This window comes from uncultured Formosa sp., from assembly GCF_947500765.1.
GTDB lineage: Bacteria > Bacteroidota > Bacteroidia > Flavobacteriales > Flavobacteriaceae > Formosa.
In genome coordinates, this window is the sequence record NZ_CANMTH010000009.1 from 1 (window position 1) to 57671 (window position 57671).

Genomic DNA, 57671 nt, shown 5'->3' on the forward strand with positions numbered 1-57671 from the left:
TTAGATTATAAAACACCGAATATGGTATATAAATTATCAGCTTAATTCAATTTTAAACTGTAGCCATATTTCAGGACAAGACATTATGAAAAAAACGATTACATATTTATTGGCATTAATATCTTTACTTTCTTGTTCGAAAGATATTGATGAAATTGATTCAAGTAATAATTCTGAAGAAGAGGAAACAAACTATTATTTCAACTTAAGTCAAACACAAATTAATTCGTCGTCTTCAGAAACCGAGTTTACAATTAACATTTCAACCAATACTAATTGGGAATTACTATCTAAACCAGATTGGGTTGTAGTTACTCCTGAAAATGGAAGTCAAGACATTGAGTTAAAAATAACTTTATCAGAGAATACAAGCCCAAATTCTAGAATTAGCGATGTTAAATTTAAATCATTACAAAACACCTACACTTTAAATATTTCTCAACAGAGTTTCCCTTTAAATCTTGTCTCATTTAGTGGAAGTGAATCACCAATAAAAATGAATGAGAAAAAATATTTGCTGTTTAATAAACCCATTAGTGTTAACTCAATATCTAGTGGTGAAGGTAGATATTCCTTTTTTGCTGGTCCAAATGATGTTGAATATTTTGACAATAATCATGGAGTTAAATTTACTGTTGGGCCTTCAAATTTAGGCAGCCAGCATAAGTATAAGTTTTCAGTTTCGGACAGTGATAATAACACTTTAGAACAAATAGTCGATTTAAACTTCTATTCAAAAAAAATTATTGTCCCTGGGGCTATTAAAAAAATGATTTTAGATGATGATAATAATCTTTGGGTATTATCATTAAAAGTATGGGAATCTGGTGAGCCTAGTTATATCTTTAAATTTAAAGAAAATGATGGAGAGTACGAAGAAGAGTTAAGGTTTGAAATTGACATTAATCAATCAAACTCGGATTATGTTGGAGGAAGTTTTTTTATAAATCCTTATAATAATTTAATATACGTTCCAGATTATGAAGGAGAAGAAGTTGATGTTTATTCTAAAACTGGTTCGTTAATTAAGCATATACAAATTCCTCTTATTGATTCTGACCATCCTCAAAATCCACATTCAAGTCCAGTATATATAGGATTCAATATTGAAGGAAAGGGAATTGTTTCTTTGCAAGGAAAAGGTATATCTAGAATTAGATGGAGGTATATTGATAGCTCAAACAATGACATATTAACTGAGCCAAATAGTTCACATCCCAATTATTATACTGACTTACAAACTTATATTCTAAACAATGATAAATCTAAATTATATGTTTTAGAGGACAGATCTCCAATTATTAAAATATTTGATGGTAGTGAAACTTTCGGAGAAATAAATATGAATAGTTTATATCCAAGTGGTGCTGATGCTGCTGGAATTACTCAGAATAGATTAAATGATAAGATTTATGTAAGCGGTTTATATAACCAGCAGATAATTACTCCTAATTTATCATATTTAAGTCTACAATCTTATGATCAATCATTTTTAGGAGATTTTTGTTATGATACAAATCTTCCAAATCATGTTTACGCTTTAAGCAGTAATACAGATGTTCATTTAAAATTATTAGATTATGACAATCAAAATACAGTTTTAGATTACCCAATGAATAATCTATTCAATTGGTCTCATGGTCGAGGACTTATTACAACGCCAAACGATAATTATATATTAACATATTCTGACAGAGTTGATAATACTACTTCTCGATCTCAAATAGTTATATATAATACAGAAATGTTCAAATAACTTTTGCTAACACCGTATATAATTTATTGCTAGTTCTAGCCTACTTACGAAAATCCTCGCGGATTTTCCATTCGGTTTGTATTTGCTAAATTAGGTGCTTAAACACGCCACTAATCATACACAAGACCGTCAGACTGTCTAATAACTATTTAAGTTTTTAGTGCTATTTAGAAACAGTTATAAAGTAATTTTCAGGTAGTTTTTGTATCTTTTAGTTATGAAATTCATACTTGGAAAAGACCGAAAACAGACCTGCCTTTTTCCTGTTTCTCTTGAAGATTCTATAGAATCTGAGAACAGCGTAAGGTCTATAGATCAATTTGTAAATTCACTTAACCTCGCAGAACTCGGATTCCGTTCAAACTTTATAGAAAACGGCCCTCCTGCTTATAATCCATCTGTCCTTCTCAAACTTTACATATACGGATACATGAACCGTATTCGGTCTTCTCGACAATTAGAAAAAGAATGCAGGCGTAACATTGAAGTGATGTGGTTGCTTGAATCGCTAGCTCCAGATCATAACACCATTAGTAACTTCAGAAAAGATAATGGAAAGGCTATTAAAAAAGTGTTTTTTGCTACCGTACAAATTGCACGCAATTTTGGGCTTATCGGTGCTACACTTATTGCAGGTGATAGTACTAAGTTTAGAGCGCAGAATAGTAAAAAGAACAATTTCAATCAGAAGAAAATACAACGTCACTTAGATTACATAGACAACAAACTAGAGCAGTACAATAAAGCCCTTGAACAGAGTGATAGTAAAAATGAGAAAGAAGAAATCAAGAAGAATATTGATAAACATCAAGGTCGCAGAAATGAATATGACGCGCTAGTGCTGATGTAGGCTTTATGTTTATTGCTTATAATTTAACAAGAATTTGGAATATCATTAGAAAAGCTAATACGTGTGCTTTTAAAGATTACAAGTCCTTTATTAGGTTCATTGTATCTATTCTAATGGGGTTTAAAGTAGTATACAAAGAAAATTCAGAAAATAAAATCTTAGTATACAGCTAATACAAAAAAATGTATTTTAGTAGAAACATATAAAATTGCAGTCGGTTATTAGACAGACTGCCGTTGTGGTACATTTGAGAGCAACCAATGAAAATTAAAAAAAATATTATTATTAATGGATTTAATTAGCGTTTTCGAATTTAGCCCAACAATAACCTAATTAAATTGAGTTCAAATCAAGACAATGAAGAAGGTTGGAAATTTTTAGCTTTCATAATTAGAGAAAAAGGAAAAAATAGACAACAGATTTTGGAGTTTGACTTGTATAGTAAATTTTAAAAATCAAATTGTCTAATGATGATAATTTATTAATTCCTTCTTCTCTAAATAAAGTAACTGTTTTTAGTCAAATCTATAAGCTAGACCTAACTGGAATCCATTAAATTCAGCGTATAAATCAGACGAAGAATTAAAATTATCTTTAAGAGAATTTGACAATGCGAAATTGTACCTTGCATCAACGGAAAGCCTATCTGTAATATCGTAAGATACACCTAAAGAAAGACCAAAATAAAAAGAATTGAAATTTTCATTAGTGTCTAATAAAAACCCAAAATTTGGACCAGCCAATACATTAAACTTTTTTCCGACTTCATACTTAGCTAAAACAGGAATTTGAAGTTGGTCAAAATCATTTTTAATGTTCACATAAGTAACTTCAGGCTGAATATTAAATCTTTCAGAAATTGGAAACTCTACGAATCCACCTATGTAGAAACCATCGTTATTATTTTTGTTGTTTTTTAATCCATCTCCTTCAAATGTTGTATTTGTTTCTCTAAGAGATTTAAAATATCCTGATTTAACTCCAAATTCGGTTTGGGCACTCAAACCTGATATTGCTAAAACTAAAATAAGACTTGTAAGTAATAATTTTTTCATATGGGATTGTTTTTATGTTATAACTCAAAACTAGTTGTTAAATTAGAAAGCTATCTTTATCAAACCTTATTTAACTTTTATTTTTATCTTAATTAACTTTTATTTCTACCTTTATTAACTTCTATTTAACAGAAAATCAAGCTTTAGTATAAAAAATTAGAATTTTTGATTTCTTATCTTACTTATCCTATTACCTCCATTTACACTACTCCCACTCTGCCTAATTACTAGAGTTAATCCAGCGTAATTGCAAAGTTCATTATCGCTTGTAAAACACTCAAAACTATCGGTAAGTACCACAAGCATCAGCACTCTTTTATTTTCAATACTTGGTATACTTTTTAACCATATTAAAACATCTTGATGGACTTCCTTTACTAATATAATGAATTTATCTTCTAAGGTTTTTATTTCCTTTTAGATATGCGTAAGCTTCCCCTGATAACCGAACTCTTTAAAAGTGTTAAATTATATTAAATTTACACAGTATTCTCTATCATAAATAAAAGTGGTTAACACCGTATATAATTTATTGCTTGCTTCTAGCCTATTTACAAAAATCCTCGCAGATTTTCTATTCGGTTATTATTTGCTAACTTAGTTGTTTAATCACGTAACAAACCATATACGTGTCATGGATCTGTAATTCTAAAACACGTTATAGTTCTCCTCTTTTTCTATCTAAAGATATTTATTACAAACTAAAAAAACACGTTAGCAAAAATATGAAAACAACAATCCTAGTATTTTTAATGATAATTGGACTTTCATCTGAATCTTTCGCTTGTGAATGCAATAAACTGATTTGGGCTGAATGGAATAAAGAGGATGTAAAAGAGAGTATGGAATTCAATGATGTAATTTTTATTGCTGAACTAGTTTCAGTTAATAAAGACTATTATGAGTTCAAAGTTTTAGAAGTTTTCAAGGGCAAATTGAAAAAAAATGAAATCATAAAAGGATTTTATCTTACTTCTTGTTCTGGTTGGCCTAAAAAGCAAAGAACAGGAGAATGGATTTTTTATGGTCATTACGAACAAGATGAAAATGATGAAAAAATCCTAAATTATAGTCAATGTGGTCCAACTAGAAGTCTTTGTCATCCGCCAATCTATACGAAAGAACAAAATATTGAATATTGGAATACTGAACTTGAAATGCTGAATAATAAATTTAATAAAAAAGTCAATCTAAAATTATAAACTGACTAAAATACTTTTGCTAACACCGTGTAAAAAATAATGCTTAGTTTAGTACTTAATCAAGAGTCCGTGCACTTTTGTTGCGTCTGATTTTCCTTCAGAAAATCCTCGCACACAAACACGCAACTTTCCTTATACATAAACGTTGGCAACAAGCTTGTCTTACCCTGAATAAAGGCTACATAATTTTAAATCTTATGTACAAAAATGACAAAGTAATTAGAAGGTACAGTGAACCTTTTAAATTGAAAATTTTAGCCGAACTTACAACAGGCAAATACACCAAGAGTAATCTATGTAAACTCTACTCAATCGCTCCTACAACGGTTAATGAGTGGATTAAAAAGTACGAACGTAAAGACTTAATGAACACCAGAGTAAAAGTGGAAACGAAAGACGAATCCTATCGAAGTGGTTCAGCAAAGCTAAATTACAAGAATCAAGACATTACAAAAAGAAGTTGAGCAACTAAAAAAACTATTTGCGGAATTCTGAAAATCACAATGAATATTCCTTATGAAAGACGTTTTTTTATAAAATTCGACAAATGTAAACTATAGTGATTTTCTGATTAAATTAGTGAATTTTACTAATTATCTCGCATTCTTACTATTTAGAATTTAAAGTAAATTAAGTATTGAGCGAAGAACTTTGAAGCGGACTGTTTTATAAAATAAAAATCAGTTTTAGTTTAAACTGGTTCAGTCATTTCTATTATTTTGTGCCCCACAATTTGGCTACTATTTAGGACAATAGTTTGCTGATTTTAAATATAAAAATTCGAAGAAATTATTTTGCTTTTGGTACCATTTTTTTGCATCCATATATTTCAAATGAGAAATAGCATTTCAGTGAATGATACTAAAGCCGATTTTCCTATGTAAATTCTTTTCAATGCCCGTATATTTGCAAACTTAAAAGTGACGGCTATTATACGATTAAAGTCCGCTGTAAATTAACATAGAATATGAAACGTTTATTTTCGAATTTACTATTTAAAGTTTTTTTAGCCATGGTTTTAGGGGTTGTTTTCGGACTTTATTTACCGGAATCAGTTAACCGAATTTTCACCACATTTAATGCGTTTTTCGGACAGTTTTTAAGTTTCTCCATTCCATTAATTATAATCGGATTAATCATGCCTGCCATATCCGACTTGGGTAAAGGGGCTGGAAAATTATTAGTTTTAACCGCGGCAATTGCATATGGTTCTACTTTGTTTTCAGGGTTCATGACCTATTTTACAGCATCCAGTATCTTTCCAAACTTATTAGAATCGCATGTTAACGAGGCATCTCAAATTGTAGATTCTGGCCTGGAATTATTACCTTATTTTAGTATTTCAATACCACCTCTTATGGATGTAATGACGTCTTTAATCTTAGCATTTGTCATTGGTTTAGGGCTGTCCTATCAGGAAAATTCTACTCTAAAATCTGTAGTTAAAGACTTTGAAACCATCATCATGCAAGTCATAGAACATGTTATTATACCGCTTTTACCTCTCTTTATTTTAGGCATATTTGCAAGTATGGCGTTTAGCGGGAAAGTATTTTCTATACTATCTGTTTTTATAAGTATAATAGGCGTTATTTTTGTCTTACATATCTTTTTGTTAGTGTTGCAATACATCATTGCAGGTATGCTTACAAAAAAGAATCCTTTTAAGTTATTAATTACTATGATGCCTGCGTATTTTACAGCACTTGGTACGCAGTCATCGGCAGCAACAATACCTGTAACTTTAGAACAATGTTTAAAAAATGGTGTTTCAGAAAAGGTTGCTGGATTTGTAGTGCCTTTATGTGCTACCATTCACTTATCGGGAAGTGTTATGAAAATTACTGCTTGTGCTATGGCATTAATGATTTTAGAAGGTATGCCATTTAGTTTTACACTATTCGCGGGCTTTATTTTTATGCTTGGCATTGCCATGGTAGCGGCACCAGGTGTTCCAGGAGGAGCGATTATGGCGGCTGTAGGAATCTTACAATCTATGTTAGGGTTTACCGATGAGATGATCGGATTGATGATCGCATTATACATAGCCATGGATAGTTTTGGTACGGCTTGTAATGTTACTGGAGATGGTGCTATTTCTTTGGTTGTAGATCGGATAACTAAGGATAAAGTAGTCGCTTAGTATATTTTTTAAATAGCAGAAATGCTTAGTGGTTTGTTAGTGCCTTCTTGTTAGGTGTTACGTTTACTTTTTAAACTGGAAATCATAAAGATTGATTCGTCCAGTTAAATTCTATTACTTCATGCTTTAAACACAACATTTTTCGCATAATCCTTGTATCAATACTTGCGAGACTTCTACTTTTCTATTTGGTATTTCAGGGATAGCCATACTAAAAGGTAAACAATCTACTCTTCCACACTTTAAACATTGAAAGTGAGGATGCACATCTTTGTGTTTAGAAGCCGAACACCCATTACATTTTGCATACCATTTGAGCCCTTCCTTTCCTAGAAATGAATGTAACACACCATCTTCCTCCAGTTTGTCTAACACTCTATAAATGGTTGTTTTATTAAACTTAGAATCTAGTTGTTCAATTAATTGCTTTGCAGAAATGGCCTCATCACTCGTATTAAACTCATGAAGCAAAGCTTCTACAGATTTTGTTTTTCTTATTACACCCATAAATACAAATATAACGCAACTTAGTTGTAGTAACAAGTTTTTTATTTATGTTTACAACTCAGTTGTATTAATAAATATATAATATTCACAAAACAAAAATCAGACGAGTTAGGGACGCCTGCAAGTGGACTTTGCCTTCTTAATATTCGGACTAAATACTTCATTTGCGTAGAAATCTAAAACAATTGAAAAACTTGAGTTTGAGAATTATGAACTTAAAGTTATATTTTTTGACCCTTACGAAAATTTAGTTTCAGAAAATCCTGAATTCAAAAACCTTGACGCTCTAAAACAAGGAGAAATTCAAAATGAATATCCAAGGTTAAATACAGATGAGGATATCAAATCCTATATTAGAAAAATGAATAGAATTGGAGATGTAGTTTCTTTACCGTTTTTTCAAATCTACTGACAAAGTGATTATAATCGAAAAGGATAGTTCATACTCAAAATATAAAGTTGAGACTAAAAACAATAAACCGATTGATAAGTAATTAGAAAATATTGTCGTCTTAAAAAATTCAGATGGAGAAATCGAGAATATTACAGCACCACTTAAAACCCTAACTGTTATTATTTTACATTATTTTTTTGTTTCTTTATAGAAGATGTTAAAACCAAAAAAGCAGTTGCTTAATTAAACGCTACTTTTCATATATCTACTACGGTTGTATGCCATACGAGAAATTAGCTTTTGTGTTATGCACTATTAAAAGCGAATAATAACAAACTAATAAAATTGACATGGAATTAAAAAAATACCTAGTATGTATTTTAGGGGTTGGAATTTTGCTATCAGGATGTAGCCAACCCAAACAAAATACCAAATCTGAAAACAATCAAGATGGGAGTATTCTTCCATTTCCCACATTAGAATCGGTTAGCCAAACAGAGCAAACTTTAGCCGATAGTAAATTGGCTCCTTGGCCTGAAAATAATCGTTTACCCAATGAAGCCCCTAATATCCTAATTATTTTAATAGATGATGTAGGTTTTGGTGTTTCAGAAACATTTGGAGGAGAGGTAGCAACACCTACTCTCACTAAATTGGCTGAAGAAGGAATTATCTATAATCAATTTCATACCACTTCTATTTGTTCTCCAACTAGAGCATCATTACTTACAGGTAGAAACCATACAAGAGTATCTTCTGGTACTATTGCAGAAAGAGCTGTAAACTTTGATGGGTATACAGGTGTTATCCCGAAAACCTCAGCCACATTAGCCGAAGTTTTAAAAAATTATGGATACAACACCTCTGCCTTTGGTAAATGGCATAATTCACCCGCTAACCAAACTACTGCAATGGGGCCTAAAGACTTTTGGCCTAATGGGTATGGATTTGAGTATTTCTATGGTTTTCTTGCTGGCGAAACATCCCAATATGAACCGCGTTTATTTGAAAATTATAATACTATAGAACCGCCGCACGATCCTAAATATCACCTTACAGAAGATATGGCTAATAAAGGATTGGAATGGTTAAGCCAACATAAGGCCTATGCTCCAGATCGTCCGTTTTTTATGTATTGGGCCCCAGGAGCTGCTCATGGTCCACATCATGTTTTTAAAGAATGGTCTGAGAAATACAAAGGTAAATTTGATGACGGATGGGATGCTTACAGAACAAGAGTCTTTAAGCGTCAGTTAGCTATGGGCATAATTCCGGAAGGAACAGAATTAACAGAAAGAGATACTACAATGGTGGCATGGAAAGCTATTCCTGAAAATGAAAAAGCTTTTCAATTACGATTAATGGAGGTCTTTGCAGGTTTTGTTGAACATACAGATTATCAAGTTGGAAAACTGATTAACGGAATGGACAAATTGGGATACAAAGACAATACCATTGTAATCTACATTTTTGGAGATAACGGCTCTAGTGCCGAAGGACAAAATGGAAGTATTAGTGAATTGTTAGCTCAAAATCAAATTCCGAATACGATAGAACAACAAATTGCTGCTTTAGATGAAATAGGAGGTTTAGATGTTTTAGGGACTAATAAAGTAGAAAACATGTATCACTCCGGGTGGGCTTGGGCAGGTAGCACACCTTTTAAAAGTACAAAATTAGTTGCGGCACACTTTGGTGGCACCAGAACCCCTATGGTAATATCATGGCCTAAAGGCATTACACCCGACAAAGCCATTAGAAATCAGTTTCTGCATGTTAATGATATCGTTCCTACTATTTATAACGTTTTAAATATCCCTTATCCTAAAGTTGTCAATGGGTTCCCTCAAGATCCAATCGATGGAAAAAGTTTTGCTGCTACATTTACCAATGCAAATGCTGAAAATTTAAAGGAAACACAATTTTTTGATAACAATGGGAGTCGCGGCGTATATCATAACGGATGGTTTGCCAGTACATTTGGACCGCTATACCCATGGATCCCTGCTCAGAAAGGTTTAGCCGATTGGGATTCTGATAAAGATGTTTGGCAGCTATATAACTTGAGTAATGACTTTTCACAAGCACATGATGTATCTGCAAAATATCCAGAGAAATTAGCGGAAATGAAGGCGTTGTTCTTAAAGGAAGCTAAAAACAACAAGGACTTCCCTATTGGTGCTGGTATTTGGTTGAGACTTCACCCTGAAGATGTAATTACATCTCCCTATACCGAATGGGCTTTTAATCAAAACACCACGCGTATGCCTGAATTTGCAGCCCCTGGATTAGGTAAAAAAAGCAATACTGTCGTTATTAATCTTGAAGTAAATAAAAATCAAAACGGCGTACTCTATGCTTTAGGTGGTATTGGTGGCGGTTTAACTTGTTTTATGGATGATGGATACTTAAAGTTTGAATACAACATGATGATTATACATCAGTTTAAAATGAGTAGTAAGAACAAAATCAGTCCAGGCGAACATCAATTCGAAATTACTACTGTTATAAAAGACAATAAACCTGGAGCCCCTGCAACCATAACGATTACTGTAGATGGTAAACAAGTAGCTAATATGGAAACATTAGGCACGGTACCTGTTGCTTTTTCTGCAAGTGAAACTTTAGATATCGGGATTGATTTGGGATCTCCCGTTTCATTCGATTATTTGGAAAAAGCGCCTTTTAAATACAACGGAAAAATCAATTCAGTAAACATTAAATTACTTTAAATGCATATAAAAACAGGCTAAATATAACTTTAATATGTTCAACAAATACAACCAAATATTGGTTAACACTAATGACATAGAAATCCCAAATGTTAAGGCTTAGTGTAGTCTTTGCCTTTGTCAGTTTAAATAAAATAAAAAAACACTGATAATTATATATATGATAAAAAAAACACTTCCCTCAGTCATTCTTTTTATTTCATTTTTTTTATGGAATAATCCAGAAATTTATGCACAAGCCTTTAATAGGGCTGTAAAAACATCTGAAAATTTTGAACCTGCAATACCTCATCCAGATCAAGAAAAAGCGGTAGCAAAAAAACTTTTAGATCTTGAAAAAAAAATGGGTAAAAAACCAAACATTGTTTGGATTGTTATTGACGATATGGGCTATGGCGACCCAGGATGTTATGGTGGAGGCGCTGCTATAGGTGCTGCTACTCCAAACATGGATAAAATTGCAACGGAAGGCTTAAGGTTAACATCAACCTATTCTCAACAAACATGTACACCCACGCGGGCTGCTATTTTAACGGGACGTTTACCTGTGCGTTCAGGACTAACACGTCCTATATTATCGGGAGATAAAATAACGGCCAATCCTTGGGAAGATGAAGTGAGTTTGCCTAAACTTTTAGGTAATGCAGGGTATAATACCTTGTTAACAGGTAAATGGCATGTTGGAGAAATAAAAGGCATGCGCCCTCACGACATTGGCTTTGATGAATTTTATGGTTATTATTCTGCTCCAAAAGAAATATCTCAGGGTGTAGATACGCATCGTTATCCAGATTTAACGATGAATGAAGACTATATGATCACCTTTAACGAAATAAGAACCAATCCGCATTTAATTCATGGGTATAAGAATGGAAGCACCGAAGAAATTAGTGAGGTAAAATCGTTAGATGATATCGGAAGTGTTGATCAGGTTTTAACAGATTTTACTGTGGAAAAAATCGAAGAGTTAGCAAAATCAGACAAACCGTTTTTCTTAGAACATGCCTTTTTAAAAGTGCATGCAGACAATCAAGACAACCCAAATTACCCAGGATTAAGTAAGGCAAAATATCAATATAAAAATGGGGTTGTTGAAGTAGACATGCATATTGGAAACATTGTAAAAGCCTTAGAAGCTGCAGGTGTATTAGAAAATACTTTTATTTTTATTACGTCTGATAATGGTCCACAAATGGATGCATGGCCAGATGCTGGATACACACCTTTTAGAGGTGCAAAAGGTACTACTTTTGAAGGCGGTGTACGTGTTCCTGGGATTGCGTATTGGAAAGGTATGATATCCGCAGGACGTCAAAGTGATGGAGTTTTTGATTTAATGGATTTATTTGGAACAAGTTTAAGACTGGCTGGTGTATCGGCCGATAAATTACCCAATGATAAATACTTTGATTATATAGACCAATCTAGCTTCTTGTTTAATGACGAAGGGGAGAGTAATCGAGAATCTGTATATTTCTGGTGGGGCAAAGAGTTAATGGCGATAAGGATAAGAGAATATAAACAACATATAAAAGTTATAAAAGCACAAGCGCCTCATATGTGGATAGATTATGCTACAATTGAAGATGTTGGGTTAGCGCCATGGACCTTTAATTTATACATTGATCCGAAAGAAAATATGCCTGTTGGTCACCGCAGAACAGCTTGGCTAGCAACTTTAGGATCACAATTAAAAGTGCATGCTGCAACTTTTAAAAAGTATCCTCCTAAACAAATTGGACTCTAAAAAAACACACAACACCATCTATAAAAATGCTTTCTTTAAAATTTAATCAAACGCGTTGTTTTCATACACAAAAACACTCACATTCAAACCATTACAAATAAAATTGATAAAATATAAAAAGTTAATATTATTAATTACTATTTTCTTTATTTCCTCGCAAATAAAGGTGATTGCTCAGTCCGGTCCTGATTATTTTGTTTTTAAAGATTCTATATATAATAATCCCATTGATGCAGCAAATGTTAAAGGGATAAGAATACCATTTAAAGCTAAATTGAGGTCTTATTATCTGTTTCAGGACTTATCAATAAACAAAAAAGAAGCTTTGGCTTTAGGGGGAAGTTTACACTGGAATCCATCGCTATTTTCTGAGCACATTACCGGACGTGTTACTTTGGCTACTTCGCAAAAAATATATGGGCAGTTAGACAGAGATGGGACTATGCTTTTAAAACAAGGTCAAGAAGGATTTGCTGTGTTACAGGAATATGCATTACAATTCAAAAAAAATAAATTTCTCTTGAATATAGGTGCTAGAGAAATGAATAATCCATTATTAAATACGTCTGATGTACGTATGCTACCAGCTACGCATCGTGGCATAGATATCAATTACTTATTTAAAGAAGATAGCTATGTTAGTTTCGGTGTTTTTGATCAAATAAAATGGATTAACAGCGATAGATTCGCTGATTTATATGAGTTTGCAGGTTTTGATAAAAACGAATTAGTTTGGGGAAGTGCAAATCGATACAAAACTGATAAAATGGCTTTTGGGCTTTATTATCTAAATGCAAAAAATTATTATCAAGGAATATATACTGAATATTACAGAGAATTTACTTTGAGTAATAATCCAATGAAATTGGGATTTCAATATATGCATGAAAATGATATTGGAGACGGTATTGGTGGTCATTTTAATTTTAATATGATTGGAATAAAATTAGACTTCAGTATTTATGGCATAAAAAGCTTTATTGGTTATACTAATGTGTTAAGCAAAAATAAAGCACAAGAAATATGGAGCATCATGCCTTATTATAATATGATGATATTTAATTTTTTTAATCGCCCAAAAGAACAGTCTGTTAAACTGGGTGTAATCGTAGAATTATCTAAAGAATTAAAATTATATCCAAACATAGGGTTTGGTTTTACACCCAATACTGGTAGTATAGCATCGCCTAATCTGCAAGAATATAACCTGACAATTGACTATACTTTTTTAAAGGATTTTAACTTAAAGCTACGTAGTGCGTTTGTACATCAAAATGCAACGCATAATCTTAATTTAAACAATAGGAACATCGTAGATTTTAGAGTGATTTTAAATTATAACTGGTCAAATAAATTTTAACCATATGAAACGTAGAGATTTTGTTAAAAAAAGCAGCAGTAGTGTCTTGTATACCGCCTTTGCTGGAAGTGTTTTACCTAGTATATTAACCTCTTGCCAAAATAGTAAAAAAAAAATTCCGCAGTTAATACCTGAACTATTTGATGAATATATGCAATATGATGCCATAGGCTTGTCTCAATTAATAAAGACTAAACAAATTTCATCTTCCGAATTATTAGAAGTCATTATAAAGAGAATAGAATATTTTAATCATAAAATTAATGCGGTTAACATTAAATTATACGAAAAAGCAAGAGAAACTGTTCTAACCACCAGCTCCAATTCTATTTTCGCTGGTGTACCTGTATTAATAAAGGATATGATCGATATTGGTGGTGTAATACGTACAGATGGTTCAAAATTATTAGAACATAATATTCCACTAGAATCTGTGCCCTATATAATTGAACTTGAAAAATCGGGACTTACTATTCTAGGCAGAACCAATGTACCTGAATTTGCTTCAAATTCAAATACTTGGAACGAACTGTATGGAAAAACATTAAACCCATGGGATGTTACAAAAACAGTGTTTGGATCTAGCGGAGGTAGTTCTGCAGCTGTTGCAGTCGGAATTGTACCACTAGCACATGGTACAGATGGTGCGGGTTCTAATCGTATTCCACCAAACGCTTGTGGTGTGTTTGGTTTTAAAGCAACAAGAGGTCGATTAGCTTCTGGTGAAAAAGGTGGTACCGACGATTTTTTAAAAACCAATTGTGGAATAAGCAGAAGTGTACGTGATAGCGAGCAATTGTTTATAGCCACTCAAAAAAGAGAAAACACCCCGTTTACTACAATGAATGCGTCTTTGAAAAACGAACCTCTCAAACCTTTAAAAATAGGTTATATACGCTCGGGCTTAAAGGGGTATGAAGTAAATCCTGACATCGTTACCAAACAAGATGAGATTGCAAAGCTTCTTACTCGCTTAGGTCATCAAGTACAAGAGATTGAAATACCATTAAACGGAGATGATTTTTACAACCAATTTAATGTGTTCTTCTTGACTAAATTTGTGCCTATGGTTAATAATATTATCGCAAATAACAGTGCGTATTCTAAAATAGAAGATATTAAAGAGCTTACTCATTTTCTAAAAACAGAAGCTATTTTTGCTAAAAATTTTAATGTATCAGAGTTAGAAAACGCCACCAACTATATTAAAAAATATATACCGACTATTTTTGAATCTATGTTTCAAGAAAATGATATACTTTTTTCTGCAGTTTGTCCTATAAAAACACAACCTATTACCTTTCTAAACCCTACTACAGATTCGTTTACAGAAAAACAATTTATTGTTGGTCAAACACTTAGCCTCACCTGTTTTGCTAATATCTGTGGTCATCCTGCCATAGCTGTCCCTTTATCTAGCATAGATAATCTTCCGTTAGGTTCCATGTTTCAAGCACCAAATGGTAAAGATGAATTGTTATACCAACTTGCGTATCAATTAGAGGAAACAAAACCATGGAAAGACCAATGGCCAAAAATGTCGTACAAATAATTTACAACTCCCAAAACAACACATCACAATTTAACTGTAGCATCTATAAATTAAAACAATAAAACAAAATTTAATACCTAAAGACCTCCTACCGTTCTTTTATAAAATAATTTAATAATCCTATGTATAAACGCAATGTTTGTACAACAGTGAGGCTAAATTCGAAAAAATAGCACGTTAAACCTTAAAGAAATATAGACCTTAATACAACAAAATTAAAACTTCACTACTAAAATACCATTACAATACGTGCAAATGTCCTCTAAAAAAGATGAACTCTATCTCTATCAAACCTTTACAGACGTGGCACGCGCCAAAATAGCAGCAAAAAATGCAATTAAATTGTACATCCAAATAAAATTACATTTATCTTTAGGTTATAAAATACCAATATAAGATATCAATTACCAGCTTTTATCAATAATAAGCTGTAACCCTATTTTTAAAACTAAACAGGTCTTATAAAATAACCATTCTGAACAGAAACCAAAGCAATTTTCACACATAAAAAGCCTGTTATACAGAATATTACAACCAATTAACATCCGTAAACGTCCCAATATAGAGAACGTAAGCAAAGTGAATATAAACATGAATTTATTAAACCTCAAAATCCGAATTTAATGGTTTTTAATATTGAATCAACTGATGGTTCTAGTTTTCAATGTATACAAAAATTACCGCCTTACAGTTTTAAACAACTATGTATTACTTGCTTATTAAGTTTACTACCATATATTTCTCAATGCGCCACACACATAGCCGGTAATAATACAAACAAACCCCAAGATTCTATAAAAATAAATTTTAATCAAAAAATAGCTGATGCAGAAAATGATAACATAAAATTGACTGAAGCCTATTTTGAATATGGAAAACATTTAAAGGCATCAGGGAACTCAAAAAAAGCTATCATACAATTTGAAAAAGCGCTTGAAATTGCACAAAGCAGTAACAATAATGAAAAACTGGCTACTATAGCAAATTATACTGGAAATACTTATGTTTCTATTGGAGATTTTACAGCATCAAACAAAATATATCTATTAGCTTTAAAAGCTTCTAAAAAAACAGCTAATAGTGGAGAAACTGCAAAAATAAGCATGAACCTTGCCAGTAATTACAACTACATTGGCGATTACGAAAAGGCAACTAAATACGGACTTTACGCTCTAAAAGTAAAAGAAACAACACACAATCTTGAAAGAATATGCTACCACTATATTGCCATGGGTAATATTTTTAGAGAAAATGATAATGTAGTAAAATGGGAAGAATATGTGCGAAAAGCATATAAAATGAAAGATGTTAAAGACTGTGCTTCCATAAGCGATATAGCAAAAATTTACAACAGTTTAGGGGGCTTAGCTGTTAGAAAAGAAAAACTGGAGCAAGCTTTAATGTATTACGATACGCTAATGGTTTTGAGTAAAAAAGCAAATTACAAACAAGGAATTAATACCGCATTAACCAATAGCGCAGGCGTATACAAACAACTAAATAATTTCAGTAAAGCCTTAGAATTATCTACAGAGGCTGAACAGTATTTTGGAGAGAATCCGTATGAATCTATTTTTAATAAAAACTTCAAAGCCGAACTTTACAACTTAACAGAACAATACAAAAAAGGATTGTCTTTAGTTAACGAAAATATTCAAAAAGAAGAGATTAACTACTACTCGACCGAAAAACTGAAAACCCTAGAACTGTTGTATCAGTTAAATTATAATTTAAAAAATTATGAAAAGGCGTTTTTTTGGAACGACTCCTTACGAAGTACAGAAACACTGTTACGAGACCAACATATCAGAGAATCGTTTGAAGAACTAGAAACAAAATACGAAACCGAGAAAAAAGAACAACAAATAGAAATACTTACAACAGAAAACAAATTAAAAAATCAGCGAATTAATGCTGGTATTGCTATTGTTTCTTTTTTAACTATTTCTATATTTCTTATTTTATACATATTAAATATTAGAAAAAAACAAGCGATTTTAAAGCAAAACGATTTACAACAACAAGTTTTGCGAACGCAAATGAATCCTCACTTTATGTTCAATGTATTGGGGTCTATTCAAAATTTTATGATGCAAAACGATACTCGAAAAGCATCTAATTTCTTATCGCAATTTGCAACTTTAACCCGAGCAACATTAAATAATTCTACCGCAGAAACCATTTCGTTAGCAGATGAAATGAATATGATCAAGAATTATATCGAACTTGAAAAAATGCGCAAGCAAAATAAATTCGACTATACCATTGAATATGACAATGATTTAGAAGTAGATTTTATTCAAATCCCTCCCATGCTTATTCAACCTTTTATTGAAAATTCAATTAAACATGGTTTTAAAAATGTTAATAAAGGAGGACTTTTAAAAATCTCTATTACAGATAAAATACACTGGATAGAGTTTGTTATTGAAGACAATGGTGAAGGATTAACAAACAAAACAGACAAGCAAAACAGTCATAAATCCATGGCGATGTCAATTTTCGAGAAAAGACGAAAACTAATCCAACAGAAATACAAAACAGATTTTAAGTTCGAAATATTAAATTTGAAAGACAAATATCCAAAACAATCCGGAGTTAGAATTACTATAAGCATACCGATACTAAACAATGATTAGAGCCCTTATAATAGACGACGAAGCTGCAATGTTGCAAGTAAATAGTCAATTACTATCAGAATATTTTCCTGATGTTAAACTTGTTGGCACAGCAAATTCTATAAAAACAGGAATTGAATTAATCAATAAACAAGATCCTGATTTGGTATTACTAGATATCGAATTATCAGATGGTACAGGCTTTCAGCTTTTGCAAAAATTACCTGCCTACAATTTTAAAGTGGTTTTTATTACTGGATTCGATGCTTTTGCTATAAAAGCAATAAAATTTAGTGCCATAGACTATATTTTAAAGCCCGTTAACGAAACCGAATTCCAACAAGCCATACAGCGTGCCATTCAACTTATTAAACGTAAAGAAAACACTCAACCACAAGTTAACGTTTTAATCGATTCGTTTAAAAAAGAAATGCAAAGTAAAAAGTTAGTGTTACGCACATCAAACGCAATGCATGTTATTGATATTTGTGATATTCATTTCTGTAAAAGCGATAATAGTTATACCACATTTTATTTTGAAGGAAACGAAAAAATTCTAGTCTCTAAAAGTCTTAAAGATTACGAAGCTTTACTTAGCGAATATGGTTTTTTCAGACCGCATCAGTCGTATTTAGTAAACTTAAATCACATAAAAAAAGTAGATAAAACCGATCATGGTTTTATCATCATGAAAAACAAAAAGGAAATCCCAGTGTCTACGCGTCAAATGAAAAATTTGGTAGACTTACTCGATAGCCTTTAATTAAAAACGCGTTCTTATCTTACAAATTCAAACTTAAATTCTACGAATTCAAGTTTACCGGTATACCTAACATATAGCACTGTTATCTTTAAGTAAAAGTAGATAACTGCTATGCAACAAATCACATTAAATACCATTGATGTTATTCATATCGTTCATCTTGAACATATACTGTACTGCAAAAGTAAAAACAGCTATACTACTTTTTATTTAACAAATCATCTGCCCATTAAAATATCTCGTAGCATAAAAGAGATAGAAAAACAATTGTACAAATCGGCTTTTATCAGACCACACCAATCCTACTTAGTAAACCCTATACATATCGTCCAAATTAGCAAAACAAATGGCTATTCCATTGTATTATCCGATAAATCGCTTATCCCAATCTCAATACGAAAAAGAAAAGAAATTTTGCAAATACTGCTAAAAAAGTAGCGAATTCAAGACCAACGACACCACTATCAAATCTACTATAAAACAACAAGTTAACTTGTCTAATTTTATATAAACAAAACAGAAACTCATGAAAACTCAACATCTAAATTTAAGACACAGTAATCTGTTTAAAATCGTATTGGTAATGGGAATGCTTCTAGTTATTCCGCAACAAACAAACGCCCAATTTTTAAAAAAATTAGTTAAAAAAGCTGAAGACAAAATAGAGCGTGAAGCCGAAAAAAGATCTGAAAAAAGAATCAATAATAAAATTGATAAAGAATTTGATGGTGTTGAAGATGCCATTGATGGCAAAGGTAAAACAGATACAGAAACTATAATAGTTAAGAATAATTCCGATAAAAAGACTATTGAAAACAAAACAGAATCCAATTCAAAACAACAACCAAACGTCATTTGGAATAAGTTTGATTTTGTCCCAGGAGACACCGTAATTTTTGAAGATGGACCAAGCACCAATGAAGAAAACGGGGAGTTTCCTAGCCGTTGGGATTTATATAAAGGTAATGCTGAAATTGGGAATGTTGATGGCGAAAATGTGATTATGTTTCTTAGTCACCAATCTTACATTATACCCTACCTTAAAAATTCTAATGAAGATTATTTACCCGATGTTTTTACTGTAGAATTGGATGTATGGTTTGCAAAAGGGTATACCACTGCTAATAGATTATGGATTTATTTATGTGACAAAAAAAACAATAGTCAAAAGACAGAACGATTGGTTGTAATGCCTCATAGTTTAAGTTTTGCGTCTTCTAGCAAAGATTATCCAGGGACTGAAAAAATAGGATGGTCTAATGAGAAGGTAGGATCGTGGAAACATATCTCTATGGCATATACCAAAGGAAAATACAAAGCCTATTTTAACGATACACGTTTAATAAATGTGCCCCATTTAGAAATTAATCCTTCTGGAATTACTATTGAAGCAGGTAATGACAATATGTATATCAAAAATGTACGTATTGCTAAAGGAGGTGTAAAATATTACGACCGTGTACTTTCTGAAGGAAAAATAATTGTTAACGGAATCAAATTCGATGTTAACAAAGCAACATTAAAACCAGAAAGTATGGGGCCTATTAACAAAATTTTCCAACTCATGCAAAAACAACCAGAGCTAAACTTTAGTGTAGAAGGACATACAGATGCTGATGGTGGAGATGACACAAACATGACCTTATCTAAAGCTAGAGGAAAAGCAGTTATGGATAAATTAATAGCAATGGGAATTGCTAAAAACCGACTTAAAGCTAACGGCTTTGGAGAAAGTAAACCAATAGACAACAACACCACACCTGAAGGAAAAGCAAATAACCGACGCGTAGAATTCGTGAAATTTTAAACTAATCAATAAAAAACAAATTATGAAAAAATCAATAACATTAATCGCCCTTTTAGTTAGTCTTTGTTGTCTAACATTCACCGCTTGTAGTAGTGATGACGACTCATCCTCTAAATCAGAAACCCTAACGGGAACTTATAAAATTTACTTAGATGGAGTGCTTTTCTTAGAAGGAACACATGCTGAAGTGGGGCTAATTAAAGACGACCAAGGCAACTATGTAAATACCATTACTATGGGTACAGATACTGAAGCAGTAATTGTAGTGTCCGGTTTCCCTACAACAATTGGTGATGTTGCTAATATGGTTTATGATGGTGACCCTGGAGTAAATATATTAACAGAGCAAAATATATACGACACAAGATCAGGAACATTTACACGCACCTCAGCTAGTAAAATATCATTTGACGGAACATGCACAGACTGGCCTAATTTACAATCTTATACCATAACGGGCTATGTAGAATCGGAAGCCTGGGAAGTTATAAACTAAGCCCTCAATAATAAAGAATACGTTCTTTTTATAAGGGTAATTAGTAACACAAATTTAGGGGGATGCAGGAGTGCAGACTTAAAAATATATAATGCTATTAATCAACAATAAGCTTGTACTCCTGCTATTTTAAGTACACAAAAACTGCTTTTAAGTAGTCAACATTAATCATTTATTTAGTCTGTAATCATGAAAAATATAATCCTTTTTTTTACCGTATTTATACTAGGTGTTAGTCAATCTCATGCCCAAAAAGAAAAAATAACAGGAAATTGGCTCATCACAAAAGTTGAAGTTAAAGATCGAATCATTAATCCCTATCAAACTATAAATTATAGTCAAGATGGAAAAATGATTATTATGGGAATAGAAGCAGGAATCTGGGAATATAATAAGGAGAACCATTCTATTGTAACCAAATCTGAATTGGATAAAGATTTTAATGGCGAAAATAAAATTCTTAAACTGTCAGACACCGCATTAGTTGTTTTAAAAGATGGGGCTAAAGTATTTTACAACAAGATCAATTTCAATCAAGTCTCTAAAGAAAATGCGAACGCTGGCTTAATGGGGTCTTGGCGATTAAATAACGAAGAAAACCCAGATACCGTTCATCTGTTAACATTCACATCTCCAGACAATTTTGTTTTAATCACTAAAGATTATGGTTCGCAATCCAAATCAAAAGGCACATGGATCTTTAATAAAAAAGATAAAACCGTAATCTTAATTGGTTTATCTATGGAGCAATTCAAAGGTTTAAACAACATTATTCATCGTTCTGAAAATCAAATGTCATTAGAAAATAAGGGCATCACATACGAGTTTACAAAAGAAAAAAATCAAACCAATACCATAGAACATTTGGCATTCTCTCAAGACGATTTTTTTAATGAAAATGGGGATTTTAAATATGAAGAGGATGAAAATAAATTACCATGGAAGAATTGGAACGACATGAAACTAGGGATATTAAATGTAAAACAATTAATATATACCTATTCTAGCTTAATACCAAGCACAACTGCTTTTGAAAACAAAACACTTACGGCAAATGTAGAAGCAAGTATGAACGAAGAAGCATATTATATAGACAATGTATTTATTGGTTTTGACAGCTATAACGTACCAGAAAACGCCCAATTTCCGATCAATTCGTTTAATGATTACAATAAATTATACCCCTTAGAAGATGCTACATTTAGAATACAAGGTGAAAACACCATAACTACTCCTGCAGGCACATTTAATTGCACAATTGTAGAAGCGCTTAATGGTGATGTAAAACAAAAATTATGGATGATTAATGATAAACTCGGGGTTTATGCCAAAATTATTGAAGAAGATCCTGATACAAATTTTGGCCATTATTATATCTATGAGTTACAAGAAATAATCAATAACAATTAAACACATACTATCATGAAAACTACTATAAAAATGTTATCGGCATTACTTATATGTCTCGTATTTACTTCCTGCGATAAAGATCTATTAGATGTAGATTTTAACACAACTGTAAAAGCTACCATTGTGGCACATGTAGACAAATATCAAGAAACGATAGACGAGAGCGTTGTTTTAAGTTTAGACAACAAAGACACACATGATTATTTAAATAAAATTGAAAACGTAAAAATTAAAAAATTAACGTACAAAATCATCAGTTTTTCCGGAGATCCTGAAGGTTATATCGATGTCGATTTTTATGCAGATACGATAACGCTAACCACAGAAGAATTTTTTGTAAAAGAAGCCTATAATGCAGGTACCGTTTTCGAAATTACAGATATCAGTAAACTAAACACCATGGCCAATATTTTAAAAAAGAACATTAGTACTACCGTTGGTATTATAGGACAAAGCTCTGCTATGGAAACAGACATGGACTTTAATATTGAAGTTACAGCAGAATTAGAAGTTACAGCAAACCCATTATAGTTTATAAATCTTAATAAAATGAAAATTCTCAATATAATAATCTTTGTACTACTTCTAGTGAGTTGCAAAGAAAATAAAAAAACCATGCTTACAGATGTGTCTACAAAAACAGAAACACAAGACACCCAACTAAAACGCTATAAAGTGAAATCTGGTAGTATTAAATATAAAACTACCATTTCTGGAAACGTAATGGGGAGTAAAATTACAGGTAGCGGTACAGAACGTAAATATTTTAAAGCTTATGGTGCTATTGAATTGGTAGAAGAAGAATCGTCTCAAACTACCGTTGCTAATATATTTGGAAATAAATCAACCAATACAACCAGTTCGCACACCATCAATAAACTAGAGAATAGCGATAGTTATAGTGTAGACTTTAAACAGAAAAAAATCTACAAACATAAAAATATGGCTATGGAATTAACCAAGCAATTTCAACCCAATAAAGATGCTGGCGAAGCTGGAAAAAACATATTCAAGGCTATTGGTGGACAGCAAACAGGCACAGAAACATACAAAGGCTACGATTGCGAAATTTGGGAAACCATGGGTGTTAAACAATGGATTTATAAAGGAGTAACGTTAAAAGCGGTTGGAACTTTAATGGGAATTACAACCACCACAGAAGCGACAACAGTACAATTCGATATACCTGTTCCAGACAGCAACTTTAAACTACCTAACTTTCCTATTGTAGAGCAAGACAATAGGCTTGGCGGAATAGAATTTGACTCCGAAGATTTTAGTGCCGATTACGAAGATATTCAAAAAGACATGGATAAAATTAAAAACATGTCTTACGAAGATTGGAAACAACATGCCACAGCAAACGATGAAGAAATGCAAAAAATGAGTGAAGAAGAACTACACGAAACATACAATATAATTCAGAACATGATAAAAATGAGAGAATAAGTTGCTATTAATCTATACTTCAAAAACCGAATGTTAACGTGTTATAAACGTACATTCGGTTTTTTCATGTATTCCAACACCTATAAAATGCGGTGGTTAAAACCTATTAATTTTCATTAATACACAACACTTAAACAAAAAATTACTGCGTTCTAATTCCTTAATTTACAAATATCAAGACATCCTTTATATGGTATAATTGCTAATCATAATATGCTTAAGTGGTATACATAGTGTCTTATGTTATGCTTTCACACGATGTGGATAATGCTGCTCACGGTTTTGGAATCTTAAAATGGTATCTTTTACAATAACACCTTTATCTACATTTATTGCATTTTTAATGGTGTTGTTTTCATTCCAATGTTCGCGACCAGAAATTACAGATGGTAAATGAACAAGCAGTGCTGCTGAAATAGACCTAGAAGCACTTTCCCAATAATAACTAGGAGTATGGTCTACAGCATAGTAGTCTATACCATCAATAGCTATAAGCGGATTTTTAAACGTGGTAGGTTTTGCAAAATAAAACCCCATACCTTCATCGCAACTCACATCTATAATTAATGTGCCTGGTTTAAGCATTAATTTCTCGTCTGCTTTCACATAATCAATAGGATCGTCTGTATCCTGATAGGTTCCATTTATAATAATTTCAGATTCATGTATTAAATCTAATAACGGGAGTTCAGTACCGTCGTGCTCAACAACAATCAATCGTGGCTCATTATCGTTTCCCTTTCTAAGTCTCGTATAATGTACATCTAAAACTTCTTCTCTTACCTCATGATCTGGACGCTGAATACAAATTGTAATATCTCTAAAACCATGAGCTTTCAAAGCGTAAATAGCGCCTCTACTTACCGCTCCAAAACTAAAAATAATAACCTTGCGCTGATTGCCATAATGACCATCTATGCCCTTTAATTGAAGCGCATGTATAACCGCACTATAACCTGCCATTTCATTGTTCTTATAAAATGTATGTCTACCCATCTGTCCGTTAGGTGTCCATACATACATATCTTCAAAAGCAATTAAGGTTAATCTTTTGGTTATGGCTGCCTGTGTAATTTGGGGTTGTTGTGCACAATGTGCATATCCCCATAAAGTACCACCGTCTTTTAAATGTTCAAAATCAGATAAAATTGGCTTAGTAATAATTACAGAACCAATATCTGCTAATAGCGCTTCTCGTGTGGCTATTCCGCCGGTTAAGGCTCCTAATTCATCATCTTTAACATTAAAAGGCGCTCCATAGCCTTTCTCAAAAATAAGTTGTTTTCTAATATGTTCTGGAAGTCTTAACAAGTGTTCTGGATGAATAGGCACACGCAATTCGTCTTCTTTTTTAGAAGTTCCAATAACTCCCATTTTTAATAAAGCCATATGTTTTAAATTAAAACGGATTGCAGAGTAATGACATAAGCAAGGCGTAAGATTAAATTTACTATTAGATAGTTAACCATTAGTAATCAGTCATTAATTTGGTTACTAGGTTTCATTAATCAAAATAAAGGTTAAAGTTCAAAGCCTCTAAATTTCGCTGAAGTGCTGCGAAGTGATAATTAATATAATAGACAATACCTAGTCAAAGATACCTTTTAATGAACAGTTATAAGGATAATAAAAAATTAAAAACAACCGCCTACACGTTCCGCTATTAAAAAGGTGATTCTAAACTTTTTACAAAAAAAAGACAAATGTGTTTAAAGTCATAGTTCAACTCATATCCCCATTGTACATTTATAATTCGCAATGCCGTATTTAAATATCTCGAATTAAAAAAGGCACACCACATTGCTGTGTTTTATTTAAACTTAGATACTTAAAAAAAACACATAATGATTATGAAAACAAAAAACAGATATGTTATATTCATTGTTCTGGCCATTATTATACCTACGAGTCTTTGGCTATTAACATTCCCTAATACAACGATAAAACACGATGCCTCACCCTTTTTTGTCTATGGTAGTCAGTTATTGGCTATCATCGGGTTCTCCTTATTCGCCATATCTTTTGTGTTAACTACACGAATTAAAGTCATCGAAACATATTTTGGCGGACTAGATAAACTCTATCAAAAACATAGTACCATAGGTAAAATAGCCTTTTTTATGATTTTAGCCCATCCCATAGTATTATCACTACGATGGATTCCCGATAACATAGAAAAAATATTCTGGTATATACTGCCCATACATAGAAAAATGGAAATAAACATAGGTAGCTGGGCATTAATAGGATTAATCGTTTTATTACTTTTTACCCTAGTTATAAAATTACCTTATGATAAGTGGAAAATCTCACACAAATTTATGGGGCTATGTTTTATCTTAGGTAGTATTCATGTCTTTGGTATTAATAATTTTTATCAAAACAATAAATACCTAGCCTTCTACTTCATTTTAATTACTACACTAGCACTCATAGCTTTTATGTACAAATCCATATTTTATAAATGGACCGCAAAAAAACATCCTTTCGAAGTATTAGCGATTAATAAGTTGAATGCAGAGGTTATGGAAATCACCTTAATTAACAAGTCAACCCATTTCAATTATGTACCCGGACAATTTTGTTTCTTTCAATTTGTAAACAAAGATCTTAGCATGGAATCACACCCTTTTACCATCTGCGATGCGCCTTTAAAAGACGAAATTAGTATACTTGTAAAATCCTTAGGAGACTATACCAATACCCTTCATAAAAAATTAACACTAAATACAACGGCTCTTGTTGAAGGCCCTTATGGCTGTTTTGATTATAAATTAGGTAAAAAGAAACAAATATGGATTGCCGGAGGTGTTGGAATTGCACCTTTTATGAGTTGGTGCAGAGATTTAATGCGTAATAATATGCCTGAACTGGAAGTCGATTTTTACTATTGTGTCCATAATAAATCAGAGGCCTTTTATACACACGAATTCGAAAAATTAGAAACAATAATGCCTAATTTTCATCTTAATGTACACTGTTCAACTAGTACGGGACATATAAAAGGCAGTGATATTAAAGAACCAAAAGATAAAACCATATGTATTTGTGGTCCAAAAAGCATGAGAACATCGCTTCTAAAAGAGTTTAAAACCCTTCAGGTTCCTAAAGAAAATATAATCTACGAGGATTTCGATTTTATATAGCTTACAAACAATAGCTGTACGTAAAAGCTTGTTCTTACCTACTTCAGTGAATCTTCGCAGATTTACAAGTGTTGGTGTTACCGCTAAATTTAAAAATACAGACAAATTAGTTAAATGGCTTGATAAAGAAAATACTTTGGGCAAAATAGGGTGTTTACGGTGAATGTAGCAGAATATTCCTAAGTAACAAAAAAGGAATGAGTATAGCAAAAGCCCCCACAGCAAAAAAAGATAGAAAGGAACGAGAGTCTAGATTGAATAAAAAGACAGAGACATGAAGAAAATTCAGTTTGATAATATGAGAAATAAATTTTGGATTGGACTTTTTATAATCACCATTATATGATTTATAATCGGAATATTTGAACCCATAGAATTTTCAAATCAAAATATAAATAAGTACATTCTAAAAAGTGGTTTGCTATTACAATTACTGTATTTCAGCAGAATCGGACATAGAAAAACGGAATGAAATAATACCATACACTATTACAAAAGCAACAATACATAATGGCTTTTTATCTTAAACAAAGGCGTTGCTATTCTTTGCAGCACATATGCAAAAGGTTAGTCATGATCTCTAAAACTCAAATAATTTAAACCGTCTAAAAGGCACTTACCTCAACGTAAATACACACAAACAGCACCTACCATTAACTCACTGATTACAGATAACTTACAAACAGTATCAAATCTTTTTTATTCGGTTTTTATTTGCTAAATTAGTGACGTAACCACGCTACTAATTAATAACCAAACTGTATTCTTCATGCAAACAAACCATCAACCAACCATAAACGGCTTAAAAAAACGGTCATACCCTACACGCCCAAAAAAAATGCTGTAAAGACATTGTACTTCTGGAGCTAGCAATTTTTATTGCGCTACAATTAAACACGGGTAACACCTGAATAATAAGGGCTATCACAGTGCTTTATAGCACATAAATCTACTAGATATCAGAAAATAGCTAATCTCTTTAAAAAGATTTAAGAAAATACTCTAATACATAATTAAATAGAAGAATCCTTTTTAATCGGCAAACATATTTCAAACCAAGACATAAAACCAAATAATGAAATTATGAAAAAAGCGTATACCATAGTATTAGTCGTATTGATTGCGTTTTCCTGTAATCAAAACAAAGCAAAAAAAGAAACCGAAAACGCTCCTGTGCTGTCATTAGACTCTATAACGGCCATAACCAAAGAAGCCTACATCTACGGATTTCCAATGGTCGATAATTACCGTATTCAATACGATTATTATGAAGACAGTACAAGTACAGAATTTAAGGCACCATGGAATCATTTAGGTAATATAGCACGCGTATTCACCCCTAAAGATATTGCGGTACAAACCCCAAATTCAGATACCCCCTACTCTTGGTCAGGATTAGATTTACGTGCAGAACCTATTGTACTCACATTCCCCGAAATCGAGGCAAATCGTTACTACAGCGTACAGTTTATTGATGCGTATACCTTTAATTTCGACTATTTAGGCACACGTACTTCTGGCAACAAAGCAGGAAGTTACCTTATCGCTGGTCCCAATTGGAATGGAGAAATTCCTGACGGAATAAATAAAGTCGTAAAATCTGAAACCAACCTGATCTCTGCCGTTTATAGAACTCAACTTTTTAACCCTGCCGATATAAACAAGGTCAAGAACATTCAGGCAGCCTATAAAATGGAACCTCTATCATCGTTTTTAAATACGCCATCCCCTACAACTATTCCAAAAATAAATTTTATAAAACCACTACTCCCAGAAGCACAAAAATCGTCATTAGACTTCTTCCGCATCATGAATTTTGCAATGCAGTATAGCCCAACAAACCCAACCGAAAAAACGCTTATACAACGTTTTAAGAAGATAGGAATTGGTGCTGGCTTAGATTTTAATGTGCAAAAACTAGCTCCCGAAGTACAAAAAGCCATGGAGAAAGGTATTAAAGAAGCCTGGACGGTCGACTTTGCCGAAATAAAAAAGAAAATTGATAGTGGGGAAATCACATCAGGAGATCTATTCGGAACCCGAGCATATTTAAAAAACGATTATGTAAAAAGAATGGCTGCTGCTGTGCTTGGTATTTATGGCAATTCAAAAGAAGAAGCCATGTATCCGTTTTATGGAGTAGATGCTGAAGGCAACGCATTAAATGCAACAACAAACAAATACACCTTACATTTTGCCAAAGACCAATTACCTCCGGTAAATGCTTTTTGGTCACTAACCATGTATAAATTACCTGAAAGTTTATTGGTAGAAAATCCCATCAATCGGTATGTATTAAATTCACCCATGTTACCCCATTTTGTAAAAGATAAAGATGGAGGGATTACGTTATATATTCAAAATGAATCTCCTGGAAAAAGTAAAGAAGCCAATTGGTTACCAGCTCCAAAAGGACCGTTTGTAACGATTATGAGATTATACTGGGCTAAAGAAGCCGCTTTAGATGGTAGTTGGAAACGCCCTGCTTTAAACCGTGTTAAAAATTAAAAACATAACGATTAAATATGAAACGCATTAAACTTAAAGCACCGCTACTACTTGTAATTATGGGAGTAATCGCTGCTTGCAATCAACCACAGCCTAAAGCTATCGTTCAAAATACTACAGAAACGATTTCACTCACTGAAGCAACATTACAAGGCGATGAATTAATTAAAACCAATTTTGGTAATATTCAACTAAAAGAAAGTTACCTAACAGAAACATCTATTCAAAACCTAAATAATCAATTAAATCTACAACGGGCTATCGAAGTGTATCAATGGGCGCTTCCGGTAACCACGTTTCAAATGTGGTACAATGCACATTCAGAAATATATGGCGGAGCTTATATGGATTTTGTAGAATATAGCTCATTCAATGAAAAAGTAGGGATCCTTACTGCTAACGCAACAACACCCTATGTAATAAGTTGGGCAGACCTATCCAAAACGGGACCTTTGGTTATAGATTATCCTGCTGGTGCTTCTGCCGGTGGTATTATAGACTTTTATCAGCTTGCTTTAGGCGATTTAGGATTAATGGGCGCCGATAAAGGAAAAGGGGGGAAATACCTCATCATTCCAAACGGATATGATACTTCAAAACTAAATACCAAAGGATACTTTGTGATTCACTGTACAACCAATAAAATAATGATTGGTACACGGTTTCTATCTACGGATAAGGCCGAAATTAAAACAATGAAAGAAACGTTTCTAATTGGTAAATATGGAGAAACGCTAAAACCTGCAAAATTTATTTCGAAGACTAATAAACGTTTTCAGGGCACTCCTTTTAGGGGGCTAAAATACTTTGAATTAGTTCATCAGTTTATTCAAAATGAACCACAAAAAGAAGAAGATAAGATTTTTTACACCTACTTAAAATATCTCGGCATCGAAAACGGCAAACCTTTTAATCCGTCAGAACAACTAAAAACCATTCTAACCGAAGGTGCCAATTTAGGCGAACTCATGTGTAGATCTAACCAAATGAAACCGCGCAAAGACCAGGTCTATTACAAAAATAGCAAGTGGTACAGGTTATTATCAAATTTCCCCTTAACAAAAACCAGTAATACAAACTACTTTTTAGATGAAAGTAATCAGTATTATTACGAAGCTGTAACCGTTACTGCTGGCATGAAATCTAATACCCCTGGACCAGGAACCACCAGCTATTTAACAACTAAAGAAGATAAAAATGGTAACGTTTTACTGGGTTCAAAAACTTATGCAATCCATTTACCGGCTGGCGTGCCTGCTTCTAATTTTTGGGCATTAACGATATATAGCGAAAATACCCGTTGTTTTATAGACAACAAAAATGCAACAAATAAACTAAGAGCAACGAGTATCGATTCAAGAGATAATAATCTAGTAATTAATGCCGACGGTAGTGTAAACCTCTACATTGGCCCCAAAGCTCCTGAAGGTAAAGAAAACAATTGGTTACAAACCAACGTGGGTGAAGGTTGGTTTCCTCTAATCAGAACTTACGGGACCCAACAAGCGCTTTTTGATAAAACCTGGAAGCCTGGAGATTTTGAATTACTAGAGTAATAGCCTAAAAAACAAAACCATAAAAAACCGTCTTTTAAGACGGTTTTTTTTATTTACAATACAATAACGCTTATCAGTGTTTTAAAGGGCTTAAAGTCTGTATAAACAACTTAAACTAATCGTTTTTAGCAGTCTCTAATACGTAATAATCAACGCAACAGCACTGCAAATCGCGGTTTTACTTCCCCCCTCACTCCTAGTCTAATCTTAAATAAAAAAAACCTGAACAGCTTAACGCGTGTTCAGGTTTAATCACTAGTCATAAAACAAATTACAATCTCTTTTTATAAATTACCACCCTGGGTTTTGTACCAGATTAGTGTTAATTACCGTTTCATTAATGGGTAGTGGCCATAAATAATTTTTATGATTGTAGGGTCTATTCCCTACAGGGTCTATAATTAAAGCTTTCACCGGACCTACTCCAGACGGATAATTTTCTACATAACCATAAATGGCTGTATCTGGATCAAAAAGCGTTTCATCGGTTTCATATGCTGTGCCTTCAATCACATAACCAACTAAATCTGTATTAAGTAAATCTACAGCAATATCCCAGCGTCTTATATCATTCCAATGGTTATTATCTTCCATATACAATTCTACGGTACGCTCGCGTCGTATCTCATCTAACATATCTAAGTCGTTACTCGCTACCAATGCATTGGTTAACGGAGCAATACCAGCTCTATCTCTTATTATATTTACAGAGATGTCTAAATCGGCATCAGAGATTGATCCGTCTCGTTCATACAAAGCTTCTGCATACGTCAATAAAACTTCTGCATAACGCAAATGCGGATAGTTAAAAGCTTCTGTTCCTACCGTTCTATAGTTATTCCATGAGGTAAATTTCCAATTACTTAAATTAGAATTATTAACACTCGAAATAACCGGTATAGGGCGAGATCCATTCTCTATAACACTTTCTCCAAAATTACCCCACATTCTTCGGTCTCTATTTATAAATTGATCCGACTGTGTGGCATAGCCCTGAAACAGAGGAGATTTAGCTATAGGTAACCCATCTAAAGAAGAGTACATGTCTAATGCTATCTGAGTAGGTGCATTTCTTCCTAAATTAATTTGTGTGAATTGCCCACCAATTCTATTTCCAGAATCATAATCAAAAATACTTTGAATAATAAACTCACTATTAGAGGCTTTAGTGTAACCTCCAGGATTTGAATCGGATCCTTCTAAAGTAAACAACCATTTATAAGAATTATTATCCATATTAGGGTCGTCATTTTTATTCCAAATTTGGTATTGTCCTTTGTCCATTACGGCTTTTGCTAAAGTAACGGCTTCGGCGATATAGGCTACCGATTGGCTTCCAGATCCAGAGCCTTCAAAATCGGTTACAGTACCTACATATTTTTCCCAAGTGCCTTCAAATAAAAGTACACGGGCTTTATAAGCCATAGCTGCGGTACTACTTATTTTACCAAGATCTTCGCCTGTAGCTGTTTCTGGTAAACCGGCAATCGCTAAATCTAAATCGGCAATAATTTGTTGTACCACTTCATATCTGCTGTTTCGTGGTGCATATAAAATCTCTGAATCTACATTGGTAACTTCAGTTATTATAGGTACGCCTCCAAAACGTTTTAATAATCTAAAGTGTTGGTAGGCTCTAAAAAAATAAGCTTCTGCAACAGGCACACGTATATCAGATAAATCGCCATAACCATATTCAACATACTCATCGGCCTTTTCTAGTAACACGTTTATGGTTCTAATATAAGAATATCCATTATCCCAATACAAATCGGTGTCTGAAGCGGCATTAAGCCCTTGCCCATAGTCTTGAAAATATCCACTCAACTCTGTCCCGTAATCGGTTATCATATCAAAACCATCTCCACTAGTGGCTTGTGGCGAATGTAATCCTCTGTATAAATTACTAGCAGCATCTACAAAATTCTGAGGTTCATCAAAATAAACCTGCTCGGTTATACTATCCAGATCATCCAAGTCCAGAAATTTATCCTCACAGCTTAGCAATACGCATACGGCTGAGAATAAGATTATTATTTTTTTCATCTGTATATGTTTTTCGTTATTAAATGTTAGCGCGTTCATAGTCCTTAAAATGTTACATTTATACCTATTGCAAAAGTGCGTTGAAATGGATAAATAGAGCGATCATTCGTCGCTAAGGTATTTCCGGATTCCGGATCAAAACCATCAACCAAAGAGGTAAATTCAAAAAGATCATTCCCAGAAACATACAAGCGTATTTTGTCCATTTTTATCTTGTCTAACACTTCTTTGGGTAACGTATATCCAATAACAAGAGTTTTTAAACGTATGTATTTATTGTTCTGAACAAAGAAGTCATTATTCGCCCAGTTCCAAGTGGCAAGATTTCTTTGAGACGTTAACCTAGGGTAAGCTGCAGTGGTCTGTTCTGGTGTCCACATTTTACCATTATAAGCAGTGGTCTGGTTAGACCATGGCACACCAAACGGATAAGCATTAACTTCTCCTCTAATTACATTTTGTTCTAACTGTCCTTGAAAAAGCGCTGTAAAATCAAAACCTTTATATTTAGCGCCTAAGTTTATTCCAAATACATAGTGCGACTGTGCATCTCCTATATATTTTACATCGCCTTGTCCTTTTTCGGCATCGGCATTCTGGTCGTTAATCACACCATTACCATCTAAATCAACTTTTTTAACATCTCCAACACGTAAAGCAGACGATCCTAAAGGCACTTCAGATCCTGTACCAGAATATTGCGCATTGTAGGCATCTACTTCTGTTTGAGATTGAAATACACCATCTGTTTCCCAAACAAAATAAGAATCTAAAGCATACCCTTCTACGGTAGATCGGATTCCGGCTTGTATAGAATTTCCGCCTTCTAAATTAACTAACGTATTATTGGTATCACTCATATTAAAACCAACGTTGTAAGAGAAATCTCCTTTAGTGTCTTTCCAATTTATTGCCGCTTCCCAACCTGTGGTTTCTAAGGTTCCGCTATTGGTTTTCGGGGCTGTTGCGCCTAAAACTTCAGGATAGGTAACATTTACAAGCATCCCATTATTTACTTTTTCATATAAATCGACAGATGCAGATAGTTTGTTATTAAAGAAGCCTAAATCTAATCCTACGTTTTTCATCACAACTTCTTCCCAAGTACGAGTTGTAGTGGTTAACCCATCAATATAAGCTGTCGGACTTAAAGTACCTCCGGTTCCAAAAAGGTCTGTACCAAATCCTATGGTCGATACATAATCATAAGGACCAATACCTACCTGATTACCACTGGTACCATAACTTCCCCTAAGTTTTAAATTACTTAAAGCTTCAACGTTTTCTAAAAAGGCTTCTTTATGTACATTCCAACCTACAGAAACATTTCCGTAATTATTAAATTTAAATCCTTCAGCAAATCGCGAAGATCCATCTCGTCGGCCTACTAATTCTAATAAATACGTCCCTTTATAGTCGTAATTTAGTCTTGTTAAATAAGAGTATAAACCATATTGAGTCTGCCCTCCTTCACTTTCTTGTACACCAGTACCAACATTAATATCGTACACACCTTCATCTACAAGGCCATATTTTATTCCTGTAAGGGCTTTATAAAAATACTTTTCGGCAGTAATACCTGCCATCCCTTTAAAGTTATGGTCGCCTAAACTTTTTTCATAGTTTAAAAACCCTCCATAGGTCTGATATGTTGCTGTGGTTGCTATAGATTCTATATTCGGATTAGAGTTTATTGAATTCGCATATTCTCCATTCCAATTATACAAAGGCACATTTAAAGTGGTTATATCTTGTCTTTCATTAACATTATTATAGGTGGCACTTGCATTTGCGCTAAACCCTCTACCTATATCGTAATTCAGGTTTAATGTCAGTCTCCCAATAATTTCGTCTTTCTCGTCTCGACCACCATCTGTGGTTCCTGCAATAGAGTTATTATTACCTACACCAAAATTAGCATACCATTGACCCAATTCATTTTTGGCTGGAAAAACAGGCATATCCTGAGTAATCAATGAACGTCCAAACGATGTCGACGGACTAGAGGTGACGTTTTTTTGCAAAGATACATTCGCTGCTAAATTTAATTTTTCTGTAATATTAAAATCGGTGTTTAACCTTACAGAATATTGTTTAATACCGTCGTAAGCTGTTTTTAAGGCACCTTGAGATTCAGATAATCCAAAAGACAATCTATATCTGGCTTGCTCTGTACTTCCCGATAAACTTAAATTTTGCTGATTTCCCGTATTACTTCCAAATAATTCTTCATAACGATCTGCATTTCCCATATACACCAATCCATCATATCCCCAAGTAGCTGGTACGGTTTGAAACCAACCTTCTTTACCTGCAGCAAAGCCTTCTATGGTTTCTTTCCCCCAATTCCAATAATTTGGTGTCGTATCTTGTTCGGCAGCATCTAACCACAGTTGTCCATATTCTTGGTAAGTTGTCATCGGTGGTCGTTTCCCAAGTACATTCACTCTAAGCATAGAACTAAATTCAACCTTCATTTGGCCTTTACCTTTTTTAGTAGTCACCAAAATCACACCATTTGCGGCCCGAGATCCGTAAATAGATGCGGCTCCATCTTTTAACACACTTATAGATTCGATGTCGTCTGGATTCATCTGAAAGAATTCATTATCATCAAATACAGGTGCACCGTCCATAACTATTAATGGGCTTCCTCCATTCACAGAAGTGGCTCCCCTAATGGTTAAATTAATATCCTCGTTACCTGGTCTAGACGACGATCTAGAAATGGTTAAACCGGGCGTTTCCCCCTGTAAAGACAAGGCGACATTAGATACGGCACGGTCTTCAAAAACTTCAGAAGTCACCTGGTCTATAGAGCCTGTTAAAGATTCCTTCTTAGTGGTTCCATATCCTACAACAATAACCTCATCCAATTCACTTAAATCGGCTTCTAATGCAACATCTAATCGGGTTTGCCCAGAGACAGCGACTGCTTTGGTGCGATATCCCATATAACTAAATAATAATACGGCTTCTGCATTCGGAATTTTTAAAGTATAATTCCCATCAAAATCGGTTACCGTACCAGTGCCAGAAACGCCTTTTAATAAAATGTTTACCCCCGGTAATGGCATACCATCATCCAGAGAAGTCACCTGACCTTGTATAGTTAACTCTTGTTGTTGTACTATTAAAGGGGCTGTGTCTTCATAAGGCCGTGTAGCAGCATAGGTGCTACTAATAATCAATCCAAATAATAAAACCATCGCTAATTGTGGCTGTATTAAATAAGTCCTTAGTGTAATGTGTTGGTTCATAAATTAATTATGTTTTAAAATAGTATTCATATTGGTTTACTTGATAAGCTGTTTTACAAGAGGTAGAAAAATCGTTGTAAAACGGTGAGTTGGTTTGGTTTGGTTTTGGTCATAAAAAAGGTTTTAAATTAGTAATTTGTCAGAAAATACGCCATTTGCCCTACACATGAACAAACAAAGCGTTTATTGTTTAACAATTATATAATTTATAACCTCAAAACATGCTAAATTATGATGCTATGCTTATAAATTATAATCCATTTCCCTTGCAAACCCTCATATATTCAACATATCTCAAAAACACACGACACTTTAACGGTTTTTTATACAAAAACGTAATCAAACCTAATAATAACAGCAATATCAATAATTCCTACAAACAGTATACCCATAGAAATACTCAAACGAAACACCAGCAACAACCTCTGCATAAACAAAAAACCGAAACAACTGCGGTTGTGAGATAAATGATAGTAAAATGGATGTGGAATGAAATAAAATAACAGTCTAAGTATAGACATAGAAAGACCAAAAAATACTGAAGCAGACTAAATTCTAATGCTTATAAATTGTAATACGCGTGTATGGGGAGTTACAAATTTGAAGGGGGTTGTAGCATAAAAAATAGACAGACAGCTAATTATAAGATGTAGAAAAAATGTTTTAAAAAAGACAACTGAAATGCACTGATACCAATCAAGACACAAAAAAACATTCATAAACTTACAACCGTAACACATTTAGGCATATAGTAAAGATACAATTCCCCTTACCTATATGCCTATGGCCAGATCTAAATCTATGAATGTATATAATTAGTTATATTATACAGGTATACTATCTACGACCTCTAATCGCTTCCAATTTCGGTGTTTAGAAATCACCGATATAAGCGCTTTAGAGTCTGCATTTAACAACACCGCTTCATCAGATTTATAATCAGAGATATAACTAGCATTTATCAAATCTTCTCCTTCATGGTCTGCTGCTATGGCTTTACAATGCTTAAACGCTTCATTTATAAACTTGATGTATTTCTTGGTCTCTAAAAGTGATGTAACCGATTGTTTTCCACCTGGAATATAGACTGCATCATAAAGCACACTTTCTGTAGTGCTTATAGCAGCATCTACTTTATGTGCCATGCCTTCAGAACACGTTATGGTTCCGCCATGTGGTGCAATAATTTTAATAACAGCACCTTTAGCTTTTAATGCTGATGTTTTATTCTCGAAATCTTGCATAGAAAAGCCGTCGGCTGCTAATACAGCAATGTGTCGGGTAGCAATGCTATCAAAACGTGTATTCGCCTGACTTAACGTTGGCGCCTCATCTAAATATATCTTCTTTTTTCCGGGTTGGAATTTTTCGACATCGGCATCTGCACCTATGGCCTGATTAACAGGTTGCGCTATTTGCTTCGGAACTTTAAGTCCTAAACCTTTAGCCACATTAGCCGCTAAGTCTTCATCGATTTGAGACACCACCCAAAGCATACGCTCTTGTATATGCTGATGCATACATTTTCCTAATTCAAAAGTATAAGCTTCGGTAACATGCTGTTTTTCCCAATCGGATAGACTGCGATAGAATAATGCTGGTTGTGAAAAATGATCGCTAAAACTTGCACTACGTGTACGTATTTTTTTAGCATCAATACGTTCTTCGTGATGTTTAAATCCGCCTTCAGCCATTTTTGCAAGATGCGGACAGCCTCCACCAAGACTATTTGGGAAATATGCCGTTTGTCCTTTCGGAATTTCGGTTTGCATATGCCCGTCTCTTTGGTTATTATGTGTCTCTCCAATAGGTCTGTTAATTGGAATTTGATGAAAATTCGGACCACCTAAACGCGATAACTGCGTATCTCTGTACGAAAACAAACGGCCTTGCAATAACGGATCGTTTGTAAAATCTATTCCAGGCACAATGTGTCCTGGTAAAAAGGCGACTTGTTCAGTTTCTGCAAAGAAGTTTTCTGGATTTCGGTTTAAGGTCATTTTCCCAATAATTTTTACTGGAACCATTTCTTCCGGAATCAATTTGGTAGGATCTAACAAATCGAAATCGAATTTGTGTTCATCTTCTTCAGGTACAATTTGAAGTCCTAATTCCCATTCTGGGTATTGCCCTGACTCGATCGCATCCCATAAATCGCGACGATGGAAATCGGAATCTGGACCACTAATTTTAACGGCTTCATCCCAAGTTACAGAATGCACCCCTAATTTTGGTTTCCAGTGAAATTTCACAAAGTGTGATTTCCCTGCTTTATTAATTAATCGAAATGTATGAATACCAAAACCTTCCATCATACGTAAACTACGCGGAATGGCACGATCGCTCATCACCCAAATCTGATTGTGTAGTGTTTCTGTAGAGTGTGAAATAAAATCGTAAAACGTATCATGCGCTGAGGCTGCTTGCGGAATGTCTTTATGCGGTTCTGGTTTCACCGAATGAATTAAATCAGGAAATTTCATCGCATCTTGAATAAAAAAGATAGGCATATTATTTCCTACCAAATCCCAAGTCCCTTCTTCAGTATAAAATTTAACCGCAAATCCGCGCACATCTCGCGCTAAATCTGTCGAACCCTTAGAACCTGCCACCGTTGAAAAGCGTGCAAAAACAGGTGTTTTTCTAGACGTATCTGTAAAAATTCCTGCTTTACTATACGCTTCTATACTTTCATATAATTCAAAAACACCATGTGCACCGCTTCCTCGTGCATGTACAATACGCTCAGGAATACGTTCATGATCGAAACTGGTAATTTTTTCTCGAAGTAGAAAGTCTTCTAACAATGTTGCGCCCCGTTCTCCAGATTTTAAAGAGTTGTTGGTGTCGTTCACTTTTAAACCTTGTTTGGTGGTCAGGGTTTGTCCTTCTGCATCCTTATAGGCTGCTTTTAAGTCTTCTATTTTTTTTGAATCTGATTTCTGATTTTTATGCTCTGCCATGAGTTTACGTTTTTATAGCGTTCTACAGATAAGTTTTTGTGTTTAAAACACATCCGAAAGTCTTAATTTACAGCGAGATAAATGAACACGATTCATTAAAAAATTAGCGCTATAAAATTTGAACCCATAGTTTAATATTTCCCCTCGATATATTTTGCATTGAATCACTCGTACCCAAAGAGACTTTTTTATAGTGTACTCTCGCTATATCTCCATTATTATAAAGATTTAAATATTATCCTGAATTTATTTTAAAAGCACGCCTAATTCAACGAAAAATCATGAATTACTATACTTTTTAAAATGTTCGGCTTGGTCAAAGATTTCAATAAACGCTTTAGAATCTGCATTTATCCCCCTCCACTAACCCAATGGGTTTTATAATTAACACAATTTTAAGTTTCAGTATTGGCATCTTCAGTTTTCGTCTTATAGGACTATTTAAGTATTACAAGTAATTTATTGTAAACTCAAACCAATACTTTTCTAAAGAAACAACACAACCAACTCATTAACAATACAATAAAATATTTTTAAAACTCTATTTTAGAGATGGATAGGGCGAAAAAATTAGCATCCTATGGTTTTCCGTAAATCTTAATCATTATTAATCAATACTTTTAATACCATATTTAATTATTACGGCTCAGATGTCGCTAATAATATATAAATGTAAAATATCACAACCATGATATCAATAAAACGCACTATGAAAAGAATAATATTATTAACAGGATTATTATGTTTTACATTGACCTTTTTTGGCCAAGATGCTAAAAAATTAGAAAGAATTTACGGTGGTATTCCAACAGCTAATGAAAATATGGTTTGGGAGGAAGACAGAACCCCTAATGAAATATATACAGGAGTAATTCAAATAGATTCTACCATTAATGCGACAACAATTATTGAAGCGTTCATGGCAACATTTCAACCCATGCAAGATGCAAATATCATGACCAAGCAAATGCGTAGTAATAATGCTTGGGGTAGTGCATTATCTGCAGCGAATGGGGATTATAAATCTATGTCTGATTTTGCAAGTGCTGGGGATTCAGATGCAAGAATGCAAAATCAAATACAATCCTCATGGACAGTACAATTCATAGATGGCGTGCGTTTAAGTCGCTTTTATTACAATGTTAGTGTCCGATCTAAAGATGGCCGCTATAAACTTACAGTAACTCCTGCGGGTGTATCCGGATATGCTAACGACCACATTCAAACAGAATGGAGTCAAATATTTAAAAAAGGGGAAGTTAAATCTTCTCATTCAAAATACTACGACCAAATGAAGATTAAACTGGCATATACTATGGACCAATGGATAAATAAAGTTGAAAAATATCTTGTCGAAGATGGTGATGATAAATGGTAGAGGGCTAAATAGGAATACTAAAAAATAATTTTTATGTAACAGAAAAGCAAGATAAAACTTTAAATTCCCGACTATGAAATGAGAAAATAGACTACAACTTAGTGTACAATTAAAGAATCTTTAATTGTATCCATGAGAACAGCTCTAACAGCTTCAAATTCTTCTTCTAATGTTTCTTTATGCTGATAGTCCTTTTTAAAAAGCGCCCTATTAATTATTGGTAATTGATAAGCTCGTATCTGAATCTTTTCATCTTTGGCAAACTCATCTGTAATATTTATTTCAGAACTACCTACTTCCGATTTAATCAACATATTTGGATAATACAACACAATTTCATTAATCTTAAATCGAACCGCATAGGCTAACATTTGATAAAGATCTGTTTGAGAGATTCCTTTTTTAGGATCATTATCATCTGTATATGCTATTTTATATTTAGTATCTGCAATAATCCTTCTATCATCAAACTCTAAATACAAATCGGGTTTTAAAAGAAATGTATTTTCATTCGTTAAATATGTAGATGTATTTTGAGATTTAGCTTTCACACTATCTATTTCTTTATCTATAAAACCAAAGATAAAATCTTCAAAAACATATTCCATTGGCAATAGAAAAGCGAATAGTTTTAAATCGTTTTTATAATTAAACGATACACTATTATCTAAAAACAATACACAGTAATCTCGTATGGTTTCAAAACTTGAAAACATCGGATTAAAGGACATGCGTTTCATTTTATCTGATGAGACGTTGACATCCTTAACGTCATCCAGAATGAATAAGATATCTCTTAAAAATCGTTTACTTGGGTTAGTGCTTTCTGAGCTATTTACAGATAACAATAGCTTAGTCACAAACTTCACACCTCTATTAAAATCATTATCCATGTCAAAAGCATCAAACTCACAACTAATTTTATGATTACGTGCTTTAGATAGATTATCTCTTAGGTAGGCATTAAAATCTATACGCCCTTTCACAAATGATAATTCAGCCTTTACTTCGTTGTATTTCTGATAAATAGAACTATTAAGCAACTCTCTTGTATATTTACTAAACAAGTATATTAAAATTTCAAAAAAGTCTGCTTTCTCACTATTTAAACTTGATAAGTAATTGGGGAACTTAAGTTTTCGACAATAACTCAACCACCATAAAACATGTTTGTTAATGGCATTAACTTCATGTTTTTGAGGATCTTTCCCTTGATAGAATATTTTTGGTAGTAGGTTTATGGTTTTACCTTTAAAATGAATAACACCTACATATTTATTAGATTTTAAAGTATTGGTTTTATGCAAAAACTGAATAAATCGTTGTTGCTCAACGCGATTATCTTCTTCGTCAAAATAATAAATAGATTTTTCTCTTTTTGCCCAAATATCATCCAAAAAAACTTCCAGATCATCAAAATGATGTTCCGGAAATTCTTCTTTATTCTTATATTCAAAAAGGTTAATCATTTGGTAGTACTTCTAAAGGCCAATTTCCAACAGTAACATCTGCATCTTTTAAAATTCTGGTTACTTCATTTTCATCATTCATATAATATTCTAACATTAATGGAATGACTTTATTATTTATAGTATTTTCAAAATTGAACGTTTCGTCGTCATCACACATAAAATAAGAATGTCCAATAGTAAAATCGTGTCCCTTACCTGAATTGACAATTAACTTATTTAGTTTTTCCAAAAATTCTGATTTATGAATCGTTTTATTCTCAATTGAATATTTAGGATACATGGCTTTAAACTCGAAACGACGACGCAGTGCAATATCTAATAAAGCAATGGACTTATCAGCCGTATTCATAGTTCCAATAATATATAAGTTTGAAGGTACAATAAACGGATCTCCCGAAGGTAATGTAGCCGTTAATGGTATTTTACCATGAGAACGCTTATCCTTTTCTATAAGAGTTATAAGTTCTCCAAATACTCTAGAAATGTTAGCTCTATTTATTTCATCAATTATTATAACATAATTTTGTTTTGCAACAGTTTGAACATTTCTTTTTCCTTTACGTAAAAGCAGACTTAATATAGGATTATAATAAGGCTGCAAACCTCCTAAAATAATAGTATTCACACCTGAATCATACATTTTCCTTAGCGTATTAATGCTTAGTGTATGTTTAGATTCTCCCTGATTTTTTCGAAACTCAATAGACTTTTCCCCCACCTCTGTGATATAAAAAGATGTTTTCTTCATTTCTATTTCGAGCTCATCTAATTCTCCGTCATTTAAAGGTTTTATTAACTCTAAAAAAACATCTTCAAATTGGCGCTTAGCAGATCCTGGGTTTTCAGAATCTTTTAAATTTTTAAGAGCTCTATCTGCAATCCTTTTAAATACACCATCACTTTTAAAAAATGACAATTCACCTCCTATCTCTGTATCTGGACGCAAACCCTGTATAAAATCTTCGTAACTGTAATTCTGATGAAAGGTTATAAACTCTATGCGATTCCCTAAATGTTTATTAAAAAACTTTAATGCTTCAGAGTATTTTAAAGATTCTTTTTGTTCTATTATTTTAGCTGCTTCTAAAACAGTATGATAGGTTTTCCCTGTACCAGGAGGCCCGTAAAATATTTGATTAATGGCTGGTAAATATCCTGAATTGCTTGTTTCATTATTATGCATAGCCAAATTCTTTTTATCTAAATAGTCTAGTAAGGGTTTATTAAAATCATTGTAAAGCTCTTTAAACTGATTTAAAACACTATCCTTAATTGAATCGTATTTTTCTGATTTTAAGTCGAATGGTATTTTTTGCCTTGGAACTATTTTAAAATGTTCCTTCTTTTCAAAAGATTTATCTGAAAGTCCTACACGCCAAGAATCTAATTTGTACTTGTTATTAGTTTTTCCGAAATTATTGATAAAATCTTTAATAGCAATTTTTTGATCTTTTGTTCCCTCAGGGTGAACTTCTACAGCAATTCGGTTACGATTAATAAAAATTTCATAGTGCAATTCTTGTAAAGAGATAAGAGAAGTATTTGGTATTATTGATATTTGTCTGTATCTAATAGCATCATTATCCAACCATTGATGCTGAGATAATGGATGATTTTCACTTTCAAGTTCTTCTTGAAGATCTGTAGCTAGTCGACTTAAAAAAGCCTTTTGATCATTTTCACTTTTTTTCACTATTAGGATGTTATAAACTATATCCTGAAAGATAAGCTTGCTCGAATTAAACTTAAAATCCTTAGGAATGTATGCCTCACATATCTCCATAAGCTCCTTATCTTTTACAATGGCAGTTTCAAAATAACTACCAAGCTCAGAAAAGTGTGCATATTTTTCTCCAGCGACATTTCTAGATGCTATATCCATAAACTCGCATAGGGCCTCATAAACACTAGCTTTATATAAATAATTAGCTTCGGGATTACGTAACACCTTTAAAAAAGAAATAGTACGTTCATCTAATTGATGATTAAAATTATCTTTTTTTAATACCTCTTTTAAATCTGTTAAGTAAATATCTGCTTTTGCTCTGGTTGCTTTAAAAATAGATTCAAACGAGGCTTCTTTTTTAAGGATAATTTCACATAATTCTTTTAAACGATTAGGTGCATTTTTACCTAATTTGTCTAAAAATCCATAGGAATTTTTATACATTAAATTATCTCGCTTAGCTAACGCCTGCTTAAACATTTCATAAAAGTCGGGAGCATCAATATCCCAATGCTTCTGAAAATGAGTTATTGCTTCCCATTTATAAACTTCATCTTCATTACCGTGTTCAGAAATATAACTTTTGTATTCTGATATCAGTTGGTTTATGTGTTCTTCCATTTTATTAATTTAAAATAGTTAGAGTAAGCTTAATGATTAATATCTTAAGCCGTTTTGCACACCTAACTACATGTAATTCTAATTTTATTATTTATTCCTCACCATATCTAACATTACCCTACTAAACTAAACCATGCCCAACTCACTCTCTAACTCAACAAGATTCCCATCTGCATGGAAATGAGCTATGCGCACCTGCCCATTCATTAACATGGTTAATAACCAATCATTTAAAACTTTAATAGTTTTGGTCAAGAAATATAATTTATCTACTTGTAAAACTTTCATGGTTTTGTTACTACTTTTAAATTATGCTTTGCTCATTATAGCGGTATCTCTTCTGTTTATACACATGCAAGTTGACAGTATCTGTATAAAAAATGATAGTCAAACAACTTATTTTTAGTACTTATTTATGCACGTATCTAATATGGTTTTAAAATTAATTATTGTTTTATTTTGTTCTGTACTTCTCTAAAATTGCCCAGGGATTGCTCCCCATATTGGAATGCCATACCTTTTTTAAATCTACTCCTGAATGACTAGTTAAATAAATTTCGTTTATATAATCTTCTAAACTAGAAAAATGACTATTACTGTAATGATTAGATACATAATCTTTAGAAATTTTTCTCGTATATCTATCAGGTCTTTTCACCTTGTCATAACCAAAGCAATTCTTATCTTTGAATAATACCACTACAGTGCAACCGCCAGGTTGCAGGCTCCATGGGTGTGTTCTATGCTCATCGCCAACCCAATATATTTTTGTATTTCCACCTCTAATTTCATTTAACTGATTATTAATTTCTTCCTCAAACTCAGATTCTGACATTGAGAATTTTGATATTAGTCTAGTTTTTGGCTGTGTTGGTGTAGGAGCTTCTGTAGTTTTTTTAGATTTAGGGGGCGTAGTATATTGTGAATAGCTCTGCTTTACGCTATTAGAGGATCCTTTAAAAATACTTTTGAATAAATAATAAATTAAAATGAATATTACAATAATACCAACCAATTTAGCCAAGGAAAATGGAGGTTTTTCGTAACTTTTACTCTTTTTTTTATCTGATTCTACTGATTTATTTTTTTTACCTTTTATGCTTTTAACATTTTTTATTGGGGATACTTTAATTAATTTGCCATACTTTATAACCGCACTTTGCTCTAAAGACTCTAATTCTGATGGTAAACTATTTAGTGCTTCAATTTTTAGCGGTTTTATTATTTTATTCCCATCAAAATAATAACCGAGATGAATTTTACCTTCAAACTCTTCATCATTTTCATATACCATTTTTCCTTCGAGTATAAGCGTGTTCATATTAGATGGTCCTTTATAAAAGTTACCAATTAATTTTGCTCCATTTGAAAACACATACATTCCTTTACCATCATACAGTCCTGCCTTAAAATATCCATCAAAATAATCTCCATTTTTATATATAAGCTTTCCTTTCCCCTCAAATTTACCATTAACTACAAAGCCTATAAAATTGCTTTCAGAATACGTTCTCTCAACATTTTTATTTATATTTTTAGCTATGACAATTGGCTTGTTTTGTTTTGATTTATCTGTGGCATTTTCTTTTAAATTTTGCTTAGACTTAGCGAAGAATACTTTCTCATTCTTGATATAAAATTCAATTTTATTATCTAATTTTTCTACCAAGAATTTATCATCAATTATTTTTTCATTTAATTCATCAACCAAACCTTTATTTTTTTGTTTCCAAACTCTGGATTTAACGCCTTCAAAATCATATAAAAGCCCTTTGTTTTTAATTTTATCTTTTTGCCAATTACCTTTAAACACCTTTCCATTTGAAAATACTGCAAAAGCAGAATTATCCTCTCTTAGATTGTTAACCCATAAACCCTTATACACATATCCTTCTTTTGTAATATATGTACCATGCCCGTGTCTTTTACCTTCCTTTATAAATCCTGAGTAAACATCTTTATTTTTATAAACGAAGGTGAAATTGCCTGATAAAGTATTCGTTGTAGTACCTTTTGCATTGTTATACGATAAATATTTGATTTTACCAGAATCTAAAAATTGACAAGCAGTAGGATAAAATTTGTTGGATACCTTGTTATATCTTACACCTATAAAATACTCTGAATTAAATAAGCCGTAATCAATAGATTTATAATTATAAGCATCTTGCCATCCAAATTTAACCCCAGTCTCAAGAGGGTTTTCTCCTCTAAACATTCCATCATTAAAAAACTTATAAAGACCAAAACTAGGCAGATCTGCATTTTCATTACTACCAATTATTCCAAAACTAACATCTAAATTAGATTCTTTAAAATTATTACTTACTTGAGCAAAACCAGAATGAGTCCCAACACATAACAGCATTACAAAAATGATAATAGATTTTAATTTCACTAACCTTTTCGATAATTTTATAAACTTGAAAATGACGTTGATTGTTCTCATAATTTTATTTTAACGTCAATTCCACGACATTAATTTTCTAGGACTATCTGTAACTTCGAAAACGAAATCCCCCCCTTGTCCATTTGCAAGAGCTACAATTGACTTTAAGTATTTTATTCGTGAAGCCCTAACATCCCAATCAAAATCTTCATTAAATTCTAGTGAGGCAGATTCTCTTTTATATAGGCTGCCGTCTGACTTCGTTTTTAAAAATTCCTTTACAATCTTTATATAAAAGGTTTATCATCTAAAATTTAAATATTTGTTTATTGTAAATCACCTACTTACTCTTTTTACCGTATTACAATTAGTATATTATTAAGTGTCATAATTCGCATCCTCCTCAGCAACCATACCCAACTTGTCATCCTGAACTTGTTTCAGGACCTCAACCGCTCCAAGATCCCCATCTGCATAGGAATGCGCTACATCCCGTTCTTCAACGGGACTCCCTACGCGCACCTGTCCATTCATTAACATAGGCAACAACCAATCTCTAAGTTCTGAGAGTTTTAAATTCTCTATTTTATTGATTCGTATTTTATCGAAAATTGGTTTTACTTGACTGTGAAATGTATCAATTAAATTATCGGAAGGAATTAAACATTTTGATTCAGTCAAATCATCTTTAGTAATACCACGAATGATGCTTCCAGTTGCTTGAATTTTAAATCTTTCAATTTCTTGAAGCAATAAATAGAAAACCAATTCTGAAAACCTTTCTTCATTTGGTCTAACTGCTGCAACTCCTCGACCTAAACAAAATTCTTGTTCCGAATAAACCAAATTACCTATTGTAGCTCTAATACATAAAACCATATCATTCTTTGCACAAAGTCTGGTTGGTGAAGTCGTATAAGTTCTCCCTTTTAAAGCACCATTTTCATAATCTGCAGGACCATTTAGTAATGGTATTCCTATTTCATCTTTATTATAAGATTCTCCTTTAGGTGATTGCCCCATTATGCATTTTGAAATATTCTGAAGCTCTTTAACCTCCCAACCCTCAGGAATCTCCCTCTTCAAATCGGCATTAAAAACCATTTTACCACCAGACGCTTTATAAGGTTTTCCCTTGGCATCTGGAAAATCGAACTGTACAAACCAATAATCGTAAAGCGTTTTTGCCATCGATTCTAATTCTTGGTTTATTTTGTTGTTGACTTCTATTTTTGCGTCTAAATCGGAAAGGACTTTGGCTATTTGTTTTTGGTAATTAAAATCTATGGGAATATCAATGTCAATATTTTTTAGATCTCCTATAAAAAGACATTTTTGTACAGCTCCAGTTGAAAGGTTAATAAGCCTTTTTTGCACATAAGGCAGTTGAAAATAATAATGTAAAAATTCTGGTAATAAAACTGATTTGTCAACTTTATATATCCCTACACTTCTTTGAAAATCATATTTTAAACCAATATCTTTTATTATTGCAGTTCTACCAATTGTTCCTACTGTTGCAATAATTACATCATCAAATTCTAATTTTGTTCGTTTATTAATTTTTTCAAAAGAATCTTTATTAATCCTCCTGTCTTTTTCATTATAAACTACTATACCGTTTTTAATATTTTTATTACTTAATAAGTAATAATCTCCTTTATCATCATTTATAATTGTGCCATGTTCTCCATCGGTAACATTAATACAAAGTTCTCCTATTTTGTGTCTTTCAAACTTCATAAAGACGTGTTTTTCAAATTTTCTTTGATTTTTTTTTCTAAAATTTTTGATTCCGCAAAAAGCGTTTCTAAATTACTTTCAAAACCCTTCATTTTAGTGGTAAATTCTTCCGAAGTAATATCTATATATTCAATTTTAACTTCAAAATATTGTCCTGCACTTAGACTGTAGTTTTTAGCTTTAATATCGTCATAAGACACCACAACAGATAAATCATCTTTGGCTTCTTTCGCATTGAACACATCTATAATTTGTTGTTCTTCTGCTTCGCTTAAAACTGTTTTTTGGTTTTTACCATCTTTCACTTTGGTTCCTAAATTAGAAGCATCTACCAACACCACATCTTTAGTATTCGTTTTATCTAAAAACAAAATACTTACGTTGGTTCCTGTAGTTGCAAAAATATTAGATGGCATAGACACTACACCTGCAAGCATTTTACTTTCTACTAGTTTCTCTCTAATCTTTTTATCGATACCAGATTGTGCGGTTATAAAACCTGTGGGTACTACAATGGCTGCTTTACCCTTTGCAGTTAAGCTGTGCATAATGTGTTGTATAAACAGTAAGTAAATAGCCATAGAATCTTTCTTGCTTTTAGGAATATTTGGTATGCCTGCAAAAAAGCGCTCTTTATTGGCTTTAGAGTCTAAATCTGCGCTGTAATCGCTAAAGTCTAACTTAAATGGTGGATTGGATACTATATAATCAAACTGTTCTAATTGTCCGTTGTCTTGTTTGTGATACGGACTTAAAATGGTATTGCCTTGTATAATGTTTTGTATGGAATGCACCAGATTGTTTAAAATAAGGTTTAAACGCAATAAGGCAGACGATTTTTGCGAGATGTCTTGCGAGTAAATGGTACACTTGTCTTCGCCAATGGCGTGTGCAATATTCATTAACAAGGTTCCCGATCCTGCACTTGGGTCGTAACAGGTGACGTTATTTACATCGTCTCCAGTGACCAAACAAGCAGCCATAATTTTAGCTACGGCGTGTGGTGTAAAATACTCGGCGTATTTACCTCCAGAATTGGTATTGTAATCTTTAATTAAATATTCAAAAATAGTCGCAAAAAAATCGAATTTCTGCGTGAATATATGTTCAAAACTAAAACCAACGAGTTTGTTCACTAAGGCTTTGCAGAAGTCATCTTTTTTATCGGTTACATATTTACTCAGGTTTTCAAACAGGACTACTTTTTCTCCACCTTGTGTGAGTACCGAGAAAATATCGATATTATCTTTGGCGACGCTGACTAGGGTTTCGTCAAAAATATCGGCAAAATTGTCTTTGTTTTGTTGTTCGAATAAACGAGACAATAAGTTTTTAGGTGCTATACGTGCGGTGTTTTCGCTTATTTGCATGGTTAGCATTTCTAAATCATCTTCAGAATAGGTTTTAAGTGCGTCGTCAAAGTTTTCGGCTTTTGCTAAATCGGGTTCTAATTGTTTCAACTCGTAAACGTATTTATCGTTTAAGAATTTATACAGAAAGACTTGCGTGATTATTTTAAATTCGTTTCCGTCATTTCCTAAACCGTAATTAGCACAAACGCTTTTTAGGTCGTCTATAAGTGCTTTGGTTTGGGTTTCAAATTGTGCTGTATTGGTCATATGTTATGTTATGCAACGTATCCGTTGTATTCGTTCATGTATTCTTTTACTATCAAACTATTAATACGTTTGACATCGGTTGTATTTATATCTATTTGTTGTTCTTTTTTAAATTGGCTCACAACTAAACGCATCATCATTTTTTCTACATAACTCTCGTTTTCTAATAACTTAGAATTTTGCAAAATCTCTTTATCTACGGCGGTTTTCAACCCTTTTAACGCGTCAAACAATTTGCGTTCGCTATCCGTTAATGGGTCTTTTTCCATTAAGCGCTTATGTATACGTGTATATTTAGCATCGTAATCGTATTTCGCTTTTAGCAATTGATTTTCACGTTCTAGCTTTTTAGCTCTATCATAAATTTCGTTTAAAGCTTTGATGTTAGCTTCCATGTCTTCTTTAGACACTTCACTTAAATTCTTCTTTTTAAACAAACGTTCCAGCTCCTCCCGTAAAGAAATAAAGATAGGGTCTTTCTGGTCGAAGTTTCCTGCTAACATTTCTCGTGTTTTACCCAAGGTATCTTTTAATTCGTCTGCCAACACCATTTCTTCCTCTTTCACTTTAGTAAAAGCAAAAATAACATCTTCTAAGGCGGTGTTTAAAATATTATCGGTATCTACATTATTTTCTAAGGCAATCCTGGTGTTTATTAAGGCTAATCTATCGTTAGTTAATCGTGCTAAAACCGATAGTGTTCTGAAATCTAATTTTTCGAGTAATTCAAAATGACCAGACAACCGAATGAGGTTATAAAGCTCTTTCGAATTATTTAAAACCTTGGCAATTTGACGAATTTCGGAACGCTCATTGATTTCTGAAATTTGTTGAGTAAAAACCTCTCTATTATTCGTGTCAAATTTGAATAATACATCCTTAATTTCTTCTATCTCCTCTTTTATTTCTTCAGGTTTTTTAAACAGATTAGAATAATGCTGCATCTCATCGCCTAACTCACTTTGCAACTCGTTGAAGTAATCTTGATTGGTTTTATCGAACTCTTTTTGAATGTCTGCAAAATCTACAACATAACCGTATTTATGGGTTTTATAGGTTCTGTTAACACGTGTCAATGTTTGCAGTAGGTTATGCGATTTTATCTTTCTACCTATATATAATTTCTTTAAGCGTTTAGCATCAAAACCAGTCAATAACATGTTGTATACAAAAAATAAATCGAGCTTACCCACCTTAAAATCAGATACCCAATCTCTGCGGTCTTGGTTGGTACCAATATCATGAAGAATAACCTGTGCTTTGTTTACTTTACTTTCTTCTTTTTTCTTGTTGCCATAACTAGCCGGTTCTTCTGCTGCTTGAATTAAATGAGATTCTGATTTTTCAGCGTATTTATTTTGAAAAATCTCTTGCATCATTTTAGCTTGATCAGAAGAATCACAAACTACCATACCTCCAATACTATTATCATTCATAGAGATTCTAGCTTGTTCCATATCTTTAACAATATAGTCGAGCATAGGTTCTACAAAGCGATGGTCTGCATAGAGTTTCTTCTTATCAATATTACCTTGTAATACTTTTATATTTTCGAGTGCTTCTTGTAAAACAAGTTTGTAATTGGTTTCAATTTCTTCACGGATTAAACGCAAAGTATACCCATCTTTAATGGATAAATTGTAATAATATTTATGGATATAATCGCCAAATAAGGTTTTAGAGTTATATTCTGAACCTAATAACGGTGTTCCTGTTAAACCTATTTTAATGGAATGTTTATCTGCCAATTCTAAATTCGCTAAAAAACTACCTTTAGGATTATAACTACGATGTACTTCGTCTAAAAAGAAAACCCGTTGTACACTTAGATTGTAATCGTTGTTTTTAATAACGTCAGGATCGTCTTTAAACTTCTGAATGTTTACGACTGTAATTTCTGCTTTACCAGAACTGTTGTGTAAAACGCTTGTCGATTTAATGTCGCGACTAAATGCGTCTCTAGAATCTACTTTGTGTACCACTAAACCACGAGCAGTAAACTCTTTTGCTGCTTGTACTAATAAATCTAACCGGTCTACTATAAAGTAAAACTTAGGAATGATATGATGCTTCTGAAAATAATGCGTGAGATGCTTGACATTAAAATAGGCTAAAGCCGTTTTACCAGAACCTTGAGTATGCCAAATGATACCTTTTTTAATGCCGTTGTCCAACTTACGCTCTATGGCTTTGGTTGCAAACAGTTGCGGATACCGCATAATATGCTTCTCTAAACCATTTTCTTCCTCGACATAAGCTAAGGCATAACGCAAAATAAATTTTAAACGATTGCGTTGAAATAAGGACGTAGAAATAGAATTTGTTGCTGTATTTGGATCTTTATTAGATTGATATTCCTTTGAGTTTTTAATACTCAAAAGATTGGTATCTTTCAAAACAAACGTTTCAGTTTCTTCTGATAAAGGTTTTAGTATCGTATCTAGATCAAAGGCTTCTTCCTCTCTAAAATAATTGAATATTGGTTTTTTGTAATTTGTTGTACTGTAAAAAGCCCCTTCTAACATTTGCGTATCGTCTTCGCTATATTTCATGTTGTTAGAAAACACCATGAGTTGTGTGAGATTGATAAACTTACGGAATTTCTTGTTTTGAAAACGTCGTTGCATACGTCTATGCTCCTCTTGAACACCATTTCTATTATTCGGTTTTTTTACTTCTATAAAAACCAATGGCATCCCATTTACTAAAAGAATAATATCTGGTCTAAAGCTTTCGTCGTCTTTATTGTATGGCAGTTCTGTAACAACGTGAAATGAATTATTATCAAAATTCTCAAAGTCAATAAGTTTTACTCCTGATTGATCTATGAGTTTATTGTAAAAAGCACGTCCTAAATCTTCATTTTCCAAGGATATAGAAATATCGTCGTATACCTTTTGAATGTCCTTTTCTGATAAACTCGGATTTATTATTTGAAGTTGTTCCTTAAAAATCGAGGTGAAGATATTTGTGTTTTCATCCCACGCGCTATCCTTCAAAGAAAGGTATGTATAACCTAATTGAATTAGATGCAAAATTGAAGGTATTTTCACTCTAGAATCTTCGTTGAAAGTCATAGGCTATTTAAGCTAAATACGGATTACTTATAATGATATAGTAGATGTTTAAAGATATAAAAAGTGCATAAAATAACTGGTGTTAAATGTAATTCTTATACATATTTTCTTAACCACTTTTTAACATGGTTAACATGCCGCTCGTACCATCAAAATCTTTTTAATATTGAAGATAACTGCTCTTGAAGATTTCGATTGGTATGTATCCTTTTAGTCATAATTAAATTATTAATAGATGTGTAATTTAAGTATAAAAAATATTTAATAATTGCGGAAAACCGTAAAGTCCAAAAAAATAAGCATCCTTATGTTTTGTTAGTTCACAAAACCTATAAAGTCCATCATTAAAAAACCATCATAACCCAACCCCAACAACACCAAATCCTACACTGTCTTTTGAGTTTAAAAGATACTTTACACCACCAACCTCTTGGTAATAACGCACGCCACAAACCGCCAACACCGTTCCTGTACCGTTAGGAAATGTAGTAGGCGTCAGGCGTATACGCGTATTACTAAAGCTTTTGGAGAGTACCACAGCATCTGCCAGATGTAAATGATATGCTAACGTATCAAAATCGAAATCCAACACCCCAAACTGCACAACCAGATGTGTGGCTCCGGGACTAAACACCACCTGAGTCACATCAACATCAGAAATAGAGAAGGTATACGTCCCCCAATCCATAGAACACGGAAAAGGCAACACGGCATGGGGGCTGCAATCTGGTGTGTATTCAAAATCGCATAAGTGCTGGGCGCCTGTTGCGGTGCCCACTCCTAGCCCAACACGACGGTCCCCACGGGCACTCGTAGTGTCTAAGGTTTTTAACCCGGTAAACAACGTCATTAACCGACTGTGAAAATGGATAAAGGTATACCCCGAATAAAAGGGCTGCAAGGCCTGCCTAAACACTTTGTTTACGCGAGAACAGTGTCCAAACTCACTCCCATTCTCCCGCACCCGTTGCATACTGGCTTTCGTTTTAATCGCGGTTCCGTTAAAACCTCCACCAGCAACGCGTACAATCGCTTTGCCATTTAAATAATAGTAATTAAGCCCACCAAGGGTGCCTTCCAACTGAATAATACCTTTCTGCTTTGCCATAATAGTCGGGTTTTAAAAACGTCACCATACCAAGTCACACTACCAGGCCCACCCATAGCATCGTGGGGGTTACTTAGGGGTTATAGCGTGGTTAAGCCATGCTTATAACAACCTTATAGCGAGTATAATATATACTTATAAAGATACCAATTTATACATTAAGGAACCTATAAGCACACAGAAAAAGAGCAGAAAAGCAGTAAACGTATTATTTCCCGATACAGAAATTGGCAAAAATATTGCCCAGAAGTTCATCGTTAGTAACCTGTCCGGTAATGACTCCAAAATGATACAACGCTTCACGAATATCTATCGCCATTAAATCGCTCGATAAATCGGTATCTAAACCATATTGTACTTTTTGGATTTCCTCCAAGGCTTTCAATAAGGCATCATAATGTCTGGTGTTAGTCACTATAGTTTCATTGTTTCTTAAAGCGCCTGTATTTACAAAATCTAAAAGCTTTGTTTTTAATTCTTCGACACCTAAGCCCGTTTTAGCAGATAATAAATGAACGTCAGGAATGTGAGATTGTAATAGCGTAATCGTATCATCGGTTAATGTATCCACTTTATTCACGATAATCACCATCGGTTTTAAAGGATACTTATTTTTTACTTTTTCAATTTCAATACGACAACTTTTAATAGCAGCTTCGGTATGCAATTCGGTACCATCAAAAAGAAAAACAACCACTTGCGACTGTTCTATTTTTTCAAAAGTCTTCTTAATTCCTAAACCTTCAACATGATCTGTAGTTTCACGAATACCTGCTGTATCTATAAAGCGGAATCCAATACCACCAATACTTAATTCGTCTTCAATGGTATCTCTAGTGGTCCCTGCAATAGCACTTACAATAGCGCGTTCTTCATTTAAAAGCGCATTAAGTAAAGTCGATTTCCCAACATTAGGTTCCCCAACTATGGCTACAGGAATTCCGTTTTTAATCACATTTCCTACGGCAAACGAATCGATTAAACGTTTCAACACAAAGGTAATACGTGTTATTAACTCACGGAATTGAGTGCGATCGGCAAAGGCCACATCTTCTTCCGCAAAGTCTAATTCTAATTCTATTAACGAAGCAAAATTTAAAAGCTCTTCTCGAAGTTTAGCGATTTCAGAAGAGAATCCGCCACGCATTTGCTGCATCGCAATCTGGTGAGAGGCTTCATTATCACTTGAAATTAAATCGGCTACAGCTTCAGCCTGACTTAAATCTAATTTGCCGTTTAAAAAGGCACGTAAAGTAAATTCTCCAGCATCTGCCATACGACATCCTCTACGTAAAAATAATTGAATAATTTCTTGCTGAATATATTGCGACCCATGACAAGATATTTCAATAACATCTTCGCCTGTATACGATTTCGGATTCTTAAAAATAGACACCAAAACCTCATCTATAACACGCTTGTCATCTAAAATATGTCCCAAATGAATCGTGTGAGTCAACTGGTTTTCTAGTATTTTTCCGCTAACAGATTTAAAAGCAGCACTGGCTAAACGGATAGCATCTTTACCAGACAAGCGAATAACCGCAATAGCTCCCGCTCCAGATGGTGTTGCCAAAGCAATAATTGTATCGTTATAATTCATGATGCAAAAGTAAACATATTCCTTAAAAAAATATCGCTATAGTCTTATCTAAATCTTAACAGATATTCAACATTTATTCTGTTATATTTGTGCAAATTATAAAACAACTTTAACATGTTTAAAAAGATTGCACTACTAAGTTTGGTAGCTTTAGCATTTTCTTGTGCTAAGGAAAAAGAAGGGTTTACACTTGACGCATCATTTAACGATGCCGTAAATGGTAAAGCCATAAAATTATTTAAAGCTGATGGACAAAAACAAGTCGTAATGGACTCTACCGTGGTTACAGATGGTAAAGCTCACTTAGAAGGATTGGTTACTGCTCCAGATTTATATTTTATTGAAATTGAATCCGTACGTGGAAACATCCCTGTTATTCTTGAAAATGAAGACATGACAGTTGCTATTAATACCGATAGTATTTTTAATACACGTGTGCAAGGAAGTAAAGAAAACGATGCTTTTAATACCTACCAATCGTACATGATTGAATTACAAAAAAAGAATCAAACCTTAAGTCAAGAGTTTAGAACAGCACAACAAACTAAAGATTCTGTGCTTGCTTTAGAAGTTCAGAACCGTTACAAAACTATGGTTGATGATAATATGGCTCATGATCTTGAATTCATGAAATCTAATAACGATGCCTTTGTATCGGCACTGATTTTAGAACGTCACTTAGGAAACAAAAACATCCCTTTTCAAGATAAAAAAGAGATTTACGAAAACTTTACTTCTCGAATTAAAGAGACGCGTTTAGGTAAAACATTAGGCGATGCCATTAAGGCTGAAGGTGCTACTGCTGTTGGTAGTGTTGTAGAAGATTTCTCTGCGCCAAATCCTGAAGGAAAAACAGTTGCTTTAAACGATATTAAAGGAAAGGTAACAATTATCGATTTCTGGGCTGCTTGGTGCGGACCATGTAGAAAAGAAAACCCGAATTTAGTAAAGGTATATAACCAATATCACGACAAAGGTTTAGAAATATTAGGAGTGTCTTTAGACGGAACACCAAGACAAAAAGATCCTAAAGCAGAATGGATTGCTGCTATTGAAAAAGATGGCTTAGCATGGCACCAAATTTCTAACTTAAACTATTTTGAAGACCCAATCGTAAAACAATTTAATATCCGTGCAATTCCAGCAACATACGTGCTAGATGCCGATGGTAAAATTGTAGCTTCAGGTTTAAGAGGTCAAGCCTTAGAAGATAAAATCGCAGAATTATTGAACTAAGTTTATAATTCTACTACCATAAAAAAAAGCCTTCATTGTTTAACCGCATGAAGGCTTTTTTATGCGCTTATATCATTCAAAGCAAACGCAGTGCAGCAAAGAATCCCTAACTCGAATGTCATTCAAAGCAAAACGCAGTGAAGCAAAGAATCCCTAACTATAATGTCATTCAAAACAAACGCAGTGCAGCGAAGAATCCCTAACTCGAATGTCATTCAGAGCAAACGCAGTGCAGTGAAGAATCCCTAACTCGAATGTCATTCAGAGCAAACGCAATGAAGCGAAGAATCCCTAACTATAATGTCATTCAGAACAAACGCAGTGCAGTGAAGAATCCCTAACTATAATGTCATTCAGAGCGTAACCCAGTGAAGCGAAG

The 57671-nt window shown here is 33.2% G+C and carries 38 protein-coding genes; 22 read left to right on the forward strand and 16 right to left on the reverse strand.

Translation table 11 applies throughout. The features are described 5' to 3' along the window. Positions 1–85: 85 nt before the first annotated feature. Both Q1B05_RS14600 and Q1B05_RS14605 read left to right on the forward strand, forming a co-directional pair. On the forward strand, positions 86–1756 hold the full coding sequence (locus Q1B05_RS14600; protein WP_299781694.1) for a BACON domain-containing protein: 1671 nt from the start codon (positions 86–88) through the stop codon (positions 1754–1756). Between the two features lie 217 nt (positions 1757–1973). Beyond that, positions 1974–2606 (forward strand): transposase, encoded by a 633-nt coding sequence (locus Q1B05_RS14605; protein ID WP_299781695.1) that lies wholly within the window; start codon positions 1974–1976, stop codon positions 2604–2606. A 515-nt stretch (positions 2607–3121) separates the two neighbouring features. Here the strand turns inward: Q1B05_RS14605 and Q1B05_RS14610 are convergent. Together Q1B05_RS14610 and Q1B05_RS14615 are read right to left on the reverse strand one after the other, a co-directional pair. After that, positions 3122–3661, reverse strand: a complete 540-nt coding sequence (locus Q1B05_RS14610; RefSeq protein ID WP_299781696.1) for a porin family protein — start codon at positions 3659–3661, stop codon at positions 3122–3124. A gap of 156 nt (positions 3662–3817) precedes the next feature. After that, positions 3818–4072, reverse strand: coding sequence for a transposase (locus Q1B05_RS14615; RefSeq protein WP_366944397.1), 255 nt, complete (start codon positions 4070–4072; stop codon positions 3818–3820). A 314-nt stretch (positions 4073–4386) separates the two neighbouring features. Between Q1B05_RS14615 and Q1B05_RS14620 the strand changes: the two genes are divergently transcribed. The 3 genes from Q1B05_RS14620 (at position 4387) to Q1B05_RS14630 (ending at position 7006) form a co-directional block, all read left to right on the forward strand. Beyond that, positions 4387–4863, forward strand: coding sequence for a hypothetical protein (locus tag Q1B05_RS14620; protein ID WP_299781697.1), 477 nt, complete (start codon positions 4387–4389; stop codon positions 4861–4863). Positions 4864–5060: 197 nt separating this feature from the next. Further along, positions 5061–5327, forward strand: coding sequence for a transposase (locus Q1B05_RS14625; RefSeq protein ID WP_299781698.1), 267 nt, complete (start codon positions 5061–5063; stop codon positions 5325–5327). 503 nt (positions 5328–5830) lie between these two features. After that, the gene (locus Q1B05_RS14630; protein WP_299781699.1) at positions 5831–7006 is read left to right on the forward strand and encodes a dicarboxylate/amino acid:cation symporter; all 1176 of its coding nucleotides are present in this window, start codon (positions 5831–5833) and stop codon (positions 7004–7006) included. A gap of 126 nt (positions 7007–7132) precedes the next feature. Here Q1B05_RS14630 and Q1B05_RS14635 read toward each other — a convergent pair whose 3' ends face one another. Continuing rightward, complete coding sequence (locus Q1B05_RS14635) at positions 7133–7513, reverse strand: transcriptional repressor (protein WP_299781700.1); 381 nt, start codon at positions 7511–7513, stop codon at positions 7133–7135. 744 nt (positions 7514–8257) lie between these two features. Between Q1B05_RS14635 and Q1B05_RS14640 the strand changes: the two genes are divergently transcribed. The 12 genes from Q1B05_RS14640 (at position 8258) to Q1B05_RS14690 (ending at position 23841) form a co-directional block, all read left to right on the forward strand. Continuing rightward, positions 8258–10639 carry an arylsulfatase gene (locus tag Q1B05_RS14640; RefSeq protein WP_299781701.1) on the forward strand — a complete coding sequence of 794 codons (2382 nt, stop codon included), beginning with the start codon at positions 8258–8260 and terminating at the stop codon, positions 10637–10639. A 160-nt stretch (positions 10640–10799) separates the two neighbouring features. Continuing rightward, entirely contained in the window at positions 10800–12386 is a 1587-nt protein-coding gene (locus Q1B05_RS14645; protein WP_299781702.1) for an arylsulfatase, read from the forward strand. Positions 12387–12489: 103 nt separating this feature from the next. Further along, complete coding sequence (locus Q1B05_RS14650; RefSeq protein WP_299781703.1) at positions 12490–13746, forward strand: OprD family outer membrane porin; 1257 nt, start codon at positions 12490–12492, stop codon at positions 13744–13746. 4 nt (positions 13747–13750) lie between these two features. Beyond that, complete coding sequence (locus Q1B05_RS14655; RefSeq protein ID WP_299781704.1) at positions 13751–15298, forward strand: amidase; 1548 nt, start codon at positions 13751–13753, stop codon at positions 15296–15298. A gap of 623 nt (positions 15299–15921) precedes the next feature. Further along, positions 15922–17937, forward strand: coding sequence for a histidine kinase (locus tag Q1B05_RS14660; protein ID WP_299781705.1), 2016 nt, complete (start codon positions 15922–15924; stop codon positions 17935–17937). Further along, on the forward strand, positions 17930–18679 hold the full coding sequence (locus Q1B05_RS14665; protein WP_299781706.1) for a LytTR family DNA-binding domain-containing protein: 750 nt from the start codon (positions 17930–17932) through the stop codon (positions 18677–18679). Before Q1B05_RS14660 ends, Q1B05_RS14665 begins: the two co-directional genes overlap by 8 nt. Positions 18680–18790: 111 nt before the next feature. Next, positions 18791–19117 (forward strand): LytTR family DNA-binding domain-containing protein, encoded by a 327-nt coding sequence (locus Q1B05_RS18740; protein ID WP_366944395.1) that lies wholly within the window; start codon positions 18791–18793, stop codon positions 19115–19117. An 88-nt stretch (positions 19118–19205) separates the two neighbouring features. After that, entirely contained in the window at positions 19206–20486 is a 1281-nt protein-coding gene (locus Q1B05_RS14670; RefSeq protein WP_299781707.1) for an OmpA family protein, read from the forward strand. Between the two features lie 22 nt (positions 20487–20508). Then, the gene (locus tag Q1B05_RS14675) at positions 20509–20982 is read left to right on the forward strand and encodes a hypothetical protein (protein WP_299781708.1); all 474 of its coding nucleotides are present in this window, start codon (positions 20509–20511) and stop codon (positions 20980–20982) included. 189 nt (positions 20983–21171) lie between these two features. After that, entirely contained in the window at positions 21172–22392 is a 1221-nt protein-coding gene (locus Q1B05_RS14680; RefSeq protein ID WP_299781709.1) for a hypothetical protein, read from the forward strand. Positions 22393–22404: 12 nt separating this feature from the next. Beyond that, on the forward strand, positions 22405–22923 hold the full coding sequence (locus Q1B05_RS14685) for a hypothetical protein (RefSeq protein ID WP_299781710.1): 519 nt from the start codon (positions 22405–22407) through the stop codon (positions 22921–22923). Between the two features lie 18 nt (positions 22924–22941). Further along, complete coding sequence (locus Q1B05_RS14690) at positions 22942–23841, forward strand: hypothetical protein (RefSeq protein ID WP_299781711.1); 900 nt, start codon at positions 22942–22944, stop codon at positions 23839–23841. Between the two features lie 243 nt (positions 23842–24084). Here the strand turns inward: Q1B05_RS14690 and Q1B05_RS14695 are convergent, their stop codons facing one another. Next, positions 24085–25230, reverse strand: coding sequence for a N(5)-(carboxyethyl)ornithine synthase (locus tag Q1B05_RS14695; RefSeq protein ID WP_299781712.1), 1146 nt, complete (start codon positions 25228–25230; stop codon positions 24085–24087). Positions 25231–25691: 461 nt separating this feature from the next. Here Q1B05_RS14695 and Q1B05_RS14700 point away from each other — a divergent pair, with 461 nt between their 5' ends. The 3 genes from Q1B05_RS14700 (at position 25692) to Q1B05_RS14710 (ending at position 31051) form a co-directional block, all read left to right on the forward strand. After that, positions 25692–26987, forward strand: a complete 1296-nt coding sequence (locus Q1B05_RS14700) for a ferric reductase-like transmembrane domain-containing protein (RefSeq protein ID WP_299781713.1) — start codon at positions 25692–25694, stop codon at positions 26985–26987. Positions 26988–28070: 1083 nt separating this feature from the next. Then, positions 28071–29495: a DUF1254 domain-containing protein gene (locus tag Q1B05_RS14705; RefSeq protein WP_299781714.1), complete on the forward strand. Its 1425-nt coding sequence runs from the start codon at positions 28071–28073 to the stop codon at positions 29493–29495. A gap of 17 nt (positions 29496–29512) precedes the next feature. Further along, the gene (locus Q1B05_RS14710) at positions 29513–31051 is read left to right on the forward strand and encodes a DUF1214 domain-containing protein (RefSeq protein WP_299781715.1); all 1539 of its coding nucleotides are present in this window, start codon (positions 29513–29515) and stop codon (positions 31049–31051) included. Between the two features lie 291 nt (positions 31052–31342). Here Q1B05_RS14710 and Q1B05_RS14715 read toward each other — a convergent pair whose 3' ends face one another. From Q1B05_RS14715 to Q1B05_RS14725, 3 genes are all read right to left on the reverse strand, one after another. Then, on the reverse strand, positions 31343–33097 hold the full coding sequence (locus Q1B05_RS14715) for a RagB/SusD family nutrient uptake outer membrane protein (protein ID WP_299781716.1): 1755 nt from the start codon (positions 33095–33097) through the stop codon (positions 31343–31345). Positions 33098–33141: 44 nt separating this feature from the next. Then, complete coding sequence (locus Q1B05_RS14720) at positions 33142–36357, reverse strand: TonB-dependent receptor (protein ID WP_299781717.1); 3216 nt, start codon at positions 36355–36357, stop codon at positions 33142–33144. An 824-nt stretch (positions 36358–37181) separates the two neighbouring features. Continuing rightward, positions 37182–39320 carry a catalase gene (locus Q1B05_RS14725; RefSeq protein WP_299781718.1) on the reverse strand — a complete coding sequence of 713 codons (2139 nt, stop codon included), beginning with the start codon at positions 39318–39320 and terminating at the stop codon, positions 37182–37184. 709 nt (positions 39321–40029) lie between these two features. Between Q1B05_RS14725 and Q1B05_RS14730 the strand changes: the two genes are divergently transcribed. Further along, complete coding sequence (locus tag Q1B05_RS14730; RefSeq protein WP_299781719.1) at positions 40030–40698, forward strand: hypothetical protein; 669 nt, start codon at positions 40030–40032, stop codon at positions 40696–40698. A 98-nt stretch (positions 40699–40796) separates the two neighbouring features. Here Q1B05_RS14730 and Q1B05_RS14735 read toward each other — a convergent pair whose 3' ends face one another. From Q1B05_RS14735 to mnmE, 9 genes are all read right to left on the reverse strand, one after another. Next, on the reverse strand, positions 40797–42167 hold the full coding sequence (locus tag Q1B05_RS14735) for a hypothetical protein (protein ID WP_299781720.1): 1371 nt from the start codon (positions 42165–42167) through the stop codon (positions 40797–40799). Further along, complete coding sequence (locus tag Q1B05_RS14740) at positions 42160–44517, reverse strand: AAA family ATPase (protein ID WP_299781721.1); 2358 nt, start codon at positions 44515–44517, stop codon at positions 42160–42162. Before Q1B05_RS14740 ends, Q1B05_RS14735 begins: the two co-directional genes overlap by 8 nt. 126 nt (positions 44518–44643) lie before the next feature. Continuing rightward, complete coding sequence (locus tag Q1B05_RS14745; protein ID WP_299781722.1) at positions 44644–44805, reverse strand: hypothetical protein; 162 nt, start codon at positions 44803–44805, stop codon at positions 44644–44646. A gap of 166 nt (positions 44806–44971) precedes the next feature. Next, entirely contained in the window at positions 44972–46966 is a 1995-nt protein-coding gene (locus tag Q1B05_RS14750) for a hypothetical protein (protein WP_299781723.1), read from the reverse strand. Between the two features lie 318 nt (positions 46967–47284). Then, the gene (locus tag Q1B05_RS14755; protein ID WP_299781724.1) at positions 47285–48649 is read right to left on the reverse strand and encodes a restriction endonuclease subunit S; all 1365 of its coding nucleotides are present in this window, start codon (positions 48647–48649) and stop codon (positions 47285–47287) included. Next, positions 48646–50268 carry a class I SAM-dependent DNA methyltransferase gene (locus tag Q1B05_RS14760; RefSeq protein ID WP_299781725.1) on the reverse strand — a complete coding sequence of 541 codons (1623 nt, stop codon included), beginning with the start codon at positions 50266–50268 and terminating at the stop codon, positions 48646–48648. Before Q1B05_RS14760 ends, Q1B05_RS14755 begins: the two co-directional genes overlap by 4 nt. 8 nt (positions 50269–50276) lie before the next feature. Beyond that, on the reverse strand, positions 50277–53345 hold the full coding sequence (locus Q1B05_RS14765) for a type I restriction endonuclease (protein ID WP_299781726.1): 3069 nt from the start codon (positions 53343–53345) through the stop codon (positions 50277–50279). 355 nt (positions 53346–53700) lie between these two features. Further along, positions 53701–54123 (reverse strand): hypothetical protein, encoded by a 423-nt coding sequence (locus tag Q1B05_RS14770; RefSeq protein ID WP_299781727.1) that lies wholly within the window; start codon positions 54121–54123, stop codon positions 53701–53703. A 538-nt stretch (positions 54124–54661) separates the two neighbouring features. Further along, positions 54662–56056: a tRNA uridine-5-carboxymethylaminomethyl(34) synthesis GTPase MnmE gene (gene mnmE, locus Q1B05_RS14775; RefSeq protein WP_299781728.1), complete on the reverse strand. Its 1395-nt coding sequence runs from the start codon at positions 56054–56056 to the stop codon at positions 54662–54664. 114 nt (positions 56057–56170) lie between these two features. Here mnmE and Q1B05_RS14780 point away from each other — a divergent pair, with 114 nt between their 5' ends. Next, on the forward strand, positions 56171–57292 hold the full coding sequence (locus tag Q1B05_RS14780) for a TlpA disulfide reductase family protein (protein ID WP_299781729.1): 1122 nt from the start codon (positions 56171–56173) through the stop codon (positions 57290–57292). Positions 57293–57671: the final 379 nt, after the last annotated feature.

Excerpts from the sequence above, each read along its gene's own strand:
- Q1B05_RS14625 (WP_299781698.1), top strand. The coding sequence starts at position 5,061 with ATGTACAAAAATGACAAAGTAATTAGAAGGTACAGTGAACCTTTTAAA.
- Q1B05_RS18740 (WP_366944395.1), top strand. The coding sequence starts at position 18,791 with ATGCAACAAATCACATTAAATACCATTGATGTTATTCATATCGTTCAT.
- Q1B05_RS14755 (WP_299781724.1), bottom strand. The coding sequence starts at position 48,649 with ATGAAGTTTGAAAGACACAAAATAGGAGAACTTTGTATTAATGTTACC.
- Q1B05_RS14690 (WP_299781711.1), top strand. The coding sequence starts at position 22,942 with ATGAAAATTCTCAATATAATAATCTTTGTACTACTTCTAGTGAGTTGC.
- Q1B05_RS14705 (WP_299781714.1), top strand. The coding sequence starts at position 28,071 with ATGAAAAAAGCGTATACCATAGTATTAGTCGTATTGATTGCGTTTTCC.
- Q1B05_RS14735 (WP_299781720.1), bottom strand. The coding sequence starts at position 42,167 with ATGATTAACCTTTTTGAATATAAGAATAAAGAAGAATTTCCGGAACAT.
- Q1B05_RS14760 (WP_299781725.1), bottom strand. The coding sequence starts at position 50,268 with ATGACCAATACAGCACAATTTGAAACCCAAACCAAAGCACTTATAGAC.
- Q1B05_RS14680 (WP_299781709.1), top strand. The coding sequence starts at position 21,172 with ATGAAAAATATAATCCTTTTTTTTACCGTATTTATACTAGGTGTTAGT.
- Q1B05_RS14740 (WP_299781721.1), bottom strand. The coding sequence starts at position 44,517 with ATGGAAGAACACATAAACCAACTGATATCAGAATACAAAAGTTATATT.
- Q1B05_RS14695 (WP_299781712.1), bottom strand. The coding sequence starts at position 25,230 with ATGGCTTTATTAAAAATGGGAGTTATTGGAACTTCTAAAAAAGAAGAC.
- Q1B05_RS14670 (WP_299781707.1), top strand. The coding sequence starts at position 19,206 with ATGAAAACTCAACATCTAAATTTAAGACACAGTAATCTGTTTAAAATC.
- Q1B05_RS14655 (WP_299781704.1), top strand. The coding sequence starts at position 13,751 with ATGAAACGTAGAGATTTTGTTAAAAAAAGCAGCAGTAGTGTCTTGTAT.
- Q1B05_RS14600 (WP_299781694.1), top strand. The coding sequence starts at position 86 with ATGAAAAAAACGATTACATATTTATTGGCATTAATATCTTTACTTTCT.
- Q1B05_RS14700 (WP_299781713.1), top strand. The coding sequence starts at position 25,692 with ATGAAAACAAAAAACAGATATGTTATATTCATTGTTCTGGCCATTATT.
- Q1B05_RS14640 (WP_299781701.1), top strand. The coding sequence starts at position 8,258 with ATGGAATTAAAAAAATACCTAGTATGTATTTTAGGGGTTGGAATTTTG.
- Q1B05_RS14665 (WP_299781706.1), top strand. The coding sequence starts at position 17,930 with ATGATTAGAGCCCTTATAATAGACGACGAAGCTGCAATGTTGCAAGTA.
- Q1B05_RS14685 (WP_299781710.1), top strand. The coding sequence starts at position 22,405 with ATGAAAACTACTATAAAAATGTTATCGGCATTACTTATATGTCTCGTA.
- Q1B05_RS14730 (WP_299781719.1), top strand. The coding sequence starts at position 40,030 with ATGAAAAGAATAATATTATTAACAGGATTATTATGTTTTACATTGACC.
- Q1B05_RS14765 (WP_299781726.1), bottom strand. The coding sequence starts at position 53,345 with ATGACTTTCAACGAAGATTCTAGAGTGAAAATACCTTCAATTTTGCAT.
- Q1B05_RS14725 (WP_299781718.1), bottom strand. The coding sequence starts at position 39,320 with ATGGCAGAGCATAAAAATCAGAAATCAGATTCAAAAAAAATAGAAGAC.
- Q1B05_RS14645 (WP_299781702.1), top strand. The coding sequence starts at position 10,800 with ATGATAAAAAAAACACTTCCCTCAGTCATTCTTTTTATTTCATTTTTT.
- Q1B05_RS14745 (WP_299781722.1), bottom strand. The coding sequence starts at position 44,805 with ATGAAAGTTTTACAAGTAGATAAATTATATTTCTTGACCAAAACTATT.
- Q1B05_RS14715 (WP_299781716.1), bottom strand. The coding sequence starts at position 33,097 with ATGAAAAAAATAATAATCTTATTCTCAGCCGTATGCGTATTGCTAAGC.
- Q1B05_RS14660 (WP_299781705.1), top strand. The coding sequence starts at position 15,922 with ATGGTTTTTAATATTGAATCAACTGATGGTTCTAGTTTTCAATGTATA.
- Q1B05_RS14720 (WP_299781717.1), bottom strand. The coding sequence starts at position 36,357 with ATGAACCAACACATTACACTAAGGACTTATTTAATACAGCCACAATTA.
- Q1B05_RS14635 (WP_299781700.1), bottom strand. The coding sequence starts at position 7,513 with ATGGGTGTAATAAGAAAAACAAAATCTGTAGAAGCTTTGCTTCATGAG.
- Q1B05_RS14780 (WP_299781729.1), top strand. The coding sequence starts at position 56,171 with ATGTTTAAAAAGATTGCACTACTAAGTTTGGTAGCTTTAGCATTTTCT.
- mnmE (WP_299781728.1), bottom strand. The coding sequence starts at position 56,056 with ATGAATTATAACGATACAATTATTGCTTTGGCAACACCATCTGGAGCG.
- Q1B05_RS14620 (WP_299781697.1), top strand. The coding sequence starts at position 4,387 with ATGAAAACAACAATCCTAGTATTTTTAATGATAATTGGACTTTCATCT.
- Q1B05_RS14750 (WP_299781723.1), bottom strand. The coding sequence starts at position 46,966 with ATGAGAACAATCAACGTCATTTTCAAGTTTATAAAATTATCGAAAAGG.
- Q1B05_RS14610 (WP_299781696.1), bottom strand. The coding sequence starts at position 3,661 with ATGAAAAAATTATTACTTACAAGTCTTATTTTAGTTTTAGCAATATCA.
- Q1B05_RS14710 (WP_299781715.1), top strand. The coding sequence starts at position 29,513 with ATGAAACGCATTAAACTTAAAGCACCGCTACTACTTGTAATTATGGGA.
- Q1B05_RS14675 (WP_299781708.1), top strand. The coding sequence starts at position 20,509 with ATGAAAAAATCAATAACATTAATCGCCCTTTTAGTTAGTCTTTGTTGT.
- Q1B05_RS14630 (WP_299781699.1), top strand. The coding sequence starts at position 5,831 with ATGAAACGTTTATTTTCGAATTTACTATTTAAAGTTTTTTTAGCCATG.
- Q1B05_RS14605 (WP_299781695.1), top strand. The coding sequence starts at position 1,974 with ATGAAATTCATACTTGGAAAAGACCGAAAACAGACCTGCCTTTTTCCT.